Genomic DNA, 57,671 nt, shown 5'->3' on the forward strand with positions numbered 1-57,671 from the left:
TTCATTCTCATTCCTATGCTTCTTTATGTCATTCCCGCGGAAGCGGGAATCCAGAAAAAATAATACTGGATCCCCATTTTCACGGGGATGACAATAAAATTCTATTGCTTGAAGACGTTAATGAAAAAGCCTATGCCGTGCATCGTAATCTAGTTCAATTAAAAAATACCAGTATATTTGAATGCATAAAGGCAATAATCTTTGGTGATTTTACTAAAGGGGATGAGTTTGTAGAACAAGCTATAAAAAGTTTTTGTTTAAATCATATTCAAAATATTGGAACTTATAAAGTAGCAGGAATAGGGCATAGAGAAGTAAATCATCCGGTTATTATGAATCATGAAGTAATTATAAACAGTAATGTTTTAAGTTTTACTAGCCCTTTTGAAATAGTAGAAAACAAATGACAAATTCTATCAGAATAGGTACAAGAAAAAGTCCACTTGCTTTAATACACACTAATTTAGTTATTCAGCAAATCAAACAATTTTTTCCTGATATTCATTGTGAAATAGTGCCAATTATTACTAGCGGGGATTTAATCCAAAATAAACCATTATACGATATAGGCGGTAAAGCTTTATTTTTAAAGGAAATAGAACAAGCCTTGCTTGATAAAAAAATTGACTTAGCTGTTCATTCTTTAAAAGATGTACCGGGTAGAATACCTGAACCGCTAGTAATAGCTGCTGTTTTAGAGCGTGAAGACCCCAGAGATGTTTTTGTTTGTCTAAAATATAAATCTATAGAAGAGCTGCCGCAAAATGCCGTAATAGGTAGCTCGGCAGTACGAAGAAAAGCATTTATCCAAAAAATAAGACCGGATTTAAAGGTAACGGTTTTTAGAGGGAATGTTGATTCAAGAATAAAAAAGCTAATGACCGGCGAAGTTGACGCAACAATTTTAGCATATACAGGTCTTAAAAGGTTAGAGATGTTTAATCCGGAGTATTGCCATTTGATAGAGTATTCACAGATGTTACCGTGTATAGGGCAGGGAGTCATTGCAGTTGAGATTAGAAAAGACGATAATGCTATGCTTGAGATATGCAACCAAATTAATCATCTTTCCACTTTTGAACTAATAAAACCCGAAAGAGCATTTTTAGAGTATCTAGATGCTCATTGCCGCACCCCGATTGCTGCTTATTCACAATATCTAGATGCAGATCCTAGACATCCTTCCAAACTCACGTATAGGAAGGCATTTGAAGGAAACACGGAAGTGCTTGCCACCGCAGCGTACAAAAGCGATCACACAGATGCGAGTACCGGATTGACATTACCCCTAGAAGTAGAGCTTGGGAAGATGTCTAATATACAAACCGATTTTATGCTCGGTAACCTTGACGGCAATAAAATAACTTTCCATACCGAAACTACCAATATAAAAACTTCAACAGAAGCAGGCATAAAAGCCGCTAAAATGATGTTGGAAGCTATCTGTAAATAAATTTTAATCGATAATTTAATTCTTTTTTGCTGTAAATTATAAGATTTTTTTGAAATATGAATAACATCCTATCAAAAATCTTATCAAGATAACCTCTTAAATCAACTAGATAAATAGATATTTAGGGAATATACTCCTAAAATATCTAAATTTGCAAGATATTATCATGACAATACAAAGATTTTTAGACTTAGAATTACCAAAAAGACAGTCCTGTTTTTTGTGGGGAGCACATAAAACTGGTAAGTCAACATATCTGAAACAACGTTTTCCGGATAGTTTATATATAGATTTATTACAAGCTGATATCTATAAAGTTTACTTTCAAAATCCTGAAGGTTTAAGAGAAGAGCTTAAGTCAAAAGACGGCATCTCAACTATTATTATTGATGAGGTGCAAAAAATTCCCTTAGTTAGATGAGGTTTATTATTTAATAGAATCTAATAAATCTTTACAATTTATCCTTTGCGGCTCTAGTGCTAGGCACTTAAAATCAACACAGGTAGCAATTTACTTGGCGGAAGAGCTGGAGATATATGTTTTTGCCGCTATGCTATTCTGAGATAAAAGAGCTTGATTGACATAAAATTTTTAATCATGGACTAATACCTGATCATTATATTGCATCAAAAAAGATTCATAAATATCTTGCGTCCTATTTATATGACTGACTATATTTTACCTGAAGTACAGTTTGAAGCAAATTTAAGAAAAAGCAAAGCATTTTTGCAAGGTTTCTAGAAATTATAGGCATTTCAAACGGTAAGATGATAAATTATAGTAATATAGCAAGAGATTGCAGTGTTGATGCAAAACCGTTAGAACATATTTTGAAATATTATATCCGTATAGATCACGTAGTAAAAGACAAATTATTACAGAAATGCCTAAATTTTACCTTTTCGATACCGCACTTAGCAATTACCTAAGGAAATATGAATATCAGGAAATGACAGGGTTTGATGCTGGTAAATCTTTTGAGCATTATGTATTCTTAGAATTAATAGCTTATAAATATTTAAACGACAAAAGAGATGAGTTATTTTATTGGCGTACTAAGAAGGATATGAGGTTGATTTTATATTTCAAAATCATGCATTTGAAGTTAAAATTGCTTCTTCTATACAAAAAAATCATTTAAAAGGTCTATTAGAATTTAGTAAAGATAGTGATTTTAAATTACATGTTATATCTTTTGAAAAAACAAAACGTATAATTAATTTAGAAAATAACAAAATTACCATTTGGCCTATGCAAGAATTTTTAGATACTCTTTGGCATAATGAAATATGGCGATAAAATAATTAATAAATTTTTTCTTAAATTTTAATTTAAAACTAAATAGTATGGTTTATTACCCATATATGGATATTTAGTATAGAGCTAAGTATTATTAAATTAATCGATTAAAGGCTAAAAATGCATTCTTCTTTTGAATGGGATGAAGAAAAAACCGTTTTATGTTCCGAGATAATCATATAAGAATTTTTGGAGCAAGATACTGGCGTAAAGGTAAGAGAATTTATGAGCAAGAGGATAAAATACACTGATGGAGAAATAGGGGAAGTAAAAATAGTAAAAGATTTCTTGCCGCACCTTAGAGAACTTTTATTAAAAGATGATTCAGTAAAAGTAACCATTTCTTTAAGTAAAGAGAGCGTAGAATTTTTAAAATCAGAAGTAGCAACTGCACATGTTCCTTATTAGGATTTTACTAGTGAGCTGGCGGATAGGGTGGGATTCGAACCCACGGTACGGTTGCCCGTACGCCAGTTTTCAAGACTAGTGCCTTAAACCGCTCGGCCACCTATCCAAGAAGATTCATACCAAATAATCTTATATATTTCAAGGGGAATCTTGCAATATATGCATTTAAATTACAAATCCGAATTGTTCTTTCACTTCATTAACCGTTTCAGAAGCTCTAATTCTTGCTTTTTTTGCTCCTTTGTGCAGTATTTTTAATAAATATTCTTTATCATTCATTAATTCTAAATATTGATCACGTATCGGTTGTAGATTTGTAATAATAATTTCTGCCAAATCTTCTTTAAATTTTGCGAAACCTTGGTTTTGGTAATTACCGATTATTTTTTCCAAGCTTTCTTCGGATAAACTTCTATAAATATCTAATAAATTACTAATTTCCGGTCTTGTTTCTTGATCATAGCTAACAAAACCTAAATGATCGGTTTTGGCTTTTTTTATTTTTTGATGAATAAGATCGTTATCGTCTTTTAAATTGATACGGGAAAAATCTGAAATATCAGATTTACTCATTTTCTTTAATCCATCCCGTAAGCTCATGATTCTTGTGCCTGTTTCACTAATTAAAACCTCAGGAACTTTTAGAATTTCTTTGTTAAATTTTCTATTTATTACCCCTGCAATACCTCTTGTTAGCTCTAAATGCTGCTTCTGATCCTCACCTACAGGCACTATATCGGCTTTATATATTAAGATATCTGCTGCCATAAGTACCGGATAGGAAAATAACCCAAGACAAGCCTTTTCTTGATCGCTACCTGCTTTATCTTTAAATTGCGTCATGCGCTTTAACCATCCAAGCGGTGTAACGCAATTTAGTAGCCAAGCAAGTTCAGTATGCTCTTTCACCATACTTTGGGCAAAAATCGTTACTTTATCGGGGTTTAGCCCTGCTGCTAAATAAACAGCAAGCACCTCCATAATTGAATGGTTAAGTTCTAATGGCTTAATATCAACCGTGATAGCATGCAAATCTGCTAAGAAGAAAAAACAATTATATTCTTCCTGCATTTTGACCCAGTTTTTAATTGCACCAAGATAGTTACCGAGATGTAAAGAACCGGTTGCTTGCACACCGGAAAGAACAGTTTTTTTCATTTAATACCTTTTTATTTTACTCATTGTAAAATTATGTTATAAATACCATTTTAATTAATAATCTTAATAATTATGCTGTGGCGTTTAAGAATTTTATCATTTTACGGATTATTATCGTTATTTACATTTATTTTTTTTCTTATATGTTACATACCCGTAACATTTTTCAATGTCAACTATCAAATAAGATATAGAATTGCCATTATCTTTTCTTATGCTTTTGTGTGGCTTGCAAAAATTTGTTGCGGTTTAAAATATGAAGTAGAGGGGCTTGAGAAATTACCGAAGACTACTTCAATAGTCGTGTCTAATCACCAATCCTTTTGGGATCAAATGTTTATGCAACTGATTATTCCTAAACATTCTTGGGTATTAAAACGTGAATTATTTAATATGCCCCTGCTTGGTTGGGGACTTCGGATGGTTAAACCTATTGCGGTTGACCGTGGTACTAATAGCTCGGTTGCTCAGATTTTAAGAGAAGGTCAGGAAAAAATAAAAGAAGGATTATGGTTAATAATATTTCCGGAATCAACTAAAATTCCGCCTGATAGAACGGTAAAATTTAAACCAAGTGCCGTAAAGCTTGCTTCAATTACTAAAGTTCCAATTGTGATGATGGCTCATAATGCTGGTTTATTTTGGCCTAGAGGTTTTTGGTTTAAGCGACCTGGAACTATAAAGATAAAGATTATAGGTGTAATAGAAAAAGATGAAATAGAGCAAACAGACGTACGTATACTTAATGACAAGGTTGAGCAAATTATTAACAGTGAAAAGCAAAAATTATTAAATTCATATTAGGTTTTAAAAATAATTAGTATCAACTTAGTTCTTATGGAGGTATTTATGGTAAGTACAGCACCGTTAAAATTAATTGCGGTTATCGATAGATAGTAAGCAAATGATGCTTTACGACGCTCAAGGAGTTAAAATTACTACTAATACACCTTTAAAATTATCTTTGGATTGAGAGGAGCATCGCCACCATAGAGAAAAAAGACAAAGCCTTTACCAAAATAAATCTACACCGGCTTCGTTGTTTGAGCCGCATACTTTGCTAAAAGATATAGCACACAAAGAAGTAGCAAAGAGCGTTATTAAACATTTAGACAGTCAATACTGCTGATCAAACTAAACATAAGGAATTGATTATTGTAGCAGAACCGCAAATGCTTGGATGTGTTAGACAAGAACTTAAAAACGGTCTAAACAAGATGATTACTAAAGAAATTGCTAAGGATTTATTGCAACATAGCGTAGATGCAGTGGAGCGAGTAGTATTTTCCTAGATCATCTTTATATGTCATTCCCCCGCGAAAGTGGGGGAATCCAGTCAAACCTATAAAACACTTGTTTTTTTAGGTTTATTTTGTCAATAATCTGTAATTTTTATACTAGTATTAAGGTGATTTTTTCTAGACTCCCGCTTTTGCGGGAATGACATAGAAGTCGTACAACAAGGTTTGTAGTTGCTTGTAATGATGATACACATTAGGTGCCTAACTTATTAAACATTTCTTTGGTATTATTTGAGATAGTTAAACCAATTTGCTTATCTGTATCCTCAAAAGTTTTTATAGTCTTTTCATTAGGCATCTTAATATGTAGTTTGAAAGGCAAACCGCCGCTATTTCTGCTGCTTCAATTTTTATATCTGCTGAAACACGTAATCTAATATCTATTGTATTCATAATATAGCTCCATTCAGTTATTATTATCCGCTATAGTCAAATGATTGGAATTCACTTACATCATCGTCTCTCGTCGCTCTCCTATTATCTATAGGCTGCGCTGCTCACTCCTTGTAATTAAATCCAACTGTGACTACATTTTAGTATAGGCGGCATGCGTCAATACAATCATATTTTAATTAAGAATAGTTGCACTAATAAGAAAAAGTGGTAAAATATCATATCGAACAAATTAAATATTATGAATAATTATGCCGCAAATTTATTTTAACGGTCCGGAAGGACGAATTGAAGGAAGATATGCAAAAGCTACCTCACCTAACGCCCCTATTGCATTAGTTCTTCATCCTCATCCTTTATATGAGGGTAATATGAATAATAAAGTAGTTTATAATGCCTATAAGATTTTAGCAGATAACGGTTATACCGTCTTACGTATTAATTTTAGAGGAGTAGGAGGATCACAAGGTCAATTTGATAACGGAGTCGGTGAAGTGGTTGATGCGGGGGCAGCTCTCGACTGGTTACAGCAGAATAACCCAAATGCTCAGTCTAATCTGATATTAGGATTTTCTTTCGGAGCATGGATAGCTATGCAACTTGTAATGCGACGTCCGGAAATAAATCATTTTATTGCTATTTCGCCACCGGTTAATACAATTCATAAATATGACTTCTCATTCCTCTCACCTTGTCCTATTCCAGGGTTTATATTACAGGGAGATAATGATAGTATAGTATCGGCAGATGATGTAAAAGACCTAGCAAATAGATTATCTAAGCAACAATCCCATGTTAAAGTTGATTATAAAATTATCAATGGAGCTGACCACTTCTTTCGTTATAAAACTGAAGAATTTTCTAAAGCAATAAATGCTTATTTAATAACAATTCAATCTAATTATCATCACCATAATAATAATGTAAATGAAGAAATTAGTAAGAGCCCAAAGAAATTATTTTTATATTAGTTTTTGTTGCGTGGTTCAGCTCATCCGTCATTGCGAGCAGGCGTTGTTGCGTAGGTACCCAAGTCGTTATTGCGAGGAAATTGCGTAGCAATTGACAAAGCAATCCAGTAAAATTCTGATTTACAGAATTTTTTTTATTATTTTTCCGGATTGCCACGCAGTCTACGACTGCTCATAATAAAGAATCCATATCACAACATCTACAATTCTAAATAAGCTTCTATTGCCAAAATTAATATTTCATCTTTTTTAGCATCTAACTCTTGAGTTAATTCTTCGTAAATTTGCCTATCTGATAGAGAAGTAAATTTTTTAAATAGCTGCACTAATTTTAAAGAGGGGATAATACGAAAAGCATCTTTTAATATTGTGATCTTTTTATTAATATTAAGCTTATTATTTAAATAAAAGTAAAATTCTAGTAATTCGTCGTTATAAAAATTTAAATCTAAAGCCGTTGCCAAATAATCTATAGCATTAGCCGTATTATTACTTTCTACTTCTTGCTTCGCTGCTAATAAATAATATTCAGCAATTTCCGGCATAGACTCATGTTTATGAAATTGTGTGAGCTTATTCGTGATAAAAATAAATTTCGTCCATAGAGAAAGTCTAGCATAACAACGCATTAAAGTAATTAAATTATCAATATCAAGTTCATTGAAATTATAAGCCTTTGTTGCGTAATTTTCTGCTTTCTCATACAAAGATTTATCATAATAAAGTTTTGCTAGATTTTTGCTACCGTAAAAAACAAATTCTTTAGATGTAATAAGTTTTTGAAAATAGGAGATTTTTCTATCTACATCCTCTTCAGTTACGGCTAAGATTAAATTATGGAATTCTTGTGAATCTTTTAGATCTTCAGAAGATAAATTTTTGCGAGCAATAGAAGCAGATTTAGCTTTATTATTCATAATATATTCAGCAAAAGCTAAAATTAAAGCATATCTATCATGATTAATTTTTCGTTTACTAAAAATATTATGTATTTTAGATGGTAAATCGATAATTAATATTAGAAATCTAATGACAATAAAACAAGAAATTAGTAATAAAAGCCCTAAAATAAGACTAAAGAACAAGGTAGTCTCTATATTATAATCATATAAACTAATAAAAACTTTTGAATCAAAGCTCTCTATAAAAGTAAACCCGAAATAAAGCAGTAAAAAAGTAGCACATATTAATAATAACCTAAACATCTTTATTTACAAACTCCTGCATAAATTTTTCTGAATAAAGACAATCGATGAGATAGTTTAAGTTCTCTAAAATTAGAGCTTTATCTTGTTCTTTTATCATCATAGCAGAAGTTTTTTTTTCAATTTTGATAAACTTCTCCAGCCACTTATGGTTGGTAGGGAAAATCACTCCCGTACTACTTGATTTAGAAAAAAGATAATTATTATATGCTTCTAAGTTATTTAAAATATTCCTTATATCTTGAGGCAGCAGGCGGGATTTTACCATTCTTAGTTCTTTACTATAATCCTTATCTTGCATAAAATTATATACTAATAGATTTACATTTAATAAGTAATTAATATAGTCAAGTGATACGCCTACCTCGTCACTTGTCGCTCTCCTATTAGTTATAGGCTTCGCTCCTTGTTCCTTGTATCCGAATGAGACTGAATTGACTACAGTTTCTAATTTTGGTTCTACTAAATTAGTCGGTGCTTCAGAAAACTTTAAAGAACTTACGTAATTTAAAAGCGACTTGGTAGATAATAGAGGAGCTGCTTCCTTTTCTTCCAGGGTAGTATTTGCTTTATTTTCTACTGCTTGATCAGGAATTTGGCTTAAATCCTTATTTTCACTTTTAAACAGTTTTAAAATATCGGATCTATTATGATAAAGAGTAAAAGAAGATAAGACAAATATTACTATTGCTATAAAAAAGATGTTTTTGCTTTTAAATAAACTATCGAATTTGTGCATTTTCAGATAATAATTTGATTATATCGTTAAGGTTTTGATCATAACAATAAACCACATTTTTTATAAAAGGTCTAACTATATTTGCAACTTTCAAACTTATGGCTACAACTAAACTATCTTGTAAGTACTCTAGTAAATTATGTTGTAGTAATAATTTTACTAAAGTCCTAGCACTATTTTGAGAATAAAGTAATATAAAATCAATATTATTTTTAAATTCTTTTATAATAGATACGGGCAGCTCATTCAAATATTCTACATTATAAATGATATGTCTAGCTATTTTGCTAGGTAAATCTTTAGTAATTTCATTTGAAGATAAATATATAGTCTGCTCATATAAATCAGGAGGGAAATGCTTAATCAAATCTTCCACGTTTTTAGCAGTATACATTACTTTTTTACCTAATAATCGCTTTGACTTACTACCTACTACCCAAATATCTTGTTTTAAGTTATGACCGGTTAAGATACTTGCCGCATATTTACTAGTTATTATTATATTTGAGTAATTATCTAAAATATCGATATTAAAATCTAGAGTTTTATATTTAATTAAAGGACAATGAATATCACGTAAATCTAAATTATATTTACTTATTTCCTTTATAGTTTCATTATTTTCTTCAATATGTCTAGTTAATAAAACCGATTTCATACAATATTTGTACTCCAATATAAAAAGCAACTACCCAAATAATAATAGCAGCTATTTTATTAATTATAGTTAAAATCGTACTACTTTTATTTAGCCTTCTGATATTATAACCTGCAACTGCTAAAGAAAAAAACCATATCCAAGATATAAGTATGCAAGTTAAGGTAAATATAATTTTTGCAATACCGCTGTACTTTAAAGCACTAATACCTATTACTATAATTGTATCCATAATTGCATGCGGATTTAATATGGACACCGATATAGCAAATAAAATTTGTTTTTGAGCTGAAAAAGCCCCGGAATTCATTGTAAGATCAATAGGCGGCTGATTCCAAGTATTATATCCCATATAAATTAAGAAAATAAATCCAACAATAAATATAGATAATTTGAACCAAGAAATTTCAAGAATTAACAAAGATATCCCAAGAACTGCCATACATATAAGCATAGTATCACATATTGAGGCTGCAATTATGCTAGGTAAAGCCTTGCTAAACTTTGGCTGTTTTGCTCCTTGATTGAATATAAAAATATTCTGTACTCCGAGCGGCACTATTAAACCGAGAGCTAAAACGATGCCATGCAAAAAAGCACTTAATATATCATTATTCATTTAAATAGCCATTTTATTGAATTTATCAAGTATATATACTAGAGCTATACTCCAAATTGTTACTGCTCCTATTTTATTAATTATTTTTAATATTATAACCAATATGTAAATAATTTTAATTTCCTTGATATTTGTAAAAACCAATATTTAATATACTCATTATATATGGGTTTAATGGTTTAATAATATTGATATCACAATATAGAAACTAAACTTTATTTCCACATAGAAATAGGCTAAGGTTCTAAAAGAAGAAATCATGATTGAAAACGATTATATGTATAACGATTATATGTATAAGTATATTATAACATTCGAAACAACAATTACACTAGGTAGAGCGTTTTTGCAGCTACGATATTTTTCACTTTGATTTAATATAAAAATACTTGGTATAATGGAAGTACGGTATTAAAAATATTATACTTAATATATCATTCATTATTGTAATTTAGTTTTTATTTTTAATAATATTAATAAAGACGGAATAGTTATAATAGTAGTAAATAAAAAGAAATTTTGCCAACCGAAATTTACTACCATATAGCCTGAAATTATAGGAAAAGTTGAGCGCGAAATCCCCATCATCGATGAAAGAAAAGAATATTGAGTAGCTCGAAATTTACCTTGACAGAGTGCAGAAATAAAAGCAATATAAGCAGTCATCGTCATACCGCCGGTAATACTTGCTATTCCTATCGTAATAAATAATAATAAAGAATTTTTACCGTTTATTTCAAGAAAAATAAATAAAATATGTCCTAAAGCATGAATAATACCAAATAAAAATATACTATTTAATATATTTTTATGTTTCATAATAACACCGCCGACAAGTCCACCGATTATAGCTCCTACAACTCCACAAAACTTTCCAACGCTTGCTATTTCAAAAGCATCATACTCAAGATGAAGCAAAAACGGATTAATCATAACATTAATTAAGTGATCCGGTAACCTATATAATACTAGGAAAATTAATATAAGAATAATGAAATAAACAGAACCTATAGGTTTTAACGCATTTATTATGTTTTTTTTATTTTGATTATTTTTTATATCATTCTTGATTATCTGTATATGTATGTTCTCGTTTAAATAACAATACTTAATTCCTACAATCAATAAAATTAAATAAATAAATACTAAACCGGCAAAGATTTTATATATTTCATTAAATGTTAAATAAATAGATAAATAAATAGCTCCGGAACCGGCTAAAAGCATACCGACCCGATAACCGAATATATATATTCCTGAAGTAAACCCAAGTGATTCTTTAGGTACTATTTCCGTTCTTAAAGCACTTAATATAGTATCTTGTGCAGCACTAAAAAAAGCAATAATTAAAGCCGTGAAGGCAAATAATAATAGATTAGTACTAGGATCTAGAAAACTGAAAATATATATAAGAAATATCAATGCACTACTAGTTAAGCAAATCCAAGATAATCTCTGACCGAATATTTTGTTTAAATATTTAATTTGCACTACATCAAAAATCGGTGCTAACAAGAAATTAATAGAGTAGGGAAGCGTTATGAATGATAATATACCGATTGTTTGCAGTGCTATACCTTCTTTAGCAAGCCAATAATTTAAAGTATTACCGGTAATCATTAGATTAAAACCGCTAATAAGCCCAAACAACCAAATGATACATAAACGAGAGTTATTTAACATGAATTTATATACTTCGAGTAAATGAAGAATTGATAGAGGAAGATTAACTTTAAAAAGAGCAAGGAGTCTATAAGGCGAGGAGCGAAGCGTATACTTAATACATGAGCACCGCAGAACTTATGAGACAACGTAGCCAATTTTTGAAGTTCATCCAGTATATATGCCTTTAGCTCTAAGTTCCTATAGGCTTAATATGCAAAAATGTGAGTATTCTGTTTATTTGCGGCATGTAAAGAAAGTCCTTCTTTTTTTCATTTCTTTAGCCATAGTAATTTTCGCTTTTTTTCTACCTTCTTCAATACCTTCTTGTTTCCAGCTATGAGCTAAGCTATTCATAAGGTTTCCTCCTAATGCATGCAGGGTTTAAATGTGATTTAAGCATTTTGTCTATTTCTATTTTATCATTTTCCCTAATCTTATTCAAGGTGTAGGACAAAATTAGCTCTATATAATCTATACCGATATTAACTTTAATAAATTCTGGTAAAAGATCAGCTACTTCTTGCCATTTCTTTAATAAATAATGAAAAGCCTATACGGATCAGAAGTAAAAATAAATATCTATTTTCATTATTAAATTTAGCGGAAAATAAAATATCTACTATACTATCTTTTTCCCATTCTAAGAACTTCAAAAAAAAGTAAAGTTTTGATATGTGGCGGTAGGTATAGATTTCATATTGTTATGAATTCTAATGACCCTCGTATGGAAAAATTAGCTTCCATGACATATACCAAAGATTATTCTATAGATTTGACTACTTTTCCTGAAAATATATTAAATAAATAAAATTTACAGATAATTGGCCTAGTTCAATATTTTTCTTATTTCATCACTATGCAGGACCTAAGCCATGGACTACCGATAAGCAGGAATTTAAGATCACAAAATATTATGTAGTATAAATTAATTATTTTAATTGACTTTAGCACTTAAGAGATTTAAAAGTTAACTTCAATATGTAAGGTTACAAAAAATGTTACCGCCTAAAATTTTCTTTGCAAAAGTTAAAGAAATAATGTGGCCTATAGAAAGGAAAGAATTAAAGCTATTTATACCTATGGCTTTAATGATGTTATGTATCCTTTTTAATTTTGGTGCTTTAAGATCTATCAAAGATAGTTTAGTAGTACCCTCTATGGGGGCTGAAATTATTAGCTTCTTAAAATTATGGTTAGTATTACCCTCGTGCGTAATTTTTACCATACTTTATGTTAAATTTAGTAATAAATTAAATTTTGAATATATTTTCTACATTATAGTCGGCAGTTTTTTACTATTTTTCTTATTATTTGCCTATATTATTTATCCAAATCAAGATATTTATCATCCTAATGATGAAATGATAAATAACTTAATTGCTTCATACCCTAATTTTAAATGGTTTATTAAAATAGGTAGTCAATGGAGTTATGCACTGATGTATATTTTCGCGGAATTATGGAGTGCAGTAGTCATAAACTTAATGTTTTGGCAGTTTGCCAATCACATTTTTGATACTTCTAAAGCTAAAAGATTCTATCCTGTTCTTGGAATGGTCGGTAATATCGGTCTTATAATAGCAGGCAGCGTACTAGTCTTTTTCTCAAGCGGGCAGGACGTCATTGATTCAGAATTATTACCGGATTCTTTTAATTCATCTGCCGGGAATGCTATAATGCTTCAGCCAATCATGTCAATTATTGTTACTGCAGGAATAATTGCTATGCTTCTATTTAGAATAATAAATAGATTTATTTTAACAGATTCTATAAATGTTTTAGATGCAAAAAAAGTTACAGCTAAAATGAAAACAAAACTTTCGGTAATTGAAAGTATCAAATTAGTAATTCACTCAAAATATATAGGTCGTATTGCCTTATTAATAATCTGTTATGGATTATTAATAAATATAGTTGAAGGACCTTGGAAAGCAAAAATAAAAGAATTACATCCAAACACTATAGACTATGTTAACTTTATGGGCAGGTTTAATATTTGGATGGGGATATCATGCGTTACTTTCATGATAATAGGCAGTAATATGCTTAGAAGACTCGGTTGGCTCATTTCTGCATTATTCACTCCTATTATGTTGTCTATTACCGGCTTGATGTTTTTTATCTTTATAATTTTTATTAAAGAAATAGGAGCATGTTTCGGTGATTTTAATCTTCTATATGCAGCGATTATTGTTGGAGCAATTCAGAACATACTGAGTAAATCGTCCAAATATTCATTATTCGATTCAACAAAAGAAATGGCGTATATTCCTTTATCTTTAGAGCTTAGAATTAAGGGAAAAGCTGCCGTAGAGGTAATAGGTACTAAATTCGGTAAATCGCTTGGAGCATTTATACAGTCTTTGATATTTATTATTATTCCGACTGCTACCTTTGATTCTATTATAATATATTTATTAGTAACTTTTATAGTTATGATGAGTTTATGGATTTGGAACGTTATAAAATTGAATAAGGAATATATAGAGCTGTGTAAGTAAACGTCACTGCGAGCTGGCATTGTTGCGTGGATACCACCCAGTCATTGCGAGCACAGTCGTAGACTGCGTGGCAATCTCATGAAATAATAACAAACTCCTGAGATTGCTTCGTCAAAATTTTCAATTTTTCCTTGCAATGATGAAAAAACTTATCGAAAATCACACTATAATACCGATTTAAAGATGAAAAAAATTCTTAAAATAATATTATTTATAACTATCTTTATTATACTTGCATATAGTGGGCTGTGGTTTACTATTATGTTCTCTTTATCACACTCTATAAATCAAAAATATGCCGGTACCAACCTTAATATAGAAGAGGCTGATAATAATCCTAATCAGCAATATCTTATTAAGTTTGCTAAAGTTCAGCCATATGGTTTTCCTTTCAAATTAGGTATTTCAGTAATTAATTGGCAAGAAGAGAGTATTAATAGAGCAACTGAATTTACCACACCGATAAATATCGGTTATGATTTACTGAAGCAGCAATTATTTATACATTTTTCCGGAGAAGCATTCGGAAAATTTAAGCCGGTTCAAAGAGGCTTTGGAGTAAGATTTTATAATGAAAACTGTATATTATCAACAAAAATACCGTTAAATTTTAAATTATTTGAAATAGTACGATTTAAAAAAGATTTATTTGAAGTTATAAATTTAATAGAAAATATTAAATTTACTTCCGGTAAAACAGAAATTTTTGACTTAGTCGATAATCAAAAATTATATGAAGAAGATCATACTATACTTACTATGTTATTTGACAAAAGTAAGTATTATACAAGTAAACAGGATTTCCTTGATAACATACCGCAAAAATTAGAAATTTATTATGAAACCGAAATAGTACAAAGTAACCTTGAAGATAGAATAATACCTGCCGGCTTATTATTATATAGACCCGCTTGGAATAATAATTTCAAATTTTCCGGTAATTTCTTGATTAGTACTAGTAGTGTACATTTTAAAGATATCACTAAAGATTTAACCATTGAAGTTACCAATGCAAAAATCAATAGTAATAACTTTGAAAATAATATTAATTTATTATATAAAGGTAAGTTAAACGATTTCGGCAATAATAATATTGATCTTTTGGTAGATTCGCAATTTAAGCTAAAACCTGGTTTTATAATAGGTTCATTAGAGTTTATAAAGAAATATTACGATAAGCAAACCTATTTATTTAAACTTTCTGATAATAAGCTATATAAAGATTTTAATAATGAACTAAGCTATATTTTAAATAATAATAAACAATATAATTTTAGTATTTTTGAAGATAGGGAATATAATTTTAATTTAAATATTAATTTAGTGACTGAATTAAACAAATTAACTAGAGCACAGATAAATGCTTTAAGTCTCTATTCAAACGCATCGGGATTTAATATAACAAATGAAACTATAGTAAATGCTCTTAAAGATTCTTACAGTAAAGGTACGATAGTAATTAATGATTACTCTAGAATAATAGATGTTTTAAGTGCATATATATACGGAGTAGGGGATTTTAAAAATTTTTCGGAAGAGAGTAAGGAAGTATACGGGAATGCTTTGAAATCATTTTTAAAAACTATTTCCGATCACCCGAATTCATCTAATTTAATTGATGCTAGCATTGAGTATATGTTTGATTTGTCCGATTTAAACAAAGCTAAAATAGGTAATATAGATGATATAAATAAACTTATACCTTTATATTATTTATCTTTATATCAAGCAGCAGTAAAAAAAGTGCAACCCGGTGAAAATGTAAAAGAAAAAATTATGAAGTTAATTCCTAATGTTAATCAAAAAATATTAGAGGAATGTATACTCGACGAACTTCGTTAATCATCATTTTATAAAAATACCATGAATATTATAGTAAAAATACAACAAGATTTAAAAGATGAAGTAACTAAGTTAAACAATTTAATCATTAGCTGTTTAAAAAGTGATGAAGAGTTAATAGAAAAGGTCGGTAAATATTTACTAGAAGCAGGAGGTAAAAGAATTCGTCCGCTTTTAACTATAATAACTGCTAAAATGTTTGATTATAAAGGCGATAATCATATAAAACTCGCAAGTGCCATTGAATTCATTCACACCGCCACATTGCTTCATGATGATGTGGTAGACGATAGCACTTTAAGAAGATTCAAACCTACGGCTAACGTTATTTGGGGCAGTAAAACAAGTATTTTAGTGGGTGATTTCCTCTTTAGTCAGTCTTTTAAGTTAATGGTAGCTTCCGGCTCTATTAAAGCTATGAATGTTCTAGCTAAAGCTTCGGCAATTATTTCCGAAGGGGAGGTAGTACAGCTAGTGAAGTTAAATGAACGACGTATTATAACTATAGACGAATATCAGCAAATAGTTAAATCTAAAACCGCCGAACTATTTGGAGCTGCTTGTGCAGTTGGAGCTATTATAGCAGAGCAGGTAGACCATATTTCTAAAGATATGCAGGACTTTGGGAAATTACTCGGTACGATATTTCAGGTTATAGATGACTTGCTTGATTATTTGGGTAATGATAAACAGGTAGGCAAAAATATTGGCGATGATTTCTTAGAAGGAAAAGTTACGTTACCGCTAATTTTTTTATATAATAAGTTAGAGCAAGATAAGCAGCTTTGGCTCGAAAATATAATTAAATGTGATAAGCGTACTAAAGATGACTTTGTAAAAATACATGACTTAATGGTAAAGCATGAAATTTACAATGCAACAGTTAATTATTTGAGTAACTTAGAAAATGAAGCAAGTAAGTTATTAAATAAAATTCCGGTTCAGAATATTTATAAAGATTATTTGTTTTCGATTATTAAATTTATTTTGGATCGCTCTTATTAACATTTGCATTCGTAGCTCAGCTGGATAGAGCATTGCCCTCCGAAGGCAAAGGTCGTTGGTTCAAATCCAATCGAATGCACCATCACTACTAATAAATCATTTATTTTCCATAATATAGATTATAGAACAATTACTTTGGCTGGGACGGGAGGATTCGAACCTCCGGATGACGATACCAAAAACCGTTGCCTTACCACTTGGCGACGTCCCAATGTAGAAAGTAGAATGTAAATATAAATAATAGACTTTATAACAATAAATAGCAGAAACGTCAATTACAATAATGATTGTAAAAATAAATTTATTTCATTATTAAGCCAATTCCTCGCTTGCGTGGATAATAAATCATAAATTTTAGCTCTAATTTTGTTATAATATTCCTTGATATAGTTTATTTCATCAATATTAAGTAGTTTCATATCAGTCAATTTACTAGCATAAGGCACTAGGCTTAAGGTCTCAAACTCAAGCCATCCATTATTTTCTTTTACATACATCAAATTCTCAATTCTAATACCATATTTCCCAGGAATATAAAAACCCGGTTCATTAGATAAGATCATACCTGCTTTAAGTATTGTTTTATTATGAAGATTTATGCTTTGCGGTCCTTCGTGAACACTTAAGAAGCTCCCTACTCCATGCCCTGTACCGTGTGGATAATCTAGCATTTCTTGCCATAAATATTGCCGAGCGAGTATATCAAGATTAGCTCCTACGATGATATTTTTTGGGAATTTGGCTTTAGCTAAAGCAATATGTCCTTTAAGTACTTGCGTATAACGCTTTTTCTGCTCATCTGTCGGCGTACCTATTACTATTGTTCTAGTTATATCGGTAGTAGCACCTTGATACTGACCGCCGGAATCTATCAGTAATATCCCCTGCCCTTCAATTTTTTTAGCAGTTTTTTGGTCAGCTCTATAATGAATAATAGCACTATTTTCCTGAAATCCGCAAATAGCAGGAAAACTATCCGAAACATATCCCTCTTGTTTAGCTCGTTGCTCTGTAAGCTTTAAACCAAGGGAATACTCGGTCAATTTATGTTTTTCTAGATCCCCGTTTTCACGGAGATGACATTGAGAAAAATCAGCAAAAAATTCACATAAAGCTACTGCATCTTTAATATGCAAATCGATTGCATGCTTAATTTCTACATCGTTCTTACAAGCTTTAAGCATTAAGCATGGATCAGTAATTTTTTGTACTTTTTTATCAGCTACTAAGTCCATTATATGAACAGATGCTATAGTATCATCAATAAAAATATTAGACATCTTCCCAAACTTCACTTCTAGAGGTAATTTAGACATCGATCCGATACTCGCATCCTCACGTACGCTAAGTTCCTCTCTATAAGCTGGTTTGGAAAGATGTTTATTCTCGCTATCTCTTAAAATATTTTCAAATTCTTCTTCCGGTAAAATCGTTATTTCAGGACGAGCATTAATAATTTCGGCATCGATTCTTGTAGGATTTATAAACAAATATAATTGTGTAGAAGTGAGTATAACTTTTGCAAACATTAAAGGCATATAAGCAACGTCACTAGCCCGCAAATTTAGTAACCAACATATGGAGGAGCTATCGAGAATGACTAAGGCAGATTGCTCGGTGTCATTCCTGCAAAAGCGGGAATTCAAAAAAATTTCACGACATTTACTGATTTTATCAGTATGACTAACGCCCGCAAACTTAATATCATGTAAATAAACTTTAGAGTTTGGCTCTAGCGGCTGATTTGGCCAAATCTTATCAACTAAATTTCCATTAATCTTCTGAAAATTGAACTTTAAATTTGATATAGTGGGATAAGTAAATAATTCAGAATCGTATCCTATTTTTGCATCTTTACCAAACTTAGATATATCTTTTAAGTCAAAAAGCTTAAAAAGCTCTAAATCCAGCTCTTTATTTGCTTGCTCTAAATAACGTCCATCGGTAAAGAATAATGCTGTATCTTTATATATAATAGCTATACCGTTTGAACCAGTAAAACCTGTGATATATTCAAGTCTCTTTGCGTAGCTTGGAACATATTCACTCATATATTTATCGTTAGACGGAATTATATAACCGTCTATATCATATTCTGTGAATAAATTTCTAAGTAGATTAATGCGGATTTTTGTCATGTTTATACCTCTTATATCGTGCTTTTGCCTGCTTGGAGGCTAAGCCGTCATTGCGAGGAAATTACTTAAGTAATTGATGGAGCAATCCAGTTAAAAAATTCTGATTTACAGAATTTTTTTATTATTTTTTCTGGATTGCCACGCTCCTTGCAGTCGCTCGCAATGACGGCTCAGTATCCAAATAGGCAACGCTCATAGACGGGGATGACATTTATACCATCCATAATACAAAGGAATACCAAAGATAGTAAAAGAACTAGCTATAATCAGAGTTTTAACAGGTGTTTCATAGATAACCCACGCACAAAAGATAATCGATATTATAGCTATAAGTAAATAATAATAAGAAAAATTTTCTTTTGAGCTAAAAATCACCTTTAAGAAAGCTAAGCTACAAATTAAATAGACGAATAAGAATGTTATTGCCGAGAAATCTATTATTTGTGTAATCTGTTTGGCAAAATTATCATTTGCCGTAAAGACTAATAACGGCACAATGCCAAGGCAGCTTACAATAATTCCGTGAGTTGGAGCGTTATTGCTATTTTTCTTAGCAAAAAATTTCGGTAATAAACCGTCTTCTGCAAGCCCAAGAGCTATCTGTCCGCTAGTTAGCACCCAAGCATTGAGCGTACCTATACATATAATCGAGGCTATAACCGTAATTACGCTTGACCATTTATCTCCGAATAATAATGAAGCGGCATCGGCATAAGGAGCTTTAGCACTAATAAGTTCAGAAGCAGGGATTAATCCCATTATACCTATGCTATTAATAATATATAACACTGCTACGCAAAAAGTTCCAACTATTATGGCTCGTGGAATGGTTTTTGCCGGATCTTTTACCGCACCTGCCGTGGTAGTTGCACATTCTACGCCGATAAATCCCCAAAAAGTAAGAAGTGCAACTCTTCCTATAATGCTCGGAATACTTAAATTCTCTACTTCCTCGGCAATAGTTATATTATCTATATTAAAACGTGACAAAGCACATAAACCTACTACAAGCAATGGAACAAATTTTAAGAGAGTTAAATAAAACTCTGCTTTTCCTGCTACTTCAGGACCTTTTAAATTTAAAACCATAATAGCACCTAATAATACGATCTGTAATATTAAGTCTAAAATCGCTTGTGATTTAAAAAAAGGCGTTAGATAACCTATTGCCGAAATGACTACTATACTTGTACTGACAAAGGATATAACCCAGTAAGTCCAACCAGTGAAAAAAGCTATTTTATCCCCGAAATTTTCCCGTACATAAACGTGCGGACCTCCTGTTTTAGGAAATTTGGCACAAAGGGTAGAAAATACAAGTGCTATACTCATAGCACCGAATAATGAAAGTACCCAGCCCCAAATGCTGTATATACCGAACGGTGCTAAACTTAACGGCAATATAAAAACGCTAGTACCGATTTGACTGCCGGTTACTAAGGCAAAAACCGCCCAGAAACCTAATTTTTGTGACATATTAATCTAATTTAAAGAAACAGCTTTAAAATAGCTGAAATAATGATTTTTAGCAATAGTTAAAACTACTATAATTATTTTACTTTTGATTTCTAAACAAAAGATTGATAGCTTTTTTAAGCTATCAAAAATAATTTTAGGAGAGTTAATATGCCAAATCGCACCACTACAGTTTATACAGTAAAATCAGGAGATGCTTTATCAAAAATTTCACAAATTATGGTACTCCTGTTCAGGATCTAGTTAAATATAATAATATACGCGATCCTAATCATATCGCAGTAGGCTGGGGGATTGCATTTTCCGGTGATTTGCATGATTTTTCTTAAAATAAATGCAATTGACTTTTTATGGATGTGCTGTAATTGCCAGAATAGTGTGATATTATATTTTATAATAAACCCAGTTAAACATATTTTAAAACCTTTATTAATTTTAAAGTGTTACACGCTAAAAGATTTGCCGCAGCCGCAATTAGCTTTTTCGTTGGGATTGGTGAAAGTGAATTGGGATTTGAATTTAGTCTCTACATAGTCCATTTCAGAACCTAGCATATACATTAATGCCTTTGGGTCGATTAGTATTCGTACGCCCTTTTCTTCAACTACTTCATCGAATTGATTTTTACTATCGGCATATTCCACGTAATAAGTCTGACCGGCACAACCGCCTGACTTAATCCCTACCCTAATACCAAAGGTAGGCTTGGCACGTTTTTCTATTAGCAATTTTACTTGCTTTGCAGCAGAATCGGTTAATGAAATAACATTTTTCATGTTTTAAGAGTCTTTTTTGCTTTCTTTTTTCTGTTTGTAATCGGCTATAGCTGCTTTTATTGCATCTTCAGCAAGTAGTGAGCAATGTAATTTTACCGGTGGAAGTGACAATTCTTTTGCTATTTCGGTATTTTTAATAGTCTCGGCATCTTCTACCGATCTTCCTTTAACCCACTCCGTTACTAAAGAACTTGAAGCAATAGCTGAACCGCAGCCGAATGTTTTAAATTTAGCATCTGTAATAATCCCGTCATCATCAACTACGATTTGTAACTTCATAACGTCACCGCAAGCAGGAGCTCCAACTAGTCCTGTACCAACATTTTTATTTTCTTTATCAAGCGACCCAACATTACGAGGATTTTCATAATGATCTATCACTTTTTTGCTATAAGCCATTGTTATTCTCTAAAATTTGGTTTTATATGTTATACTTGCGTGAATATCTGAACCGTCATTGCGAGGGAAAATTGAAAATTTTGACGAAGCAATCTCAGTATATTTGACAAAATTGCCACGCAGCCTACGGCTGCTCGCAATGACGATATTCTCAATGTACAGCCCATTTAATCTTTTTCAAATCAATTCCCTCTTGCATCATTTCCCAAAGAGGGCTTAATTCCCTTAGTTTATCGATTTTTGAGCATATTAAATTTACTGCGTAGTCAACTTCCTGCTCAGTAGTAAATCTACCTATGCCGAACCTAATTGCAGTATGGGCAAGCTCTTCACCGATTCCCATAGAACGTAAAACATATGACGGCTCTAAAGAGGCAGAAGTACAAGCAGAACCAGAGGAAACCGCTAAATCTTTAATGGCAAGGATCATTGATTCTCCTTCAACTCCGGCAAAGCTTAAATTTAAATTACCTTTATATCTTTGATTTTTATCGCCGTTTAAATAAACTTTTGAAATTCGCTTATATATATTATTTAAAAATCTGTCGAATAAGTAATTTACATGCTTAGTATCTTTTTCCATCTCACTATATGCTATTTCAGCAGCCATGCCAAGCCCTACAATTAAAGGAGTCGGTAGCGTACCTGAACGCATACCTCTCTCCTGCCCGCCACCGTTTATGAGTGGTGTAACACGCACACGAGGTTTTTTCCTTACATATAATGCCCCTATTCCTTTCGGACCGTAAATTTTATGCCCTGAGATACTAGCCAGATCAATATTAAACGCGTTAACATCAATTGGAATTTTACCAAAACCTTGAGCAATATCGGAATGAAAAAAAACGCCCTTTTCACGGCAAATTTCCCCGATTTCCTTTAAAGGCTGAATAACACCTATTTCATTATTAACCACCATAACTGAAACTAACATAGTCTGATCAGTAATAGCATTTTTTAGAGTTTCTAAATCGATTATTCCATTTGGCTTAATCGGTAAGTATGTGATTTTTATACCTTCTTGCTCTAAATGCCTGCAAGCATCAAGTACGCATTTATGTTCACTGACTACGGTAATAATATGATTCTTTTTATTGCTGTAAAATTTTGCTATTCCCTTTATTGCAAGGTTGTTAGACTCAGTTGCACCGGAAGTGAAAATAATTTCTTTAGTATCCGCTCCTATTAACTTTGCTACCATACCCCTTGCCTCTTCAACTGCGTTTTCTGCCTCCCAACCGAAAGAATGGCTGCGTGAATGAGGATTGCCGAACTTGGTAGTAAAATAAGGCAACATTGCCTCCATTACTCTTGGATCTATTGGAGTCGTCGCCTGATAATCCATATATATCGGTAAGGTTAAATTGTTTAATTGTGGGTTCATATGGTTAAATTAATTCATGTTTTGGTATAGTTTAGTCATCGATATCGATGTCATTCCCGCGAAAGCGGGAATGACATAAACGGAGCCCGTGCGACAACGTCGCTTTTAGCTAGGAATGACATCGTAAATCTCCTCAAAAGCCTTTATAAAAGCCTCTATATCACTTACCGTATTAGTATGACTTAAAGATATCCTAATCGAAGATTTTGCTTCTTCTTCCCCTACACCCATATTGGTTAATACATGCGATTTAGATATTTTTCCCGATGAACAAGCAGAACCGGAACTTACGCAAATATTATGTAAATCAAACCCGATTAATTTCACTTGTGCATCCGTATTGGGTATAGTAATTAAGGTAGTATTAGGCAACCTAGCTACATTATTACTAACAATATTTACATTAGGATATTTTTTTAATTTTTTCTCTAAATTTTCTTGTAACTTTTTGATTTTTATATAATTTTCTGAGATATTGTCTGTCCTCAATATAGAAGCTAAACCAAATCCTGCAATTGCTAAAACATTTTCAGTGCCTGAGCGTACTGATTTTTCCTGCCCTCCTCCTATAATCATTGGAGTAACTTGAAAATTAGAGCTAGAAATTAAAGCAGCGCCACCCTGCCCCCCTCCTATTTTATGCCCTGAAATTGTAGCGAAATCTAATCCTAATGCCTTGATATTTATTGGTATTCTGCCAAAACCTTGCACTAAATCGCTATGAAATTTTGCCTCATATTTTTTAGTTATTTTACCTATCTCAGCTATATCTTGTAAAACTCCGCTTTCATTATTAGCCATTATTATGGACACTAGTTTTTTACTAGTATTACTTTGAGCTAACAACTCTTCTAAATGTTCTAAATCAACTAGCCCTTGCGTATTAACTCTTATAACTTTAATATTTGGAGCGTAGTTTATATGGTTATAGATCGATAAATGTTCAATAGCTGAAATAAAAATATCGCCGTCATAAAAATTTTTCATTATTAAATTATTACCTTCAGTCCCTGATGAAGTAAAAGTAATATCATATTCTCTAGATGATAAGGTTATACCAAGAGCCACTGCTATTTGTGCGCGTACCGTTTCTATGAGATTCTTAGCAAATCTACCTGAGCTATGTGCTGATGAAGGGTTAAGCTCCTTGTCCATTAAACTTATTATGAATTCCTTAACTCTAGGGTCGATAAAAGTAGTAGCATTATGGTCTAAATATATCATATATTTAAATTTGAGTTTAAAGCATCTTTAATTGAGATATTTTCAAAATAATCTCTAATATGCTTACCAAGACCTTGCCATAATTGATGCGAATTACATTTTATTGTATCAGGCACGCAATTTTTAACTGACTTCTTATAGCAGGTAGTCATTATAAAATTTTCGTTAACGGCGTCCATAATATCGGAAATTTTTATTTCTTCTAGGTTACCGATTAAAATATACCCACCTTTCGATCCTCTAATAGCCTTAACTAGATCAGCTTTTTTAAGTTTAGAAAATATCTGCTCTAAATAGTTAAGCGATATATTTTGTTTTACGGACATTTCATTCAAAGTGATCGGTTCGGCACTTGATTTTGAAGCCATTTCAAGTATTGCCATTACGGCATATCTTCCTTTTGTCGTCAGCATCATATAACCAACCTATTAAAACTTAAAATAGTTTTATATCTACAATACCCGAGTAATTTAGTCAAGTATATAATTATATTATTTAATAAAAAATTAGCTTGTTAATATAAACTAAAATTTCATTGTGTAGAAACTAGTAGAAGTAGAAAAGAAGGAGAGAATATTATAAATAAGTGATTAATCCAACATTACCTAGGGACGTTGTTGCATGTTACAAAAAACACCTTCGATGTCATTCCTAGCTAGAAGCGAGAATCCAAAATTGCTTTGTCATCATCCCACAAGCTTGTAGCGGGACCCAACTTAAATATTAGTACTTTCAATTATTTTTATGGCCCCAGTGGTCAAGTGAACTAGGTGACATGGGTTTTACCAATCCACACAACAATGCCGGAGTATGAGTATGACATTTAGCTGGATTCCTGCTTTCGCAGGAATGACATTTAATTATAAATAGTTAATTATTTTATTATCCATGCCCTCTGTTTGTTGTTCTATTTCTAGCTTTAAGTTTTGAAGAAGCAGCAATATTTTTAAATTCGCTTGATAATTTTTAATTTTCTCTATTCTTTCCTCTCTTAGTTTTTCATAATGAGTTTTAGCATTTTTTCTGAAACCTACTTTGGTTTCCATATTTTTTACAAAATCAGTAACAAGTATTCGTAGATGCCTTTGAATATTGATTTGACAATTTTTATCTAAAGCACCGGGCATAGTTTCTTGTATTTTTTACAGCACAGTACATATCTAAAGCTTCAGGTTAATAATAACCGCTATTATTACGAAGGTAATCAATTTGTCCCCTATCATTTATACCTATAACTCCTGCTGCTTCTACAGGTTTTCCACTTAAAAATGAACCATGAACAAGATTTTTAGTATTTGGCAAATATTGATTTTATGAGTACCTATATAAATTGTTCCATCCTCGCCCATTACAAATGCTTGAACATTATTCATGCTTTTACTTTCTTTACCGATAGTAGAAACTACTTTACCGTTAGCATCAAGTAATCTTTGAGAGGAGGTATCATAGAATAATTGGTGATTTTTTGCCTCTGGTCCCATACGTAATATTTTAAATTCATACCCATCCCATATTTGTTTACCTTGAGCTATTTCTTGAAGATGATGTTCCGCAAGTTTGGGATTTGGATGAACTACTTTAACTCTTACAGAATCTACTATTGCATCGTTTAATTTTCCTAACTCATGTTCCGGTATTAAAGCATGCTTAAATTTCTTTATTAATCTATTCCAATTATCTCTAGCTCTAGTTTTTGGATCTCTAAAAGGTATATCAATATTTCTTCCAGCATCTCCAACTAGATAAACTTCATTATCTTTTTGGACTAAGTTTGTATAAAAGCTCTCCTTCTTGATTTATAAATGGCCCTTTTCTTTCAATAGTAGCTAATTGACCATCCTTATAAAGAATAATTTTTTCATTACTTAGTCCAAACTTTGAATTAATTTGTGTTTTACCCTGATGATTTAAATTACCAATACCGTCAATATCTGCAATTTGAATATCTTTATTTTTATCAACAAATTTTCTAATTTCTTCAGAATTATTAATAAATTGACCGTTATCCTTCAATATTCCTTGTATATCGCCGGTAGTATAAGTAAATTCTTCTTGGATTGTTTTTGTGTCCTTTGACCTACTGCAGCAAAAATTTGTTGCAAGAAATTTAGATTGCTCTTTACTTCAACATTTTTTACTCCAATAACTTCGCGTTCATGAATTACCAATTGATCCGGCTTTAAGTAGCCACCTTTATCATAAATATTAATTACTCTTCCTCTTATAAGGTCTACTTCTGTTGCTTCTTTATCTTGTAAAAATTCCTTAACTTGCGACTCTTCTGCAAACCTTACTTTCTTTTTTTCCTTACCCATTTAACTTTAGGTTTCATTTTAACAATAAAAACTTTTATTTTTTTAATAATAGGCTGTTTTTTAGTAAATTGAGGATTTAAAATCACATATTATATGATAACTGATTTTTCTTATATATAGTGCGATAGGTTCTTGTTAATTTGCCAAATAGCGACAAATACTAAACAAGTTGTAAACATTTGTAGTAGCTGTAATAATATGCTTAATTCCGGTATTAATATAATAATAACCGGTTGTAATATTATCGGGACTCCACTTGAAAACATTACTAGCCTTATAGAAGTTTGTATTGAAGTTTTAGTAGTAAGTAAATTGGCTAAGCTATATACTAACAAAACTATAATACTTCTCTCTAATAAGAATGTTACAAACCAAAATAATATAATAGCCGGCATACCGAAATAAATAAATAAATTTGGTGCATATAATAAATTATCGGCAAAATATTTTTTTATTATTTCAGGAGTTAAAATTACTTCATTTTGCTTGAATATCTCAGAATAGTTAACAGTACTTAGGAAATTTTTCTTAGTATTGGCTACAATTAAATTTATCTTCAGCTTATTCTCTTCAAGTACAAACGGTATTTTGCTTTTTTCTTTGTTAGAAACTTGATTTTTTGTATCAATGACGACTATTTTATTGTTATTCTTGCTATATAAATATATAGGCTCTACTTCTTCAACTGAAATGTTTGAATTATTATATTTAATTTCCGGTAATTGATTAATGATATATTCAATGTTGGCTGTAACTTTTGATAATTGTATTCCGTTAAAATAATCTTTTAAAGTTATTATGTAATTTAATATAAAAATACAATAAATTATTGATGGGATAAAAGATAAGGTAAATACATATCTTATTCCGTACCCTTGATAGTTTTTATATACGTCTTTATAAAACTCTATAGAGCTAATTGATAAATGTAATTGACGGAGTAATGCATTTAATCCTCCTAATATAAATGATAATAAATACATGTATAAGTAATTTATTTAAGTTTTTCAACCTCTTCCTTCTTTAATCCGGTTGAGGTAGCTATTAAATCAGTGTTTACACCGACTGTAATTAAATTTTTGACTATATTATATCATTTTGACTAAGTTTGGTCAAAATGTAGAATAAAATTAACTCTATAAATCCCTATATTAACCTCAGCAAATATAGTTAAAATGTCTGCTATTTCTTACTATCTCTTTAACAAATCTCGTGTATGAATGTGCTTCATAAAAAATTATAAAATTCCGTACCAAGTATTTCCTGTCAATTTTTCATCAGGAATTTCATGAACATTAATTAGCTGATAATCATTAATCCAAATAGCTTTTACTAATTTACTATTTTCAAATAATTCCCATAAATTTTTAAAGGAGCAGTATATTTTTGTATGCCATTATAAAACACTAAAGGATATATGAAAGGAAATTTTGTGTTTTTTAGTACTTTCTATGATATTCAGCAATATTTAACATATACCTAAATAACCGAAAAGCCATATAATAGTGTGACACGAGGTTGTATCAAAGAGTTGTTCCCGCTAGGCAACCATCTATGTCACTAGATAAACCTAAGAGTATGAATAAAGAGACTCAAAATGAAATATTTACCGATTGTAAGACATGTGAAAGTTAAAATGGATACTACAATATATGATCCGGCATATAAGAAATATTTTGAAAAGCGTGAGCCGACTCAAAAGAAACTCATCACATGTGCATTAGGTTGATAATAAAACGCTCCATTGAATGGGAGTAAGGTGACACACAACCAAATAGCTGGGTCTAACAAGGTTTGAGCTGTGTGCGGGAAAACCAGCATACACGATTCTTAAGAGAGTGGCAATTGCTGCTTATCTGATTTTACATTTATTAGGTGTCAGAAGAGATTAACATTAGACAATATTACTAATATCATCACAGTTTATATATAAAGATTCAATAAATAAAATAGAGTCCTTTAAAGCTAGTTGCACAGCTATATTGTCTTTATCATGTCTTTCTATAGCTTTAGGAAGCCCAAATTCTTTAGCTACATTACCTAATTCTTTTATATTAGCTCGAAATTTAGTGGAATCAGAATTTGATATAGGTGTTTTTGAGAGATTTATTATTTCATTTCTACGTTCTTGTGTTTTAATAATAACTATTTTCTTTAAGTTATTATCTAAATCTTCCATTCCAATTTTATTGCGAATAATATAGTTTATACTAATTACTTTATTTTTATGCTTTCTCTCATGCCTTGCTGCTACTATACTGCAAGCCAAATCTGTTAATATATCTATTAAGAAACTTTGCGTTATTAAATCTATACCTTGTGCTAATATTTTTATTATACCCTCTTGTTCATTAATATTATTTTTAAATATTTTAGTTTCAGCAATACAGCAAGCATTTATAATCTTTTTTATATTCCAATAAAATGCATTACAGTAATCGTATAATAATGGGCTTTCTTATACTAAACTTTCAATCTCTCTAAAGATTTCTGCTTTTTGTATTGTTCCACTAGCTTTTAGTGTTTTATTGTGGCTATCTATCTTAATTTCATAGGCATCTAATCTTTTATTTGCCTCGGCATCTAGTAATTTAAAATTACCGGTTTTCAACCTTATTTTTGCATCTTGAATGATTTCACTTGCAAACTTCAGCTTACTACTATTTTTAATGTCTCTTGGGCTAAACTAGGATTTATACGTACTGTTTCAGTTAAGCTCCAAATAACTACAATTTTGACTTCATTGCTGGAATCGTTTAATACTTCTTTCAATATACTAAATATTGTTAATGTTAAACTTGGTACAATATATATTAAATCTAAACTTAAAACAGCCGTAGCCTTAATATAAATATTAGAATCATTTAGTAGATCTTGCAGTGTATTTAAAGCTTCTTGTTCATGCATTACACTTAGCATTTCAGTTAAGCTTCGAGTAGCTTAATATAAAATTTCATTATTAGGGTTACCAAATAGTTATTCTGATTTTAAACATTGCACAGTATCAAATTTGACATAATTAGCATTACGGATTAGTGTTTTCAATATGTTCAATGCTTCTTTTACTAAACTAGGCTTTGCTTTTACTATTTCAACTAAAACTGAAATTGCCTCGAACTTGAAATTTTCTATAGGATCATTAAATAATTCTTGCAGTGCATTAAATGCCTTGGGTGCTTATATTAGGTGTTGTATTTACTATCTTAACTAAGCTTTTAGTAACTAAGTATTAGTTGTATAATTTTTTTACCCGATTTAATATTTTTATATCTAAATTAGGCATAATATTAATTATTTCAATCAATATTATAATATTCATTTAATACCTTTTTATTTAATAACGGTATTATTTTTTAAGCTTTCCTGTAATACTGTCTTATCTAAGATTTGGGCTAATTTTTGTAATTATTCATCTTTAATTTCTAATAGACTTGTTAACTTCTTATAAATTTTTGTTTTACTGCCCAATTCATTTCTATTTGCTAATCCTGTGATGATTTCTATAACTGTTTTTTGTTTTGTAATTTTTCATTTACTGTTTTAACAATTGCTTCCGATAAATAACCACTGTCTATTATATGTTGTTCCCAACCCGTAATATCTTTTAGCACAACTTCATCTATTAAATTTTGTATTCGTTTTAAATTCGGTATTCTACTATCAAATTTCCCGTTAATTTTGCTTTGAGCTAATAAATGCATTAAGAGTATAATCTTTCTTTCAATCCCTAACTCTAATATCATATCAACATTACATGTTACAGCTTCCCAAAATATTTCTGTTAACTCTTGTTTGTTATCATTACTAACTATTCCAGCTAGAACCTTCAGAATCATTAGATATTTCGGTTCGTTTCTATGCTTACCTATAAAGCTCACTGCTTTGTGTTTTGTATTATCATCTGTTAACTGATTTTTTAAATAACATGCGGCTAAAAATTCTTGAATAGTTAAGTGAATAAATTGATCATTACTTCCTTCTCTTTTTAATCATCCTTGTTCTATAACTTCATCTATATCATTCGCTTCAGTTTTATTTTTATATTTATTTTGGTTTTTTTCCAGATGTCTATTATTAAGCCAGTTTATTATTTCACTATATAAACGACTTATATTAAAATCTTCATCGCTGTTTTTGTAAAACTGATCCCTTATTGCTTGATCACTCCAAACCAAACATATTAATGCAGTATTGATAGGAACTTCACATATTTCTCGTATTTTATCCAAAAAGCTTTTTAATTGCTAGCTCTTTATCATACTCAAAATTTTTATTATCCCCTCACTATCCCAGTCTGTATTGTCTACTTTCCGCACAAACCTGTTACGCATTGCTTCTACAACCGTATTAGGTCTAGAACTCATTATTATGTTTTTATATTCTAATATTTTATCTATTAACTTTTTAAATTCATCTCGAGTATTTAGATGTGCTACTGCGCCATACCCGTCAAGTAATAACAACATCTTATCTTTATTTTGGATATCCATTATTTCCTTAATACTTAAGGTACTTTCACTACTGCCTAAACAATAATGGATAAAACAATTAAGCTTACTTTGAGATAAATTATTAATATCAAAATACCCACTATAACCGTCTTTCCAACTTTCATTTAATAATTCTTGTAACCTAACTGTAAAAACATAATCAAACTTATCGCTCCATAACTCCCTTTTTCCCCATTTATAAGATATATAATGCTTACCTATTCCTACACTACCGAGTAACAGTACTTTACCGACATCTGCTTTTATTCTGTTTACTTGCTCAATGATATTTTTTATTTCTGATTCACTTTTATTAGGTAGATTTCTGCGAAGTATCTCAAACTTATGTTCTTCATTTAGTGACTTAACTATATTATCAATTTTTTCTTCTTGAACTTGATAATTTTTATTAAACAGCTCTCTTATCTTTCCGTATCTATGGCTTTAAAAATATTCTCTATTTCTATCGATCTCTTTTCTCCGACAACTTTATCGCGTAATGCTGCTTTAGCTGCTTCATCGTCTTCACTCAATAATATCTGTAATTTTACGTAATATTCATCTAAAGACTGAGTTTTGATTTTCGTATCTTATATTAGCTTTGGTAAAGTATCGTGAGAGCTATATCAAGGTTCTTAACTTGTCAGTTAATGATTTTGAAGTAGAAGGCTTCATATTTTTACTTAATGGTAGAAAGTATATTTTTATTAGAAAACCTAATTAGATTAAAACAATTATAGGTGTGAGTTTAAGAATTTAATTTTATTTAAGCAATTTAAAATTGATTAACCAAAATAATTTATTTTTTATTGCAACTATTAATTATTAATATATAAGAAATTATACACTCAACAAAATTAGCACCTATAGTTATAAAATATAAAAATATGAAACGAACATCTAAAATATTAGCCATAGGAATTTTAATAGTCGGTAATAATATATTTGCACAGAATACGAAGTCTGCTAAAGAATAAGAACAAAGAAGGATTATTAGAACTACGCTATAGAGGGCTTTAGCAACTATAGGGTTTTCAAATGCACTACATACAATCTCATCATGTTTAGGCTTTTTTTGTGTAATATAATTTTACGAAGAAAATAATTTTAATTAGAGGTAGTATTAAAGTTCAATATTATATATAAGTTTGTTGATAAAAAATGATTTATTTACTAATATCTATATTTTCATAAATAATATTAGTTTTATATGCTACTGCTACTTCCTGAAATAACTTTGACTTTAATAGCACTTTTAGGGCAGTTTTTTGCCGTAATGATCCCAAATAAAAATAGAATTATTTCTAATATCATTATTTTACTATGCATATTATCAATTTTTCTTACCTTTAAGTACTCAAGTTATGAAGAAGTATGGTACTCATTTGCTACCGGAATAAATATCGGTATTAGTAAAAGCATAGTGCTACTATTCACCATTATCTCCATGATTATATACCGTGATTACTCTATTCTTGTTGCTGAGGAATTAAAGTTTGAATTTATTACTTTAATGTTATTATCGGTCGTAGGTATTTTTGTTGCAATTTCATCACGGAATTTTCTATTATTATTCTGCGGTATGGAGCTTACTGCTTTAACTTCATATGCACTTGCAGGATTCAAATTAAATGATATGCAATCATCGGAAGGTGCTTTAAAATATTTTATCTTAGGTAGTTTAGTTAGTTGTTTATCATTATTCGGTATTTCTTTTATATACGGATTCGGCGGGAGCCTACAATTTGAGGACATCTTATATAAACTACATGATAATTCCGGAATGAATCTTGGTTTAATAATCGGTATTGTACTATTTTTAAGTAGTATTTTCTTTAAACTCTCAAGTGTTCCACTCCATTTTTGGGTCCCTGACGTATATGAAGGATCACCGATTACTTCGGTTACTTATTTCACTGCTGCCTCAAAAATAGGTATGGTTATTGTTTTATTAAATATCAGCAAATTAATTATAGGTAATTACTACCCTATTAATTATAATTTAATAAAGATAATTGCTATATTATCTATGCTGTTTGGAGCTTTTGGAGCCATTCGTCAAACTTCTCTAAAAAGATTAATGGCTTATAGTACTATTTTAAATATCGGTTATGTATTAATCGGCGTTCTTCTGCATAATCAAGAAGGATATAAGGCAGCTCTACTATATATTCTAATATATGTGGTAGGGAGTATAGGATTTTTTACTTGCTTAATTATACTGCTCGGTAAAGACGCCGATAAAGCTAGTTTTAAAACTATACAAGGGATTGCAGAGCATCATAAAACTATAGCTGCTGTAATTAGCATAGTTATGTTTTCAATGATTGGGATCCCTCCTCTTACAGGATTTTTCGGTAAATATTACCTTTTTTACCAAGCAATTAATCAAGAAGAATTCGCATTAGCTTATTGTGGTATTTTTACCAGTGTAGTTGCTGCTTTTTATTATCTTAAAGTAGTAAAAGCCATGTATTTTTCTAAAAAGATTGAGATAATTAAGCTGCCGATGCAATATGGGCTTTTACTGATTAATTACTTAGTTGTCGGCTTCTTGTTGCTTGGTTCATTTATTATCTCGTTTTAGCCGGTGTAGACTTTTTATTAACAACACTAGCTGCAGTAGTTTGAGTAGGCTTTATAACCTTTTCGTGTAGATTCTTTATATGTTTTAGATTTTTTCCATCTAATTTTAATAAATCTTGGTCTTTTTGTTTAGCTCTTTTAGCTAGACCTAATTGACTTGGAGTAACACTAACAATATCATCCGTTCCAACTTCTTTCTTAAATTTGTCTAGAGCATCTACATATTTTCTATCTGCATATATATTTGTCTTTACCGATTTTTGTTTTGGTTCTTTCTTTATTTTATCAGAAGAACCAGCTAAATTTCTTTCATCTTTAATAGCTTCATTTAAACTTTTTATTGTCTTTATTAAATGTTTTTTCGCACTATCTCTAATACCAAGTATTTCTAAAATTCTTGCAAAATTAGTAGCAATTTTATTTCTTAATTTAAGTTTTTGTCCTCCTTTTTTTCTTTCTGCATAATTAAGAATTTTCGCAAAATAATCAGGATACTCTTTCATTAATGTTTTTAATCCTTGCTCTTTTACTTCGTAATAAGGACAACTATATTTTTTAGAAATTAAACTATTTACTTTAATTTCTAAGCCGTATTCCTTTAAGGATTCTTGCCTTTTTTTCATTGTATCTATTAAACTAGCCTTAATTTCTTCAGGCGTTATTTCTTTAGATTTTTTATTATTAAATTGCTTTGGCATCGCTTGTTTTGCAAATTCTGTAATTGCTTCATTACTATAATATTTAGTTAATTCATCAAAACTTTTATCAATAGTTTTGCTTAAATCAATTTTAGAAACTGCAAGTAAGCTATCGGCAAAATTAGGATTTTTTGTTCTTAAATTAGAAGGAAATTCTCTAAAATGGTTAGTGGGGCCGAATCCAGGTAAATGTTTAGCTCTTGAATGCGGATATATATTATTTGTTAAATTATCAAAACTACCAGCAAAATCAATTCTTACTAATTTAGGTAAAGTTTTTGGATTTTGTTGATCTCTGATAACTCCTATATTTCCAACATGTATATCAAAATCGCCGATCAATAAACTTGCCGACATAATGTTTTCAAAGTTCTGATACTTAATTTCCTTAAAAGCATTTTCTAAGGTTCTAAATAATTTATTTCTAGTCCCCATAAAAAGTGGTCTACCGCCGTCCTTTCTAAACCAAGAACTTGGTTTAGTTTTAGCAGACATATGTTTATCCATGTCCACATACATATCGCTACTATAATTCTCAAAAAATTCAGATTTGACATATATTTGCGCATCAATGGCTTTAGATTTATTAAAATCATCAGGAGCAATTAAATTAACCTTTGCTCCATTTCCAGGACTTACAGCTTCAAAAATTTGAGATCCTAAAAACTCGGCTATATTTTTTGAGCTTGCAGCCTCTTTTTTTATCATCGCCGTAATTTTACCGTCTAAGCTTTGATATACTCCGCCATGCTCTCCTGCCTCATTAGCTCCGCCTTCTTTAGGCTTTAAAAAACTCCAACCTTTAAATACTGATTTCTTATTTTGCGTCATCTTCGCCTCTTTATAATGATTTACATCAAATTGATAATTTTGATATAATGATAAAATATATTATTTGTTTTATATCAAGGACAGAAGCCGTTTTCTACTTAATTTTATTGTTCTTTAATATTTTAGCTACTTCAAGAGCTGCATAGGTAAATATACCTGTGGCACCGGCACGTTTAAAACTAATTAATGACTCCATCAAAGCTCTCTCCCAATTAATTGCCCCTGCTTCTGCTGCAAATTTTAACATTGCATATTCTCCACTAACCTGATATGCAAAAATTTTAGCATTAAAATTATTTGCCGCTTCACGAATCACATCCAAAAATGGCATACCAGGCTTCACCATTACCATATCGGCTCCCTCTGCTATATCATGCTCAATCTCAAGCATTGCTTCCTTAATATTACGTACATCCATTTGATAGCTTGATTTATCTAAATAATTCTTTTTATTACTCTTAACAGCATCGCGAAACGGACCGTAAAAACTTGAAGCATATTTAGCGGCATAAGCAAGAATTCCAACATTTATAAATCCCTCTTTGTCAAGATATTCCCTTATAGCCCCGATTCTTCCATCCATCATATCGGAAGGTGCAACAATATCTACTCCAGCTTTTGCTAGCACTAATGCTTGATTACACAAAGCTCTTACTGATCTATCATTATCAACTTCCCCATGATGCACAATACCATCATGACCATGTGTAGTATAAGGATCAAGTGCTACATCGCATATTATACCAATATCGATATTAGCATTTTTGATGCTTCTAATAGTTCTACATATTAAATGATCTAAATTATAAGCCTCATCGGCATTTTCACTTTTTAGACTTTGATCAATACTCGGAAATAATGCAATAACATTAATACCAAGCTCTGCTGCTGCTTTTGCCGTTTCTACTATTTGATCAATCGATAAACGATATATACCAGGCATAGTTTTAATTTTTTGCCTTTCATTATATCCTTCAACAACAAATAAAGGCAATACTAAATCACTAACCGATAAATTACTTTCGGATATTAACTCTCTAAGCCAAAAAGCTTTTCTATTTCTTCTAAGTCTAATATGGGGGTACATAAAATTCATATCTCATTTTAGTTAATAACTTGGATTCTAATATATAACCTAACTATCTTATAGTAAAAATATTGCATTACAAAAAGAAATTTTGCTTGCAATTTATAAAAAATTTAAGCAAGCTGTTTAATTATGTAAATAAACATAGGAGCTTAATATGGCACAAGATAATATTCCAAAATCAGTAAAAGATAGAATACAAGAGTAGGAAAAAAATCAAAAAATATGTCAAATAACCCACCAAAAAATACAAAACCGGCTGTTCCTCCAACACCCACTTCTGAGCGAATAAAGGCATGGAACGAGGCACATAAAAAACAGACTGACTTAACTACACATTCCCAAGCACTTGATATTCGACACCCTATCTCCGCAAGTTGAAACCCACAAGCCTATGATTTTTTCAAAACCGGCTCCGGAACAAACAAAAGTACCGGAAGAAACACCTAAAAAACAATCTAATTTAACCGTAAAAGAGAAAACAGAGAAATTTTTTAAAGATCATAATATTGATACCAAAGATGCTTTGATTCCAGAATTTAGCTGCTATATAGCATTAAGCGGTTCTATGGCAGGGCAGCGTGTCTTGATGTTACTATTAAAGCTTATGAACAATCATTAGGACGGACTAATAAAACAAGTAGGAGTACCTCAAAAAGAGTTTGCTTCTTTTATAGAAGATAATCTAATAAAGCATCATCCACACAAAGATACATTGGAAAAAATCAATCAACATTATAAATTACCTGAACCACCTAAATTATCTGATATAATTGATAATCTTAGAGAATTAGTAAATAATGATTATATAATAGCTCATTTGAAACAAAGTAGAAAACACATTGAATTTAAAGAAAAAGTAAATAATATTATTCAGATTTATGATGATAATAAACATAATCCAGCTGCTATAGCTAAAGTTGAAGCAAAACTGAAAGAGGTAGGTAAAATGGTGTGAAGAAACTACACAAATGGATAATAATCCTATTTGGAAAAATATTGGTAATTTTAAAATATTCTTTTACCGGAGATAAAGCTAAAGCTGCTTTTTATAAATATGCTATAAAAAATTCTACTCAAAATACTAAAAAAGCTATAGCAGAAATACAAAAATCTCTTACCAATCCTACTCCTCATTCATCTAATGTTCCACCGTCGCAGCATCAAGGAGAAAGATATAAAAGCTAATAAAAACTTTTAGGATCGATATCTATTTTTAGATGGCAAAAAGAAGGAATTTTTATAAGGCTTAGCCAAAATTTTAAATATTTCTGCAAATTAAATTTCTTATCGGCTATAATAAGTATCCGGTAACGATATTTACCAGCGAGCTTTGACATTAATGAGCTTGCCGGTCCTAAAATTTTCACGTTTGCTTTTGGTGCAATTCGGACCATATCCCTAGCAATTTCTAGAATTTTAGCCTCACTGGAACCTGATAAAATTACTGATGCTGTTTTAGAAAATGGCGGCATATCTGCTGATTTTCTTATTTCAAGTTCATTTGCAAAAAAACTATCTTCATCACCGGCTTTAACATAACTAAAAATTGCATTATCAGGATAATAGCTTTGTAAATATACTACACCTTTACTATCTCCTCTACCCGCTCTACCACCTACTTGATGTAGTAGCTGAAAAGTTCGCTCAGATGCTCTAAGATCGGCATTATTGCTTCCAAGATCGGCATCTATTACTCCAACTAAAGTAAGATTCGGAAAGTGATAACCTTTTGTTATTATTTGTGTGCCTATTAAAATCTCAATTTCTAAATTTTCCATTTGATATAGAAGCTGTGCTATTTTTTCTGGGCTTTTAGCATGATCTTTACTTATCACCGCAATTTTACTCTCAGGAAAAAGTGCTTTTGCTTCTTCTTCTATTCTCTCTATACCTGGACCACAGATAGTTAATGTTTCATCATCTAGACATTCAGGACAAGAACTAAAAATTTTACTTTGATAACCGCAATGGTGACATTCAAGTTTTTTATTCGCTTTATGTACTACCATCCAAGAAGAGCAGAATTTACAGGTAAATCTGTGACCGCAAGCTTTGCATAGCATGAGCGGAGCATAACCACGCCGATTAAGAAATAATAAGACTTGCTTTTTATTATCTAAATTACCTTTGATAGCTTCTATAAGAAGCTTGGATAAATAGGAATTCTTAGATAGTTTTTCTTTAGTCATGTCGATTATTTCTATATTTGGCAAATCGACATTTTTGTATCTATTAACCAATGTAACCAATTGATATTTACCCATTTCTATATTATGTATTGTTTCAATAGACGGTGTTGCCGAACACAAAACAACTTGTGCTTTATCAAATGTACCTCTTACGATAGCCGTATCCCTAGCATTATATAATATACCGTCATCTTGTTTATAGGAATCATCATGCTCCTCATCTATAACTATTAAACCAAGATTTTTAAAAGGTAAAAACAAACTACTTCTAGCCCCAATTACTACTTTAACTTTATCGCTTAATATACCTCTTAAAATCATTTTCTTGTGAGCTTTGGTAACGCTTGAGTTCCATATGATAGGCTCAAAACTGAATCGCTCTATAAAACGATTAATAATTTGTGTACTTAAAGCAATTTCAGGCAACATAACAAGCACTTGTTTGCCTTTTGCTAAGTAATCTGCTATTAGATGAAAATATATTTCTGTTTTACCTGATCCTGTAACACCTTTAACAAGTGTTGGCTTATTACTTTCATTTAAAATTGTTACTGCTTGTTTCTGCTCTTCTGACAAATCAGGTAGCATAAAGTTATTATTGACTTTCTGCTCCTTAACTTTAATCGGTTTTTCAGCAATATCTATAGGTAATACTAACTTGGCTATGCTCCCAAGCTCTGACATATAGTAGCTACTCATCCATTTAATTAATTCTAAAACTTCTGAAGTAATATTTAAATTTAACGGTACTTTCGCTCTAATAGTTTTTATTTTTTTTGCTTCGGAATTGGAAACAAGCTCCCATACTATGCCGGTTAATTCCTTATTTCTAAAAGGCACTACAACAAGATCACCTATGTTTAGCTCTAAATCTTCAGGTATTAAATAATCTAGCGGAAATAATTTTGCTACCGGTAATAATATTTTTGCTATTCGCATATATAATGTATTTTATAATTTTTTTTTTATTATATACTAAACTGATAAATTATAGAAACCTAGATGAATAAAGAAACAAAAATTGTTATAGCAATTTCTGGAGCTTCAGGAGCAATATATGGTATTCGTTTGCTTGAAGTACTAAAGCAACAAAATATCGAAACTCATTTGGTTATTTCAGAGGGAGCAGCTCTTACTATAAAGCTCGAAACTAAATATTCTATAGATGAAGTTAAGTTACTAGCTAATTATTATTATGACGATAAAGATTTAGGTGCTACTATTGCAAGCGGCTCTTTTAAAACTTCAGGCATAATAATAGCCCCTTGTAGTATGAAGACCTTAGCAAGTATTGCTCACTCAATGGAAGATAACTTAATTAGTAGGGCGGCAGGTGTTGTACTTAAAGACAGAAGAAAACTTATTTTAATGACCCGTGAAACTCCTTTGCATATCGGACATTTAGAAAATATGTTAAAAGTAGCAAGTTACGGCGGCATTATATCACCGCCCATGCCGGCTTTTTATAATAACCCTGTAAGTATAGATGATATAGTGAATCATTCTATTACTAGAGTTTTAGATTTTTTCGATATCGAAACTAATTTAATTAAACGCTGGGATAGTTATGAGCAATAAAGTATCAACTTTACTATTAAAACTTGCATTAAAAAAAGCCCGTAATATCATTAATAAATATTTTTCACCGGAAGAAAGTTTAGTAGATAAACGTAGAAATGAAGCAAAGAATGAACAATGTAAAATGTTCTGTTTTTGGGCTTTGTTTTGTAGATCGGTTTTAACGTCATTGCGAGGCAATTACATAAGTAATTGACGAAGCAATCCAGTAAAAATTCTGATTTACAGAATTTTTTTATCATTCTCCTAGATTTCCACGCAGCCTACGGCTGCTTGCAACGACGACTCGGTATCCACACAACAATACCTCATGGGAATGACATAAAGGACTTTTTTTCACACTATATAATAATTTAACAAACAACAATGGCACGTAATAAAATAAATAACGAAACAAATATATTAGCTGATAACGAAGATAATTTACCTATACCAAGGGTTTTACCTTCAAATGTTCAAGCAGAGCAAATGCTACTTGGGGCGATTTTAACCAATAACGAATTACTAAATTACGTATCGGAATTTTTACGTGATGAACATTTTTTTGAACCTATTCATCAAAAAATCTATAAGGCAATTGAGAAAATTACTGAAAAAGGGCTGATAGCTACACCTATTACTTTACGTAGTATGTTAACTCAAGATGAACTATTTCAAGAAGTAGAAGGAGCGGAGTATTTAGCAAAATTGATAACTATGTCAATGATGGTAATAAATCCGGTTGATTATGGTAAAATAATATATGATTTAGCAATAAAGCGTAATTTAATAAATATCGGTGAAGAAGTAGTAAATAATGCCTATAATTCTTCATTAGAAGTTGAAGCAAAGGAACAGATTGAACATGCCGAAGCTAAACTTTACGATTTAGCTAGCGAAGGCTTGAATGAAAAAAGTTTTACCAAAATCGGTATATCTATTTCAGAGTCACTAACTAGTATTAATAGGGCTATGAAAAATAATGATCATGTAATCGGTATATCTACCGGTTTGATTGATCTAGATAATAAATTATGCGGCTTTCATAATTCCGATCTTATAATTCTTGCAGGACGTCCGTCAATGGGTAAAACGGCATTTGCTATAAATCTTGCACTTAATGCCTGTAATAATATGCGTCTTAAAAATATTAGAGATAATCAAGAAATTCAGTCAGTAGGTTTTTTCTCTTTAGAAATGTCCTCAGAACAGCTAACCACACGTCTACTTTCAATGTGTGCAGAAATTGATTCTACTTCTCTTCGTACGGGGATTCTAGGTGAAGAAAAATATAACCGTCTTCGCAAGGAAGCAAATACTTTATCGGAATTACAATTTTTTATCGATGATACCCCTGCTCTATCTATTTCCGCTATAAGAACAAGAGCTAGAAGAATGAAACGCAAGCATAATCTCGGTATATTATTTATTGATTATTTACAATTAATTAGAGGAGTAATTAAATCTGAAAATAGAGTTAGCGAGATTTCAGAAATAACCCAAGGTTTAAAAGCAATAGCAAAAGAGTTAAATATTCCGGTTATTGCGTTATCTCAGCTTTCAAGAGCAGTAGAACTACGTGAGGATAAAAAACCTATGCTATCCGATCTTCGAGAATCTGGAACTATAGAACAGGATGCTGATATAGTAATGTTTATTTATCGTGAAGAATATTATTTAACTAGAAAAGAACCGACAGCAGGCGATGCTAAACATGCCGAATGGTTAGATAAGCTTAACAAAGTATATAATATTGCCGATATAATTGTTGCAAAACATCGTAACGGACCAGTTGGAAATGTTTCGCTTTATTATGATAGTCAATTTTCTAAATTTGGTAATTTGGAGACAAGAACTTTTAACTCTAATTAAATCAGAATTGCTTTACATCATTATTGCGTGGATACCAAATCGTCATTGCAAGCGAACGTTAGTGAGCATGGCAATCTCAGGAAATTTTCCCGAAATTGCTTCGTCAGTTACTTCGTACCTTCCTCGCAATGACGATGTTTATCTTTTATTTTTTTCTGTCCATCCTATTGCTTTATCAAGCATCTCGTTATTATTGTTCCTATAAAGCCACATCTCATTATCAGGAATAAACTTACCGGGCTTTATTATTATAGTACCGTCACTTAAGGTTAAAACTTGTATCTGTTTTCCTGCATATTTCTTCCCCAGGGATATTTGCCCGTTATTTCCTACATGTTTGATTGTTTCTATATTATTTCCTATTATCATAATATTTATATTTACAAAATTCCTATTTTCAATATTATTAGTATATTTATAAATAATAAATAGCCTTATTATTTAGTTACTATATTAACAAGTTCATAGCCCATTATAAGCATTTCGACAATTACACATATAATAATTAGATATTGTTTTTGTAATTCAAGATAATAAATTATTTATCTTTGCTTTATATAACAGATAAACCGGTAATAAAATTGCAATAATTACAAGAATCATACCAGCAAATCCTAAAATTATAATAAAAGCATTAGGTACTACTACTGCTACAATATAAGCTGGTAATATAGTAACGATAGAAGTGGTCATATTACGACTACATTCGGTATCGAATTCATAAACATAGTTTTAAGGGAATCACATAGCCCTAATCCTACTCCGAGTATTGATATAACGATAGCAAGAGTTGAAATGATCCAAACTAATAATTGTACAGACTGCTATTTTGCTATATTACTTAATTCCTTAAATCTCCGACTTCTACATTACTGGTAATCATTTGTTGATAAAATGTTGGATTATTATGATGTGCTACAATAAGAATACTACAAGTCCAAATTATATATACTATTGCAGGAATTAAGCTTCCAAATCAAAACGCCGTCTTTAGCATTTTTGTTACAATCATTAGTTAAGGTATGGAAGATTACTTGGAAACCAAATGAAGTAAACACTACCGGAGTGATTATACACCATATAGATATTTCTTTATAATTTGGTGAGAATAACAGTAAATTATCCAACTGAATCATAGAAACAAGTCCAATAACTAAAATTGCAATTATTATAAGCAATCCGATTAAATAGTACCCGATTTATATAATCTACTAACTTTAGAGGTAATAATAATACACTATGCTCCTATATAAGTTATACTTGTATTTAAAGCTAATAACTTCTGTAATATTGAAGAGCCTCCGTATATAAATACTGCAAGTAAAGCATATGAAAGGAGCTTAAGGCTTACCGTACCGATGATTTGAGCAGTATGTCCTGAAAAATATTTTCCCAATGCCCAAGTGTTAAGCCTTTACCCGCTTGAAGATTAAGCTCTAGGTTAATTCAAGAAGTATAATACATTATAAACCAAATTATAAACATCAATATTATACTAGATATTATACCTAATTTTGCTAATGCCATGAGTATTGCTATCATACCGCTACCTATACAAGAGTACCTGAAATTAACAGGATTAAACCAATAAGTTTTTGCATAATTTAATGAAGTTTAGATTAAAGCAGAGGACTTAATTTTTGCTAAAAAGAAAATCAGCTAAAAAAAGAAGATAAGAATTTTAAAGAATAAAAAGTTTTGATAAGTAAAATTAACATGCGTATAATTTTGTTAAAACATATGTAGCGGTATAGTATAATTATATTAATATTGCTTTTTAAGGGTATTTTTATATATTTTTATTAGACCTCTTCCCAAACCAGCTTACAGAGAGGGATTTAAAGGAGACACGGAACACAGCACCACAGCGTATATAGAAATACGTGAAGATGCGAGGACCGGATCGACGTATACATTACCTCTCGAAGCGACGCTTGGGAAGAGGTCTATTGAAATGTACTATATTTAAAAATGCATAGATTAGCTAAAATAATTAGTAATGCAGGAGTTTGTTCTAGGCGTGATGCTGAAAAGCTGATAGTTGAAGGACAGGTAAAAGTAGACGGCATTACAATTTTATCACCGGCTACAAATGTTGATATTAGTAATCAAATTGAAGTATCAGGCACATTAATCAATAATATACACAAACCAAGGCTTTGGATTTATTACAAACCTGTTGGTTTAATTACCACTCATAAAGATCCTTTATCTCGTAAAACGGTGTTTGAACAGCTAACCGGTTTACCTCGTGTTATTTCAATAGGTAGGCTGGATTTAAATAGCGAAGGTTTATTATTACTAACTAATAGCGGTGATTTAGCTCGTCAGTTTGAGCTTCCCTCAAGTAGGTTAAAGCGAGTATATCATGTTAGGGCGTATGGTAAGTCTGATATTTTACTAAAAAGCAATTATAAAAATTTAGAAATTGACGAGATATTTTATAATCCTCATTCGATAAAATTACTTAAGCAAAATAAGACTAATTCTTGGTTTGAAGTAGTTTTATTTGAAGGGAAAAATCGTGAAATTAGAAGAATATTCGAGCATTTTGGACTAAAAGTTAACAAATTAATTAGGATTCAATATGGTAGTTTTACAATGGATAATCTAAAACCCGGAGGTTATAAAGAAATAAATAATAAAATACTAGAAAAATAATTAGTAATGTGTTACCTATTAATATATTTTAACTAATCATATAGAACTACATATGACAAATCTTAATATATATAAATGTGAAGAAAAAGACCTAAACGATTACCTTGGTTATATAAAAGATAACTCTAGTGTCTCGCTAAATGATTTTATCAAAAATAAATATTTCGCTGAAGATAATGATAAAATTATCATTACTAGTTTAGAAAATATGGAAATTAACGCAGATTTAGCCAATGCTAATTTCCAAGGTACAATACTAACAGATGCCGTATTTAATAATTGTGACTTAACAAATACCATATTATGTGATTCAGATTTAACAAATGTAAAATTTAATGATTGTATATTTATCGGTACCGACTTTAGAGGAGCAAATCTTCATTATACAGATTTTAATTATAAAGATTATGATTATGATAACTATAAAATCCCCAATCTCAAAGATAAAATACGAGATATAAAACTATCTTTTTCAGATCTTGAAAGATTAAATCAATATATAGATAAAGATTTAGAAAAAGAACATATCAAAGAAATAGTTATAGATGAAGCTACGAAGACCAAGAAATATATTTTGGCCGGAGAAGACGAAAAAACTTTATGGGAAATCAAATCAAAAGAGCTAAAGACTAAGCAAGAAGAGTTAGAAACTCTAAAACAAAATTTAGATAATCCTGGGATTGCGACCAATCTTTTAAATGCTTTTTATAGTACAGAAACTATTGCTAGAAACAAACAAAATGAACTAGAAAAAATCAACAAGTTACAGCATGAAGTAAACAAATTAGAAACTGAAGTATATGCCTTAGATAATCTTAGAATGTTCTGCGGTAAGGGTTTAGATGGTATTTTTGAGCAGTTACAAGACGAAGAAATACAAATAAAACTAGACCCATCATATATTATAGGTTCGACTGCTAAAGAGCGAGATATACCGAAAGAATATATAAAATTAACTTCTGCTGAATTTGATCTATATTTAGCTGAAGCAGCAAAACAATCCAATACAAAATTATCTCTTACCGAATTTGTTAGAAAGCAAAAAAATCTTTCAGAAGATTTAAATATAGTTCCTGATCTTTCAGCGATTAATTTATCAGGAAAAACTCTTACTAATCTTAACCTGAAGAATACATTATTTGCTTCAGCCAACTTAGAGAATATCAAAATCTCAAATTGTAATTTAGATTTTACTAATTTTGAAGGAGCTAATTTACAAAATGCCGTTTTTCAAAATGTTACGGCTCGTAACGCAGGATTTCTTTTTGCTGATCTTAAAAAGAGCAAAATTGAAAATAGTGATATGTCGAGAGCTTACATGCCTAAAGTAGATTTATCTGAAGTAGAGGTAACAAATAGCAAATTTAATGCGGTGATGATGGTTAATGCCGATGCCGAAAAGTTAATTATTAAAGATTCAGAATGGAAAAATTCTAATCTTACCGGTATATCGCTTGCTTATGCAGATATGCAAAGAGTTCAAATGCAGGGGGTAGTTTTAAATAATGCACTTCTAGATCAAGCAAATATCGTTTCTACTGATCTTGAAAATGTTTTTATGAATAAAACACATGCATTAGAAGTAAAATTTAAAGAGCAATGTAATATGCAAGGCATAACTGCAAGAAATGCCTATTTTAGCGATGCTGAATTTGAAAATATACTATCTTTAAAAGAAGCTGACTTAAGAGAAACTATAATGCAGCGTGTTAAACTTAAGAACGCTGATTTAACAAAAGCACAGCTTGATAAAGCAAATCTTGAATATGCCGATCTTACAAACGCTACGCTTACTAATGCAACTGCACAATTTGCTCAGTTAAGTAATGCTACTTTAGAAAAAGCAGAAGCCGAAGGATTAAATATTTCGGATGCTATTGCTAAAAATATTAATGCTAAGGAAACTAACTTTAAAAATGCAATTATGCAGCGTGCCGATCTTACTAAAGCCAATTTCACTAAAGCAGTGTTGGAAAATGCCGATATGCAAGCAGTGGAAGCAGCCGAGGCTATATTTAAAGAAGCGAAGCTAAAACAAGCGAATCTAAAAGCAGCAAATCTAGCTGGAATTAATAAAGAAGGAGCAGATTTTGATAAAGCAAAAATCAACGATGCTACAAAGATGTATGATACTAAAGGTGAGGCTAAAGGGCATTTAGAGTATCAAGATAAAGACGGTCAAAAAACATCTGTCAATGTTAACGAACATGCTAAATTACAAGATAAAATTCATGCAAGAGAGAAAAGCGGTTGGTTTCTGAAAACCGGAGTAGGACAGCTTTGTACAAAACTTGCTAAAAGTACTATGTCAGGAATGAGCCGCGTAACAAATTTTTTAGCAAGTAAAAAATTTTTAGTAGGACTTGCCGTAGTAGCGGGTCTTGCAGTAGCAGCTGCACCTTTCGTAGCAATGCCTATGTTATTGGTCACCGGCACGGCCCTTACTACTAAAGCCGTAATTCTAGGAGCCGGTATTTTGGCCGGAGGGCTAGTCGCTACCGGAACTTATAAACTCACTCAAAAACCTTTACGCAATCTTCAGAAGTTATTTGAAAACTTAACTATTAGTATAGATAAATATATCTCACCGCCTCCTGAAAATATTGATGAATTAGTAACAGAAAAACAACAAGCAAGACAAAAAGCTGAAACAGAAAAATCTAAAGAAAGGGAAGAAAATTTAAATAATATAAATAACAATAATATTGATAAAGCTAAAGAACCAGATCTTTTAAACCAAACAACGCCAAAAGTAGAAATAAAAGAAAAGAAAGATCAAACTGTAGAAAAACAACAAGCAAAATCTAATACATTCGCAGCAAAATTTAAGCCTAACACTAAAGGTAAAGGATTTGCCACAAAAATAAAAAACGAAAAAAAATCATGCTCAACAAAAGAAGCATATAACTAAATAAGTGTTAAAAATAATATCCGGTAAATATAGAAACCAAATTATACCTACCGCTAAAAATATCAAATATCGACCTTCTACCGGTAAGCTCAAAGAGGCAATATTTAGTATATTAACCTCCGGTGAGTTTACCGGCAATAAATTATTTAATGAAAATACTCACATTCTCGATTTATTTGCTGGTAGCGGCAGCCTGGCTTTTGAGAGCCTATCAAGAGGAGCAGGTTTTGCTACCTTAATTGATATTGATACATCCTCATTAAAAATAGCAGAAGGATTTGCTAAATCTCTAAACATTGAAAATAATGTTAATTTTGTTAATATTAATGCTTTAAATCTACCGAAAGCTACTAGACATCTTTTTAAACCAGCTTATAGAGAGGGATCTAAAGGAAACACGGAACGCAGCACTGCAGCATACACACTAGTACGTGAGGATACGAGTACCGGATCGACGTCTAAATTACCTCTAGAAGCGAAGTTTGAGAAGATGTCTAATAAATCATTTGATCTTGTCTTTATAGACCCCCCTTATCATAAAAATATAGTGCCTAAAGTAATGAAACTGCTGATAAAAAATAATTGGCTCAAAGACGGTGCTATTATAGTTATTGAGATGGCTAAAACAGATGATTATGTTTTAGATGAAAATATTGAAATTATACGTGAAAAACTATATGGTAAGAGTAAGCTGTTGGTTTTGAGCTTTACCGTCATTTCCGCGAAAGCGGGAATCCAGTAAAACATATAAAATATAAAAACTTGTTTTTATATGTTTTACTGGATCCCATGATCAAGTCGCGGGATGACATGGAACCGCATAACAAGACATAAAAAAACAAACATGACCAAAAAGCATTACATATGTTCTAACTGTGGAAATATTAGTCCTAAATGGTCAGGGCAGTGCTTTGATTGCGGTGCATGGGGTAGTATTGTCGAAGAGATAGTAAGCGCAAATCAAGCAATTGTTAAAGTCGGTAGCAAGCAAGACTTCGATAAGCTTTCAGGGCATGTAACCGAACAGTTACGCATCTCTACCCCTATAGGTGAATTAAATAGAGTACTAGGCGGCGGTTTAGTGCTTGGTTCTGCTATATTAATAGGAGGAGACCCTGGTATAGGCAAATCTACTTTGTTACTACAGCTAGCAGCAAGTAACTTTGCATCAAAGACGAATTGCTTATATATAACGGGCGAAGAATCGTTAGACCAAATAAAATTAAGGGCCATAAGGCTAAACCTAACTCACTATAATACCGATATTTTAGCAGCTACTAATTTGGAAGATATTATTGCGAGTATAGAAGCTAATAAAAATAATATTGATTTAATAGTGATTGATTCTATTCAAACAATTACCACAAAAGAATTATCATCGCCTCCAGGCACTGTTTCGCAAATTCGTACATGTGCAAATGAGCTTGTTAATTATGCTAAGCAAAATAATATAATTATTTTATTAAGCTGTCACGTCACTAAAGACGGACAACTAGCAGGTCCTAAGATACTTGAACATTTAGTTGATACCGTGCTATATTTTGAGGGAGATCATAATAATCATTTCCGTATTTTACGCTCATATAAAAATCGTTTTGGCGGTGTGGGTGAAATAGGAGTATTTGAGATGAGCAGCAGCGGGCTTATTGAAGTAACAAATCCGTCTGAACTATTTTTAATGAAGCGAGAACAGAACGTTATAGGTACGTCTATTTTTGCAGGGATCGAAGGTTCAAGACCGTTACTTATGGAAGTACAAGCCCTTATAGTACCCTCAAATATGGTAACTCCTAGACGCTCTGCAGTGGGCTGGGATGCTAATAGGTTATCAATGATACTTGCCGTGCTTAGTAGTAGGATAGGACTTGATCTTGCTAATTATGAGGTATATTTAAGCATTGCGGGGGGACTTAAAATTGCCGATCCTGCTTCTGATTTGGCAGTAACAGCGAGCTTAATATCTGCTGCAACCGGCAAACCTGTACCCGAACATAGCGTCTTTTTCGGCGAAATAAGCTTATCGGGTGAAATAAGAAAAACCGCACAAGCAGAAACAAGAATAAAAGAAGCCGTAAAACTTGGATTTAATAAGATTATCTGCTCTAAATTTGAAAATTTAACGTATGACTTTATATCTTCCGTCTCACATTTAAAGAACCTAAAAGAGATAATTAAATGAGTATAGTTTATGAAATAAGAAATTTGGAAGAAGCACGTAATTTTTTATCTAGTGTAGAAGAGCAGCTGATATTAACAAATCATGCCTCTAGCGTAAAATATTACGGTATGCTAGCAATTGATTACATGTTTAAAACTCTAAGTAAAGAATTTCCAGAAAAAGTTTTAGATTTTACCGTAAATGTAGGAGAGGATCACGCCGCTTTATTTACTGCAATCAAACTAGGGTATAAGAATATATCATATACAGGGAATTCTGAGGAAGCTAGGGGGTTGTTGTACGGATATCAAACCGTTATTGCGAGCAACTGAAAAGGAGCACGGCAATCCAGAAAATAATTAAAAAAATGCTAAAAATTAGCATTTTAAACTGGATTGCTTCGTCAATTACTCCGTAATTTTCCTCGCAATGACGGATAAACCTATCCATGCAACAAAGCCTACATTGCCTCGCAATAACGAAAATTTAATAAAAAAAACCATGAATATCAAAGATATAGGAGTAATAATTGCTAAAAAACCTTTGAAAGAAAATACATTTATTATTACGGTTTTTACTAAAAATCATGGTTTATATTCGGGAGTTGTAAAAGAATTTTCTAGAAAAAGTAAGTTTATATATCAAGAAGGGAATATTATAGATTTTCTTTGGCAGGCAAGATTACATGAACATATTGGCATTGCTAAATGTGAACTCATTAAATCTTACACCGGTTATTTTATCACAAATAAAGCTAAATTATATGCCTTTAATTCCGTTATATCTTTAATCAAAGAGTTATTTCATGAAAGAGAAGAACATTCTAAATTTTTTTCATTTCTAATTAACTATTTAGATAATTTATCAAAGAATTTTTGTTTTCGTGATTATATTAATTTTGAGCTAACTTTACTTGCCGAGACGGGTTATAAGCTTGATCTTACCAAGTGCGGCGTGAGCCATGTTACAACTGATTTAATCTATGTATCACCTAAATCAGCTAGAGCATTATCATATGAAGTAGGGAAACCTTATAAAGATAAATTATTGATGTTACCAAGATTTTTACTTTCAGATAATAGTGAGATTACATTAGAAGAAAAACAGCAAGCTTTAACTCTAACAAACTATTTTTTTAATAGATATTTATTTCATAATAATAGACAGGTTGAAGCACGCCAAACTTTTATTGAATATACTTTAAATAATTTTTAGAGACTATATTTTTACTTTTATTTTTCTTATTTTATGATATACTTATTTAAGTAAGTATGTAATATGACTGACTAAGAGCATAGATATACCAAACGAATTACATCATTTTCTTAAAGTTCACACTGCACATAAAAATGATACTATTATGTATTTTGTAAGAGAAGCGATATATCATAAAATAGAACAGGAAAAAGCATTAAATGCAGAATCAATAAAAATATTAGAAGAATCAGCAAAAGATTTAAATATTAATAAATATTCTGCGTATAAAGAAATGTATAAAAAGCTTAATTTAATTCTGCAAACCTCTACTATTTTATTCCATATTCAGTTGAGTAAAGCTTCTTAAAAGCTTTACTCAAGAAGAAAGTAATATAATAAATCTTTAAAATCAAGATTTTTTTAGCCTGGATTCCCGCTTTCGCAGGAATGACATAAGGGCTTTTCAAAAATTTCCTGGTACACTATATACATACCGGTACACATAGTGACTTATTCAAATAATAACCTATGAAAATACTAGCATTTGACACAGCCAATAATACTGCATCGGTAGCAATATCCGAAAATGAGAATATCCTTGCATATATAGAAGAATTACGTCCGTCTATGCAAGCAGAAAATCTAATACCGATGATAGAAGACGTGATGAAATCAGCTAAATATTCATATGATGATTTAGATTATTTAGCGGTAACTAACGGACCCGGTAGCTTTACCGGCATTAGAATAGGACTTGCTAGTGCTAAAGGTATATTATTTTCCAAGGAGAATATTAAAGCAGTAGCGGTTAGCAATTTTGAATATGCTTATTTTAGAGCCATAACTCAAGTTAAAGATTATGATAAAGTATATGTCTTTTTAAACGCTTATCGCTCACAGCTTTATATGCAAGTTTTTCATAAATCAGGACAAATAGAAGAGCCGTTATTGATAGATTTCGAGTATGCTACAAAATTGCTTACAAATGAGAAAGGGAATATAGTTTGTTGCGGTAGCGGACTTGAATTTATATATCACCAAATTATGCATTTGCCGAATATAATAACCTTGCCACGTTTTGCACGAGTTAAAGCTTGGGTGACCTGTAGATATATTGCTAGTAGATTGTCGAGCGATGTAAAATTAAATAGCTCTATCGAGCCACTATACATACGCCCTCCTGATGCTAAAATCGCAATCAATTACGCCATTCCTAGCTAAAAGTAGGAATCCATTTACTGGATTTCTGTAATCAACGAAATGATATAAGAGCTTTATTATACGTATACTACATCATCTTCATAATTAAAGACTCCCAAATAATTATAAGGTAATTTTTCACCTGATAACGTCATAGTAAAATCACTATTAGAGTGTTCTACTTGATTGTCTGATACTTCTATTTCATCTTCACAATCAGAGAATCCAGAATCACTATCAGATACTGCACCTGATTCTTGCTTTACACACTTCTTATCGTGTATTAAGGCTATTATTTGCCTAACTAATGATTTCGATAAATCATGATTATCCGAGTTCATAATATCAATGATTCTTACTAGACTTTCATCTGAGGCGTACGAAATTATTGTTGCTAGCTTATCATTTGAAATATTACTCATGATTCTTACTAAAATTTTATTTGGAATAATATCAAAATTTTCTGCAAGTTTTTCTTCTCCTGCTAAAATAATTATATTTTCAAGCTGTTCATCAGAAATACCCTCATTTGATAATTTTTTTAGTTCTTGCTCGGTAAGCTCTTCTAAAGAAAGGGTAGTATCTATATATGTATTTAATTTATCTAATGGAATAAATTTCATTAATTTTTCAAAATGCTCCGGCAAAATATAATTAACTAATTTTTGTGCTTGTTCATTGGAAATATTATTAATTAATTCTACCAATTTTTTATATGTCATCTTTTCAAAAACTTCACCTAATGCATTTTCAGGCGTGTTTAAAATTGCTTCTACTAACTCATTATCAGAAAGAGTTTCAAGTTGATCTAAGAGATTAAATGTTTCTTCAACGTTATTATTTAAATAAGAAAAAACTTTATTACTCACAAAATTAAAAGTTTCAACCACTTTAGAAGAAAGAATACTAGATGTATTTTTTATAATATTAAAACTCTTTACTCCAAAATCATAAACTGTTTTTAATGATGAACTAAATGTACTGAAAAAACCTTTACTTTGAGGTGTGTTAGTTACTTTTTCACTACCATCAAGCTCATCTAAAATATCTGTAAATTTGATTTGAGAGATGCCTAGAGTATCTGACTGACCTTTTTCTGCTTCTTGGAAGATTATTTTAGAATTTAAAAAAGGATATTTAGCTTGAGCTTCTACTATTTTTTTATTACATCTTGCACTTTGTTCATCATACTGCTTAATTGAATTATCTAACGCTGCTAAAAAATCAGTATTTTCTCTAGTTTGCTTTAGAGAAGTTATAAACTCAAATTCATCGTTAGCAAGATAGGAGGCTGACTTTGGAGCGGTATTATGTGGGATTAAATTTTGTAACTTATTAAAAATTAATGTTATGGCCATAATTCTTCCTCATGTCTGATTATAATAATCAGCATTACATTATAATAGAAATTATGAGGAGGTCAAGATAAATGCTAATAATTATTAACTTTTTATTATATTTCACTTAAAACTGATTAATTTATCAAAAAGGGATATTCTACTAAATGTCATACCCGCGAAAGCAGGGCGTTGTTGCGTGGTTTTAACTTTTCGTCATTACGAGGAAATTACAAAGTAATTGACGAAGCAATCTCAGGAGTTTGTTATTATTGCATGAGATTGCCATGCAGTCTATGACTACTCGCAATGACGATTTAGTAGTATCCATACAACAACGCCGCAGTACCTGTATGATAATGTAGCCAATTTTTGAAGTTCAACGAGTATATTATAATTGTCTTTGTTCTTGAATTAGCTCAAAAACTTCAACTGTGTCTCCTTCTCTAATATCTTCATAATTTTCAAATGCTATACCACACTCATATCCTTCTCTAACTTCTTTAACTTCATCTTTAAAGCGTTTTAAAGTTCTGAGTTTTCCTTCATGAATGACTACATTATCACGTAATAAGCGTACGCCCGCTCCTTTCTTAATCATCCCTTTAGTTACATAGCTACCGGCAATTTTGCCGACTTTGGTAATATTAAATATTTGTCTAATTTCTGCGCTTCCGATATACTGCTCTCTAACGATCGGATCAAGCATACCGCTCATAATGGCTTTTATATCATCAATTAAATGATATATTATACTATAATATCGAATATCGACTTTTTCTTTTTCTGCGGCAGTTAAGGCATTTGCCCCTACTCTAACGTTAAAGCCGACAATAATAGCCGAAGAAGCATGTGCAAGCGATACATCGGATTCCGTTATCGGACCTACGCCGCTATGAAGTATATGAAGCTTTACCTCATCACTCGGTAATTTTAATAAGCTACCTGAAATAGCTTCAACCGAACCTTGAACATCACCTTTAATAATTAAAGGTAACTCCTTAATTTTACTATTACCGGAAGCTTTTAAAAACAAATCTTCTAAACTTGAACGCGGTGCAATAGATATTTTTTTTTCTTTAGCAAGACGCATTCTATATTCGGCTATATCTTTTGCTTGTTTCTCATTTTGTACTATGTTAAATTTATCACCGGCAAAAGGCACTTCATTTAAACCCTGAATTTCTACAGGAACAGATGGAGTTGCTTCTACTATTTCTAGTCCCTTATCATTAGTCATCTTTTTAACTTTACCGTAAGAAGTACCAGCTATTATAATATCACTGTTTCTTAAAGTACCTCGCTGAACTAATATAGTGGTTAGCGTTCCTCTTCCTTGTTCAATTTTTGACTCGATTACAACACCGGCAGCTGCACCGAAAGGATTTGCCTTTAAATCCTGCATTTCTGCAATTAATAAAATTGCTTCTTCAAGTTTATCTAAGTTAATTTTCTTTAGTGCCGAGATAGGAATAACCATAACGTCACCACCTGCCTCTTCGCTGATAATTTCGTGGACATATAATTCGTTCTTTACACGCTCAATATCAATATCAGGCTTATCAATCTTATTAATAGCTACAATTATAGGAACGCCTGCTGCTTTTGCATGATTAATTGCCTCAACCGTTTGCGTTTTGATTCCATCATCTGCTGCGACCACTATAATAACTATATCCGTTACTTTAGCACCTCTTGACCGCATTTCCGAAAAAGCTTCATGCCCCGGAGTATCAATAAAAGTAATTGCCCTACCATCTGCAAGAGTTACTCTATAAGCCCCAATATGTTGTGTAATTCCGCCTAGCTCACCTGCAGCAATATCTGTAGACTTAAGAGCGTCAAGCAATGAGGTTTTACCATGATCGACATGTCCCATTACCGTCACAACCGGAGCACGCATTCTCAAATCCTCAACCTTATCATCACTAATTAAAACATTTTCAATATCTGACTCTTGGACTCTTTTTACCGTATGCCCTAAATTTGTTGCCACTAGTTCTGCCGTATCGGCATCTATTGTTTGGCTAGCATTTGCCAGAATACCGAGCTTCATTAATTCTTTAATTACATCAGCCACTCTTTCAGACATAGCATTTGCAAGATCGCCGACTCCGATAACTTCCGGGATCGTCACTTCTCTATATACTTTCTCAGGTGCTTGTGATACCAATTTACGCTTTTCTTTTTCTCTAGCTCTTTTTATAGAAGCAAGACTTCTAGTTCTACCGCTGCCACTTTCGTCGTCGCTAAGCATATTGAAAAGATCGGCTTTTTTGATTTTTTTTGGCTCTTCTAGCTTAATTTTTGGTGCGACTATTTTACTATCTGCTGTTTTATCTAATTCTTTCTCTGATTCTATACCATAACGTGTTCGCATTCCTACTAAAGGAGACTTGACAAAAGTTTCGTCTTTCTTTTTAGGTATTTGTGATGGTATATCTTCATCATCTTGAACGATTTTAGCACTAACTTCTACTTTATTTTCTTCGGTATTTTGCTGTTTTTGTTCAACTTCTTTATCAGTTTCTAGCGGCTCTATTTTGGAGTTAGCATACTGGTTAATACTTGCAAGTTTACTTAAAGTGCTTATTTTTGTAGGGTCATTTAATTTAGATTGCTCAGCAGCTTTTTTAAGAATAGATAAACGTCTGTTAAATTCTTCCTTATGAGCATCAATAACAGTTTGATCTAAGCTATTCCTTTCTTTATTTAATGAAAGGGTAGTAGCACTACCGGTAGAGCTTTTTCTAACTTCTACTAGCGTTTTAGATTTAGCATTAACAAAGCTTTGAGCTCCTGTAAGAGAGTCAAAAGACTTATTAAGTGATAATTTTGAATTGCCAAGCGTCAACTTTTTGGGTTTGATTTCCTGGTTATCCGTCATATTTAAAACCTTTGTGTTTCTGTTTTTCCGTCTACTACTTGATTATGTTATGCCTAGCTAAAAGCAGCGTTGCCCGCATGACTCGTTTATGTCATTCCCGCGAAAGCGGGAATCCACTAAAATTTATAAAAAAACTTATTTTTATAGGTTTATTTTTCAAGGACACCCTAATTACTAAGCTATTTATTCTGGATGCCTGCTTTCGCAGGAATGACATACACCATACATTCAACCCACTAACTATCCTTCAATTCACCATGCTGTCTAGCAGTTTTAATCAGCAATTTAATATTTTCGTCCGTTATATTAGAATTTGGAGCTAAATTTTTAAATTCATTTACGCTCATCTCTCCTAAATCTTCTATGGTCTTTATACCATATTCGGCAAATTTTAATATTAATTCAAGCGATAATTCTAATATATCTATTAATTCTTGCTCAACTCCTAGATCCTCTAGCTTTTTGATAATCTTTTCATTCTTAAGGTCGACGTAATTAATAGCTCGATTTTTAATCTCTATGGCAAGTTCTTCCTCAAAGCCTTCGATTTTTGTTAAAGTACTAATCTCACTACTAGCAATTTGTTCTACTGAATTAAAGCCCGTTACCGATAAAAGCTGACCTATAACTTCTTCAACATCTAAAGCTTCCATAAATAATTCCGTAGAAGTTAAGAACTCTTCATTTCTTCTTTTTGATTCTTGCTCTTCGGTCATTATATCGATATTCCAACCTGTAAGCTGAGAAGCTAAACGAACATTCTGCCCTCTTCTACCTATTGCAATACTTTGATTTTCTTGCGAAACTACTACTTCTACCTTATTCCTATCCTCATCAATCAAAATTTTTGTGATTTCCCCAGGGGCAAGCGGTGCAAGAGCATTAACTATAAACTGTGCAAGATCGTTACTCCATAATACTATATCAATTTTCTCTCCGTTTAATTCATTTGTTACGGCTTTTACTCTATTACCTCTAATACCTACGCATGAGCCTACGGGATCTATACTACTATCTGAAGCAAATACCGCTATTTTTGCTTTTGAACCGGGATCACGTGCTACTGATTTGATTTGA

Annotated in this window: 59 protein-coding genes, 3 tRNA genes and 7 pseudogenes (2 of these 69 cut by a window edge); 30 read left to right on the top strand and 39 right to left on the bottom strand. The window is 31.3% G+C overall.

The features are described 5' to 3' along the window. The 5 genes and pseudogenes from ACPKKV_RS05335 to ACPKKV_RS05355 all read left to right on the top strand — a co-directional run. Positions 1-407: pseudogene (locus ACPKKV_RS05335) on the top strand (LD-carboxypeptidase) (it extends 408 nt beyond the left edge of the window). Then, on the top strand, positions 404-1,453 hold the full coding sequence (gene hemC / locus ACPKKV_RS05340; RefSeq protein ID WP_392506576.1) for a hydroxymethylbilane synthase: 1,050 nt from the start codon (positions 404-406) through the stop codon (positions 1,451-1,453). The pseudogene ACPKKV_RS05335 and the gene hemC overlap by 4 nt, the downstream one beginning before the upstream one ends. Positions 1,454-1,619: 166 nt before the next feature. Continuing rightward, a complete protein-coding gene (locus ACPKKV_RS05345) occupies positions 1,620-1,874 on the top strand; it encodes an AAA family ATPase (protein WP_392506577.1) in 255 nt (84 codons plus the stop codon). A 463-nt stretch (positions 1,875-2,337) separates the two neighbouring features. Next, entirely contained in the window at positions 2,338-2,595 is a 258-nt protein-coding gene (locus ACPKKV_RS05350; protein ID WP_392506578.1) for a DUF4143 domain-containing protein, read from the top strand. A 383-nt stretch (positions 2,596-2,978) separates the two neighbouring features. Continuing rightward, on the top strand, positions 2,979-3,161 hold the full coding sequence (locus ACPKKV_RS05355) for a hypothetical protein (RefSeq protein ID WP_392506861.1): 183 nt from the start codon (positions 2,979-2,981) through the stop codon (positions 3,159-3,161). A 16-nt stretch (positions 3,162-3,177) separates the two neighbouring features. Here the strand turns inward: ACPKKV_RS05355 and ACPKKV_RS05360 are convergent. Together ACPKKV_RS05360 and trpS are read right to left on the bottom strand one after the other, a co-directional pair. Then, positions 3,178-3,267 (bottom strand) — tRNA-Ser (locus tag ACPKKV_RS05360). A 59-nt stretch (positions 3,268-3,326) separates the two neighbouring features. After that, the gene (gene trpS, locus ACPKKV_RS05365; protein ID WP_392506579.1) at positions 3,327-4,319 is read right to left on the bottom strand and encodes a tryptophan--tRNA ligase; all 993 of its coding nucleotides are present in this window, start codon (positions 4,317-4,319) and stop codon (positions 3,327-3,329) included. A gap of 72 nt (positions 4,320-4,391) precedes the next feature. Here trpS and ACPKKV_RS05370 point away from each other — a divergent pair, with 72 nt between their 5' ends. Continuing rightward, positions 4,392-5,123, top strand: a complete 732-nt coding sequence (locus ACPKKV_RS05370; RefSeq protein WP_392506580.1) for a lysophospholipid acyltransferase family protein — start codon at positions 4,392-4,394, stop codon at positions 5,121-5,123. A 45-nt stretch (positions 5,124-5,168) separates the two neighbouring features. Further along, positions 5,169-5,611 (top strand): annotated as a pseudogene (locus ACPKKV_RS05375) (host attachment protein). Between the two features lie 202 nt (positions 5,612-5,813). Here ACPKKV_RS05375 and ACPKKV_RS05380 read toward each other — a convergent pair. Further along, positions 5,814-5,942, bottom strand: a complete 129-nt coding sequence (locus tag ACPKKV_RS05380; RefSeq protein WP_392506581.1) for a damage-inducible protein J — start codon at positions 5,940-5,942, stop codon at positions 5,814-5,816. A 322-nt stretch (positions 5,943-6,264) separates the two neighbouring features. Between ACPKKV_RS05380 and ACPKKV_RS05385 the strand changes: the two genes are divergently transcribed. Continuing rightward, entirely contained in the window at positions 6,265-6,984 is a 720-nt protein-coding gene (locus ACPKKV_RS05385; protein WP_392506582.1) for an alpha/beta hydrolase, read from the top strand. A 200-nt stretch (positions 6,985-7,184) separates the two neighbouring features. Here ACPKKV_RS05385 and ACPKKV_RS05390 read toward each other — a convergent pair whose 3' ends face one another. The 6 genes from ACPKKV_RS05390 to ACPKKV_RS05415 all read right to left on the bottom strand — a co-directional run bounded on the left by ACPKKV_RS05390 (position 7,185) and on the right by ACPKKV_RS05415 (position 12,523). After that, positions 7,185-8,189: a tetratricopeptide repeat protein gene (locus tag ACPKKV_RS05390; protein WP_392506584.1), complete on the bottom strand. Its 1,005-nt coding sequence runs from the start codon at positions 8,187-8,189 to the stop codon at positions 7,185-7,187. Next, entirely contained in the window at positions 8,182-8,928 is a 747-nt protein-coding gene (locus ACPKKV_RS05395) for a palindromic element RPE2 domain-containing protein (RefSeq protein WP_392506585.1), read from the bottom strand. Before ACPKKV_RS05395 ends, ACPKKV_RS05390 begins: the two co-directional genes overlap by 8 nt. Then, the gene (locus tag ACPKKV_RS05400; protein ID WP_392506586.1) at positions 8,912-9,586 is read right to left on the bottom strand and encodes a uroporphyrinogen-III synthase; all 675 of its coding nucleotides are present in this window, start codon (positions 9,584-9,586) and stop codon (positions 8,912-8,914) included. The genes ACPKKV_RS05395 and ACPKKV_RS05400 overlap by 17 nt, the downstream gene beginning before the upstream one ends. Then, positions 9,564-10,205 (bottom strand): LysE/ArgO family amino acid transporter, encoded by a 642-nt coding sequence (locus ACPKKV_RS05405; protein WP_392506587.1) that lies wholly within the window; start codon positions 10,203-10,205, stop codon positions 9,564-9,566. Before ACPKKV_RS05405 ends, ACPKKV_RS05400 begins: the two co-directional genes overlap by 23 nt. Positions 10,206-10,646: 441 nt before the next feature. Then, the gene (locus ACPKKV_RS05410) at positions 10,647-11,888 is read right to left on the bottom strand and encodes an AmpG family muropeptide MFS transporter (RefSeq protein ID WP_392506588.1); all 1,242 of its coding nucleotides are present in this window, start codon (positions 11,886-11,888) and stop codon (positions 10,647-10,649) included. A 491-nt stretch (positions 11,889-12,379) separates the two neighbouring features. After that, a complete protein-coding gene (locus ACPKKV_RS05415) occupies positions 12,380-12,523 on the bottom strand; it encodes a hypothetical protein (protein ID WP_424492213.1) in 144 nt (47 codons plus the stop codon). A 342-nt stretch (positions 12,524-12,865) separates the two neighbouring features. Between ACPKKV_RS05415 and tlc3 the strand changes: the two genes are divergently transcribed. The 4 genes from tlc3 to ACPKKV_RS05435 all read left to right on the top strand — a co-directional run bounded on the left by tlc3 (position 12,866) and on the right by ACPKKV_RS05435 (position 17,300). Then, complete coding sequence (gene tlc3 / locus ACPKKV_RS05420) at positions 12,866-14,371, top strand: nucleotide exchange transporter Tlc3 (RefSeq protein ID WP_392506590.1); 1,506 nt, start codon at positions 12,866-12,868, stop codon at positions 14,369-14,371. A 183-nt stretch (positions 14,372-14,554) separates the two neighbouring features. Beyond that, complete coding sequence (locus ACPKKV_RS05425) at positions 14,555-16,213, top strand: hypothetical protein (RefSeq protein ID WP_392506591.1); 1,659 nt, start codon at positions 14,555-14,557, stop codon at positions 16,211-16,213. 21 nt (positions 16,214-16,234) lie between these two features. Then, positions 16,235-17,218: a polyprenyl synthetase family protein gene (locus ACPKKV_RS05430; protein ID WP_392506592.1), complete on the top strand. Its 984-nt coding sequence runs from the start codon at positions 16,235-16,237 to the stop codon at positions 17,216-17,218. Between the two features lie 5 nt (positions 17,219-17,223). Next, a tRNA-Arg gene (locus ACPKKV_RS05435) sits at positions 17,224-17,300 on the top strand. A gap of 54 nt (positions 17,301-17,354) precedes the next feature. Here ACPKKV_RS05435 and ACPKKV_RS05440 read toward each other — a convergent pair. The 4 genes and pseudogenes from ACPKKV_RS05440 to ACPKKV_RS05455 form a co-directional block, all read right to left on the bottom strand. After that, positions 17,355-17,429: transfer RNA gene (locus ACPKKV_RS05440), tRNA-Gln, on the bottom strand. Between the two features lie 64 nt (positions 17,430-17,493). Beyond that, on the bottom strand, positions 17,494-19,356 hold the full coding sequence (locus ACPKKV_RS05445) for an aminopeptidase P family protein (RefSeq protein ID WP_392506593.1): 1,863 nt from the start codon (positions 19,354-19,356) through the stop codon (positions 17,494-17,496). 64 nt (positions 19,357-19,420) lie between these two features. Then, positions 19,421-19,545: pseudogene (locus ACPKKV_RS05450) on the bottom strand (lytic transglycosylase domain-containing protein); the annotation flags it as partial. Between the two features lie 3 nt (positions 19,546-19,548). Beyond that, positions 19,549-20,832: an APC family permease gene (locus ACPKKV_RS05455; protein WP_392506594.1), complete on the bottom strand. Its 1,284-nt coding sequence runs from the start codon at positions 20,830-20,832 to the stop codon at positions 19,549-19,551. A gap of 150 nt (positions 20,833-20,982) precedes the next feature. Here ACPKKV_RS05455 and ACPKKV_RS05460 point away from each other — a divergent pair. Next, a pseudogene (locus ACPKKV_RS05460) lies at positions 20,983-21,161 on the top strand (LysM peptidoglycan-binding domain-containing protein). Positions 21,162-21,275: 114 nt separating this feature from the next. Here the strand turns inward: ACPKKV_RS05460 and ACPKKV_RS05465 are convergent. The 10 genes and pseudogenes from ACPKKV_RS05465 to ACPKKV_RS05510 all read right to left on the bottom strand — a co-directional run bounded on the left by ACPKKV_RS05465 (position 21,276) and on the right by ACPKKV_RS05510 (position 27,913). Continuing rightward, positions 21,276-21,608: an iron-sulfur cluster assembly accessory protein gene (locus ACPKKV_RS05465; RefSeq protein WP_392506595.1), complete on the bottom strand. Its 333-nt coding sequence runs from the start codon at positions 21,606-21,608 to the stop codon at positions 21,276-21,278. 3 nt (positions 21,609-21,611) lie between these two features. Continuing rightward, positions 21,612-22,007, bottom strand: coding sequence for a Fe-S cluster assembly scaffold IscU (gene iscU / locus ACPKKV_RS05470; protein ID WP_016830807.1), 396 nt, complete (start codon positions 22,005-22,007; stop codon positions 21,612-21,614). A gap of 151 nt (positions 22,008-22,158) precedes the next feature. Further along, positions 22,159-23,391 carry an IscS subfamily cysteine desulfurase gene (locus ACPKKV_RS05475; protein WP_392506597.1) on the bottom strand — a complete coding sequence of 411 codons (1,233 nt, stop codon included), beginning with the start codon at positions 23,389-23,391 and terminating at the stop codon, positions 22,159-22,161. A 105-nt stretch (positions 23,392-23,496) separates the two neighbouring features. Then, positions 23,497-24,615, bottom strand: coding sequence for a cysteine desulfurase family protein (locus ACPKKV_RS05480; RefSeq protein WP_392506598.1), 1,119 nt, complete (start codon positions 24,613-24,615; stop codon positions 23,497-23,499). Next, on the bottom strand, positions 24,612-25,031 hold the full coding sequence (locus ACPKKV_RS05485; RefSeq protein WP_392506599.1) for a Fe-S cluster assembly transcription factor: 420 nt from the start codon (positions 25,029-25,031) through the stop codon (positions 24,612-24,614). Before ACPKKV_RS05485 ends, ACPKKV_RS05480 begins: the two co-directional genes overlap by 4 nt. Before the next feature lie 466 nt (positions 25,032-25,497). Continuing rightward, positions 25,498-25,742, bottom strand: a pseudogene (locus ACPKKV_RS05490) (hypothetical protein). 135 nt (positions 25,743-25,877) lie between these two features. Continuing rightward, positions 25,878-26,096 carry a hypothetical protein gene (locus tag ACPKKV_RS05495; protein ID WP_392506600.1) on the bottom strand — a complete coding sequence of 73 codons (219 nt, stop codon included), beginning with the start codon at positions 26,094-26,096 and terminating at the stop codon, positions 25,878-25,880. Between the two features lie 271 nt (positions 26,097-26,367). Then, positions 26,368-26,628 carry a hypothetical protein gene (locus ACPKKV_RS05500; RefSeq protein ID WP_392506601.1) on the bottom strand — a complete coding sequence of 87 codons (261 nt, stop codon included), beginning with the start codon at positions 26,626-26,628 and terminating at the stop codon, positions 26,368-26,370. Continuing rightward, positions 26,625-26,930, bottom strand: a complete 306-nt coding sequence (locus ACPKKV_RS05505; RefSeq protein ID WP_392506602.1) for a hypothetical protein — start codon at positions 26,928-26,930, stop codon at positions 26,625-26,627. The genes ACPKKV_RS05500 and ACPKKV_RS05505 overlap by 4 nt, the downstream gene beginning before the upstream one ends. Before the next feature lie 110 nt (positions 26,931-27,040). Next, positions 27,041-27,913 carry a DUF1189 family protein gene (locus ACPKKV_RS05510; protein WP_392506603.1) on the bottom strand — a complete coding sequence of 291 codons (873 nt, stop codon included), beginning with the start codon at positions 27,911-27,913 and terminating at the stop codon, positions 27,041-27,043. A 614-nt stretch (positions 27,914-28,527) separates the two neighbouring features. Between ACPKKV_RS05510 and ACPKKV_RS05515 the strand changes: the two genes are divergently transcribed. Continuing rightward, positions 28,528-28,659 (top strand): hypothetical protein, encoded by a 132-nt coding sequence (locus ACPKKV_RS05515; RefSeq protein ID WP_392506604.1) that lies wholly within the window; start codon positions 28,528-28,530, stop codon positions 28,657-28,659. 165 nt (positions 28,660-28,824) lie between these two features. On the opposite strand, the gene ACPKKV_RS05520 is transcribed toward ACPKKV_RS05515, so the two are convergent. The 6 genes from ACPKKV_RS05520 to ACPKKV_RS05545 all read right to left on the bottom strand — a co-directional run bounded on the left by ACPKKV_RS05520 (position 28,825) and on the right by ACPKKV_RS05545 (position 31,846). Continuing rightward, positions 28,825-29,199, bottom strand: a complete 375-nt coding sequence (locus ACPKKV_RS05520) for a hypothetical protein (protein WP_392506605.1) — start codon at positions 29,197-29,199, stop codon at positions 28,825-28,827. A gap of 189 nt (positions 29,200-29,388) precedes the next feature. Continuing rightward, positions 29,389-29,541: a hypothetical protein gene (locus ACPKKV_RS05525; protein WP_392506607.1), complete on the bottom strand. Its 153-nt coding sequence runs from the start codon at positions 29,539-29,541 to the stop codon at positions 29,389-29,391. 38 nt (positions 29,542-29,579) lie between these two features. Continuing rightward, a complete protein-coding gene (locus tag ACPKKV_RS05530) occupies positions 29,580-29,849 on the bottom strand; it encodes a HEAT repeat domain-containing protein (RefSeq protein WP_392506959.1) in 270 nt (89 codons plus the stop codon). A 581-nt stretch (positions 29,850-30,430) separates the two neighbouring features. Further along, a complete protein-coding gene (locus ACPKKV_RS05535; RefSeq protein ID WP_392506608.1) occupies positions 30,431-30,808 on the bottom strand; it encodes a hypothetical protein in 378 nt (125 codons plus the stop codon). Positions 30,809-30,919: 111 nt separating this feature from the next. Next, positions 30,920-31,159, bottom strand: coding sequence for an N-acetylglucosamine kinase (locus tag ACPKKV_RS05540; protein ID WP_392506609.1), 240 nt, complete (start codon positions 31,157-31,159; stop codon positions 30,920-30,922). 15 nt (positions 31,160-31,174) lie between these two features. Next, positions 31,175-31,846: an NACHT domain-containing protein gene (locus ACPKKV_RS05545; protein WP_392506862.1), complete on the bottom strand. Its 672-nt coding sequence runs from the start codon at positions 31,844-31,846 to the stop codon at positions 31,175-31,177. A 784-nt stretch (positions 31,847-32,630) separates the two neighbouring features. Here ACPKKV_RS05545 and nuoN point away from each other — a divergent pair. Then, entirely contained in the window at positions 32,631-34,007 is a 1,377-nt protein-coding gene (nuoN, locus tag ACPKKV_RS05550) for an NADH-quinone oxidoreductase subunit NuoN (RefSeq protein ID WP_392506610.1), read from the top strand. Here the strand turns inward: nuoN and ACPKKV_RS05555 are convergent. Together ACPKKV_RS05555 and hemB are read right to left on the bottom strand one after the other, a co-directional pair. Then, positions 33,994-35,535, bottom strand: a complete 1,542-nt coding sequence (locus ACPKKV_RS05555; RefSeq protein WP_392506611.1) for a hypothetical protein — start codon at positions 35,533-35,535, stop codon at positions 33,994-33,996. The two genes, nuoN and ACPKKV_RS05555, sit on opposite strands and share 14 nt — an antisense overlap. Positions 35,536-35,629: 94 nt before the next feature. Then, positions 35,630-36,622: a porphobilinogen synthase gene (hemB, locus tag ACPKKV_RS05560; protein ID WP_392506863.1), complete on the bottom strand. Its 993-nt coding sequence runs from the start codon at positions 36,620-36,622 to the stop codon at positions 35,630-35,632. Between the two features lie 394 nt (positions 36,623-37,016). Here hemB and ACPKKV_RS05565 point away from each other — a divergent pair, with 394 nt between their 5' ends. The 3 genes from ACPKKV_RS05565 to ACPKKV_RS05575 all read left to right on the top strand — a co-directional run bounded on the left by ACPKKV_RS05565 (position 37,017) and on the right by ACPKKV_RS05575 (position 37,810). Beyond that, a complete protein-coding gene (locus tag ACPKKV_RS05565; RefSeq protein WP_392506613.1) occupies positions 37,017-37,244 on the top strand; it encodes a hypothetical protein in 228 nt (75 codons plus the stop codon). Between the two features lie 93 nt (positions 37,245-37,337). After that, positions 37,338-37,580: a hypothetical protein gene (locus tag ACPKKV_RS05570; protein WP_392506614.1), complete on the top strand. Its 243-nt coding sequence runs from the start codon at positions 37,338-37,340 to the stop codon at positions 37,578-37,580. Then, the gene (locus ACPKKV_RS05575; protein WP_424492214.1) at positions 37,577-37,810 is read left to right on the top strand and encodes a hypothetical protein; all 234 of its coding nucleotides are present in this window, start codon (positions 37,577-37,579) and stop codon (positions 37,808-37,810) included. The genes ACPKKV_RS05570 and ACPKKV_RS05575 overlap by 4 nt, the downstream gene beginning before the upstream one ends. Here ACPKKV_RS05575 and ACPKKV_RS05580 read toward each other — a convergent pair. After that, on the bottom strand, positions 37,807-39,753 hold the full coding sequence (locus tag ACPKKV_RS05580; RefSeq protein WP_392506616.1) for a primosomal protein N': 1,947 nt from the start codon (positions 39,751-39,753) through the stop codon (positions 37,807-37,809). The two genes, ACPKKV_RS05575 and ACPKKV_RS05580, sit on opposite strands and share 4 nt — an antisense overlap. Positions 39,754-39,816: 63 nt before the next feature. On the opposite strand from ACPKKV_RS05580, the gene ACPKKV_RS05585 reads away from it, so the two are divergent. The 3 genes from ACPKKV_RS05585 (at position 39,817) to ACPKKV_RS05595 (ending at position 42,243) form a co-directional block, all read left to right on the top strand. Next, positions 39,817-40,392, top strand: coding sequence for a UbiX family flavin prenyltransferase (locus ACPKKV_RS05585; protein WP_392506617.1), 576 nt, complete (start codon positions 39,817-39,819; stop codon positions 40,390-40,392). Continuing rightward, on the top strand, positions 40,382-40,588 hold the full coding sequence (locus ACPKKV_RS05590; RefSeq protein WP_392506961.1) for a hypothetical protein: 207 nt from the start codon (positions 40,382-40,384) through the stop codon (positions 40,586-40,588). Before ACPKKV_RS05585 ends, ACPKKV_RS05590 begins: the two co-directional genes overlap by 11 nt. A gap of 170 nt (positions 40,589-40,758) precedes the next feature. Then, on the top strand, positions 40,759-42,243 hold the full coding sequence (locus ACPKKV_RS05595) for a replicative DNA helicase (RefSeq protein WP_392506619.1): 1,485 nt from the start codon (positions 40,759-40,761) through the stop codon (positions 42,241-42,243). 138 nt (positions 42,244-42,381) lie between these two features. Here ACPKKV_RS05595 and ACPKKV_RS05600 read toward each other — a convergent pair whose 3' ends face one another. From ACPKKV_RS05600 to ACPKKV_RS05615, 4 genes and pseudogenes are all read right to left on the bottom strand, one after another. Then, positions 42,382-42,612: a hypothetical protein gene (locus tag ACPKKV_RS05600; protein WP_392506620.1), complete on the bottom strand. Its 231-nt coding sequence runs from the start codon at positions 42,610-42,612 to the stop codon at positions 42,382-42,384. A gap of 156 nt (positions 42,613-42,768) precedes the next feature. Further along, a pseudogene (locus tag ACPKKV_RS05605) lies at positions 42,769-42,971 on the bottom strand (aromatic amino acid transport family protein). A 201-nt stretch (positions 42,972-43,172) separates the two neighbouring features. After that, positions 43,173-43,379, bottom strand: coding sequence for a hypothetical protein (locus tag ACPKKV_RS05610; protein ID WP_392506864.1), 207 nt, complete (start codon positions 43,377-43,379; stop codon positions 43,173-43,175). Positions 43,380-43,480: 101 nt separating this feature from the next. Continuing rightward, the gene (locus ACPKKV_RS05615) at positions 43,481-43,639 is read right to left on the bottom strand and encodes a hypothetical protein (protein ID WP_392506621.1); all 159 of its coding nucleotides are present in this window, start codon (positions 43,637-43,639) and stop codon (positions 43,481-43,483) included. 405 nt (positions 43,640-44,044) lie between these two features. Here ACPKKV_RS05615 and ACPKKV_RS05620 point away from each other — a divergent pair. The 9 genes and pseudogenes from ACPKKV_RS05620 to tsaB form a co-directional block, all read left to right on the top strand. Continuing rightward, positions 44,045-44,197, top strand: a pseudogene (locus ACPKKV_RS05620) (palindromic element RPE1 domain-containing protein); the annotation flags it as partial. 17 nt (positions 44,198-44,214) lie between these two features. Then, entirely contained in the window at positions 44,215-44,904 is a 690-nt protein-coding gene (locus ACPKKV_RS05625) for a pseudouridine synthase (RefSeq protein ID WP_392506622.1), read from the top strand. A gap of 52 nt (positions 44,905-44,956) precedes the next feature. After that, positions 44,957-47,815 carry a pentapeptide repeat-containing protein gene (locus ACPKKV_RS05630; RefSeq protein ID WP_392506623.1) on the top strand — a complete coding sequence of 953 codons (2,859 nt, stop codon included), beginning with the start codon at positions 44,957-44,959 and terminating at the stop codon, positions 47,813-47,815. A 4-nt stretch (positions 47,816-47,819) separates the two neighbouring features. Then, positions 47,820-48,557, top strand: coding sequence for an RsmD family RNA methyltransferase (locus tag ACPKKV_RS05635; protein WP_392506625.1), 738 nt, complete (start codon positions 47,820-47,822; stop codon positions 48,555-48,557). 102 nt (positions 48,558-48,659) lie between these two features. After that, positions 48,660-49,994 (top strand): DNA repair protein RadA, encoded by a 1,335-nt coding sequence (gene radA / locus ACPKKV_RS05640; RefSeq protein ID WP_392506867.1) that lies wholly within the window; start codon positions 48,660-48,662, stop codon positions 49,992-49,994. Continuing rightward, on the top strand, positions 49,991-50,305 hold the full coding sequence (locus ACPKKV_RS05645; RefSeq protein WP_392506626.1) for a hypothetical protein: 315 nt from the start codon (positions 49,991-49,993) through the stop codon (positions 50,303-50,305). Before radA ends, ACPKKV_RS05645 begins: the two co-directional genes overlap by 4 nt. Positions 50,306-50,474: 169 nt before the next feature. Next, complete coding sequence (gene recO / locus ACPKKV_RS05650; RefSeq protein ID WP_392506868.1) at positions 50,475-51,188, top strand: DNA repair protein RecO; 714 nt, start codon at positions 50,475-50,477, stop codon at positions 51,186-51,188. 67 nt (positions 51,189-51,255) lie between these two features. Beyond that, positions 51,256-51,537 carry a hypothetical protein gene (locus ACPKKV_RS05655; RefSeq protein ID WP_392506869.1) on the top strand — a complete coding sequence of 94 codons (282 nt, stop codon included), beginning with the start codon at positions 51,256-51,258 and terminating at the stop codon, positions 51,535-51,537. 161 nt (positions 51,538-51,698) lie between these two features. Next, the gene (gene tsaB / locus ACPKKV_RS05660) at positions 51,699-52,391 is read left to right on the top strand and encodes a tRNA (adenosine(37)-N6)-threonylcarbamoyltransferase complex dimerization subunit type 1 TsaB (RefSeq protein ID WP_392506628.1); all 693 of its coding nucleotides are present in this window, start codon (positions 51,699-51,701) and stop codon (positions 52,389-52,391) included. Between the two features lie 56 nt (positions 52,392-52,447). On the opposite strand, the gene ACPKKV_RS05665 is transcribed toward tsaB, so the two are convergent. From ACPKKV_RS05665 to nusA, 3 genes are all read right to left on the bottom strand, one after another. Beyond that, positions 52,448-53,728 carry an SrfC family effector protein gene (locus tag ACPKKV_RS05665; RefSeq protein ID WP_392506630.1) on the bottom strand — a complete coding sequence of 427 codons (1,281 nt, stop codon included), beginning with the start codon at positions 53,726-53,728 and terminating at the stop codon, positions 52,448-52,450. Between the two features lie 370 nt (positions 53,729-54,098). Next, positions 54,099-56,594 (bottom strand): translation initiation factor IF-2, encoded by a 2,496-nt coding sequence (gene infB, locus ACPKKV_RS05670; protein ID WP_392506631.1) that lies wholly within the window; start codon positions 56,592-56,594, stop codon positions 54,099-54,101. Positions 56,595-56,830: 236 nt separating this feature from the next. Further along, positions 56,831-57,671, bottom strand: partial view of a transcription termination factor NusA gene (nusA, locus tag ACPKKV_RS05675; protein WP_392506632.1) — the 3' portion only. 671 nt of this gene lie beyond the right edge of the window; 841 of the gene's 1,512 nt are visible here — the last part of the coding sequence; the start codon falls outside the window, past its right edge — the gene reads right to left on this strand; the stop codon is at positions 56,831-56,833.

It is taken from the genome of Rickettsia finnyi, from assembly GCF_049668125.1.
In the GTDB taxonomy this organism is placed as follows: domain Bacteria; phylum Pseudomonadota; class Alphaproteobacteria; order Rickettsiales; family Rickettsiaceae; genus Rickettsia; species Rickettsia kotlanii.

Excerpts from the sequence above, each read along its gene's own strand:
- ACPKKV_RS05610 (WP_392506864.1), bottom strand. The coding sequence starts at position 43,379 with ATGATTCAGTTGGATAATTTACTGTTATTCTCACCAAATTATAAAGAA.
- ACPKKV_RS05350 (WP_392506578.1), top strand. The coding sequence starts at position 2,338 with ATGCCTAAATTTTACCTTTTCGATACCGCACTTAGCAATTACCTAAGG.
- ACPKKV_RS05505 (WP_392506602.1), bottom strand. The coding sequence starts at position 26,930 with ATGGGTAAGGAAAAAAAGAAAGTAAGGTTTGCAGAAGAGTCGCAAGTT.
- ACPKKV_RS05595 (WP_392506619.1), top strand. The coding sequence starts at position 40,759 with ATGGCACGTAATAAAATAAATAACGAAACAAATATATTAGCTGATAAC.
- ACPKKV_RS05475 (WP_392506597.1), bottom strand. The coding sequence starts at position 23,391 with ATGAACCCACAATTAAACAATTTAACCTTACCGATATATATGGATTAT.
- ACPKKV_RS05580 (WP_392506616.1), bottom strand. The coding sequence starts at position 39,753 with ATGCGAATAGCAAAAATATTATTACCGGTAGCAAAATTATTTCCGCTA.
- hemB (WP_392506863.1), bottom strand. The coding sequence starts at position 36,622 with ATGTACCCCCATATTAGACTTAGAAGAAATAGAAAAGCTTTTTGGCTT.
- ACPKKV_RS05465 (WP_392506595.1), bottom strand. The coding sequence starts at position 21,608 with ATGAAAAATGTTATTTCATTAACCGATTCTGCTGCAAAGCAAGTAAAA.
- ACPKKV_RS05530 (WP_392506959.1), bottom strand. The coding sequence starts at position 29,849 with ATGCTAAGTGTAATGCATGAACAAGAAGCTTTAAATACACTGCAAGAT.
- recO (WP_392506868.1), top strand. The coding sequence starts at position 50,475 with ATGAATATCAAAGATATAGGAGTAATAATTGCTAAAAAACCTTTGAAA.
- ACPKKV_RS05600 (WP_392506620.1), bottom strand. The coding sequence starts at position 42,612 with ATGATAATAGGAAATAATATAGAAACAATCAAACATGTAGGAAATAAC.
- ACPKKV_RS05590 (WP_392506961.1), top strand. The coding sequence starts at position 40,382 with ATGAGCAATAAAGTATCAACTTTACTATTAAAACTTGCATTAAAAAAA.
- ACPKKV_RS05400 (WP_392506586.1), bottom strand. The coding sequence starts at position 9,586 with ATGAAATCGGTTTTATTAACTAGACATATTGAAGAAAATAATGAAACT.
- ACPKKV_RS05425 (WP_392506591.1), top strand. The coding sequence starts at position 14,555 with ATGAAAAAAATTCTTAAAATAATATTATTTATAACTATCTTTATTATA.
- infB (WP_392506631.1), bottom strand. The coding sequence starts at position 56,594 with ATGACGGATAACCAGGAAATCAAACCCAAAAAGTTGACGCTTGGCAAT.
- ACPKKV_RS05395 (WP_392506585.1), bottom strand. The coding sequence starts at position 8,928 with ATGCACAAATTCGATAGTTTATTTAAAAGCAAAAACATCTTTTTTATA.
- tlc3 (WP_392506590.1), top strand. The coding sequence starts at position 12,866 with ATGTTACCGCCTAAAATTTTCTTTGCAAAAGTTAAAGAAATAATGTGG.
- ACPKKV_RS05410 (WP_392506588.1), bottom strand. The coding sequence starts at position 11,888 with ATGTTAAATAACTCTCGTTTATGTATCATTTGGTTGTTTGGGCTTATT.
- ACPKKV_RS05430 (WP_392506592.1), top strand. The coding sequence starts at position 16,235 with ATGAATATTATAGTAAAAATACAACAAGATTTAAAAGATGAAGTAACT.
- ACPKKV_RS05510 (WP_392506603.1), bottom strand. The coding sequence starts at position 27,913 with ATGTATTTATTATCATTTATATTAGGAGGATTAAATGCATTACTCCGT.
- trpS (WP_392506579.1), bottom strand. The coding sequence starts at position 4,319 with ATGAAAAAAACTGTTCTTTCCGGTGTGCAAGCAACCGGTTCTTTACAT.
- hemC (WP_392506576.1), top strand. The coding sequence starts at position 404 with ATGACAAATTCTATCAGAATAGGTACAAGAAAAAGTCCACTTGCTTTA.
- ACPKKV_RS05480 (WP_392506598.1), bottom strand. The coding sequence starts at position 24,615 with ATGATATATTTAGACCATAATGCTACTACTTTTATCGACCCTAGAGTT.
- ACPKKV_RS05495 (WP_392506600.1), bottom strand. The coding sequence starts at position 26,096 with ATGGGACCAGAGGCAAAAAATCACCAATTATTCTATGATACCTCCTCT.
- ACPKKV_RS05345 (WP_392506577.1), top strand. The coding sequence starts at position 1,620 with ATGACAATACAAAGATTTTTAGACTTAGAATTACCAAAAAGACAGTCC.
- ACPKKV_RS05630 (WP_392506623.1), top strand. The coding sequence starts at position 44,957 with ATGACAAATCTTAATATATATAAATGTGAAGAAAAAGACCTAAACGAT.
- ACPKKV_RS05585 (WP_392506617.1), top strand. The coding sequence starts at position 39,817 with ATGAATAAAGAAACAAAAATTGTTATAGCAATTTCTGGAGCTTCAGGA.
- ACPKKV_RS05370 (WP_392506580.1), top strand. The coding sequence starts at position 4,392 with ATGCTGTGGCGTTTAAGAATTTTATCATTTTACGGATTATTATCGTTA.
- ACPKKV_RS05455 (WP_392506594.1), bottom strand. The coding sequence starts at position 20,832 with ATGTCACAAAAATTAGGTTTCTGGGCGGTTTTTGCCTTAGTAACCGGC.
- ACPKKV_RS05515 (WP_392506604.1), top strand. The coding sequence starts at position 28,528 with ATGAAATATTTACCGATTGTAAGACATGTGAAAGTTAAAATGGATACT.
- ACPKKV_RS05665 (WP_392506630.1), bottom strand. The coding sequence starts at position 53,728 with ATGGCCATAACATTAATTTTTAATAAGTTACAAAATTTAATCCCACAT.
- ACPKKV_RS05390 (WP_392506584.1), bottom strand. The coding sequence starts at position 8,189 with ATGTTTAGGTTATTATTAATATGTGCTACTTTTTTACTGCTTTATTTC.
- tsaB (WP_392506628.1), top strand. The coding sequence starts at position 51,699 with ATGAAAATACTAGCATTTGACACAGCCAATAATACTGCATCGGTAGCA.
- ACPKKV_RS05405 (WP_392506587.1), bottom strand. The coding sequence starts at position 10,205 with ATGAATAATGATATATTAAGTGCTTTTTTGCATGGCATCGTTTTAGCT.
- ACPKKV_RS05385 (WP_392506582.1), top strand. The coding sequence starts at position 6,265 with ATGCCGCAAATTTATTTTAACGGTCCGGAAGGACGAATTGAAGGAAGA.
- iscU (WP_016830807.1), bottom strand. The coding sequence starts at position 22,007 with ATGGCTTATAGCAAAAAAGTGATAGATCATTATGAAAATCCTCGTAAT.
- nuoN (WP_392506610.1), top strand. The coding sequence starts at position 32,631 with ATGCTACTGCTACTTCCTGAAATAACTTTGACTTTAATAGCACTTTTA.
- ACPKKV_RS05555 (WP_392506611.1), bottom strand. The coding sequence starts at position 35,535 with ATGACGCAAAATAAGAAATCAGTATTTAAAGGTTGGAGTTTTTTAAAG.
- ACPKKV_RS05445 (WP_392506593.1), bottom strand. The coding sequence starts at position 19,356 with ATGACAAAAATCCGCATTAATCTACTTAGAAATTTATTCACAGAATAT.
- ACPKKV_RS05485 (WP_392506599.1), bottom strand. The coding sequence starts at position 25,031 with ATGATGCTGACGACAAAAGGAAGATATGCCGTAATGGCAATACTTGAA.
- ACPKKV_RS05565 (WP_392506613.1), top strand. The coding sequence starts at position 37,017 with ATGATTTTTTCAAAACCGGCTCCGGAACAAACAAAAGTACCGGAAGAA.
- ACPKKV_RS05625 (WP_392506622.1), top strand. The coding sequence starts at position 44,215 with ATGCATAGATTAGCTAAAATAATTAGTAATGCAGGAGTTTGTTCTAGG.
- ACPKKV_RS05645 (WP_392506626.1), top strand. The coding sequence starts at position 49,991 with ATGAGTATAGTTTATGAAATAAGAAATTTGGAAGAAGCACGTAATTTT.
- ACPKKV_RS05355 (WP_392506861.1), top strand. The coding sequence starts at position 2,979 with ATGAGCAAGAGGATAAAATACACTGATGGAGAAATAGGGGAAGTAAAA.
- radA (WP_392506867.1), top strand. The coding sequence starts at position 48,660 with ATGACCAAAAAGCATTACATATGTTCTAACTGTGGAAATATTAGTCCT.